Origin of the sequence: Streptomyces mangrovi, from assembly GCF_900114215.1 — a bacterium.
GTDB lineage: Bacteria > Actinomycetota > Actinomycetes > Streptomycetales > Streptomycetaceae > Streptomyces > Streptomyces barkulensis.
In genome coordinates this window covers 1-56801 of the sequence record NZ_FOSG01000020.1, presented here as the reverse complement: position 1 = coordinate 56801, position 56801 = coordinate 1, and the positions used below count along the sequence as shown (strand labels likewise).

Genomic DNA, 56801 nt, shown 5'->3' with positions numbered 1-56801 from the left:
GGCCTCGTCCAGGTGCAGGACGCCCCCCTTGTCACCGGAGCCGGAACCGGAGCCGCCCTTGAGCCGCCCGTCGGGGCCGAAGTCGCGGCCCTGGGCGACGCGGCGGCCGTCCACGGCGCTCAGCCGGGCGGTGAGGGAGGCCGGGTCGGCGGCGTCGCCGGAGCGGCCGGTGGCGAAGGTGCCGGTCAGGTCCCAGTACTCGGCGGAGCGGAAGGCGATGCGCTCGCGCTCGCGCTCGACGACCAGACGGGTGGCGACGGACTGCACACGGCCCGCCGACAGGCGCGGCATGACCTTCTTCCACAGCACCGGGGAGACCTCGTAGCCGTAGAGCCGGTCGAGGATGCGGCGGGTCTCCTGGGCGTCGACCAGGCGCTGGTTCAGCTCGCGGGTGTTGGAGACGGCGGCCCGGATGGCGTCCTTGGTGATCTCGTTGAAGACCATCCGGCGCACCGGGACCTTGGGCCTGAGCACTTCCTGGAGGTGCCAGGCGATGGCCTCGCCCTCGCGGTCCTCATCGGTGGCCAGGAACAGCTCGTCGGACTCCGCCAGGAGCTGCTTGAGTTTCCTGACCTGATCCCTCTTGTCGCTGTTGACGACGTAGAGCGGCTCGAAGTCGTGGTCGACGTTGACGCCGAGCCGGGCCCAGGACTCGCCCTTGTACTTGGCGGGGACCTCGGCGGCTCCGTTCGGCAGGTCGCGGATGTGCCCGACGCTGGCCTCGACCACGTAGCCAGGACCGAGGTAGCCCTTGATCGTCTTGGCCTTGGCCGGCGACTCGACGATCACGAGTCGGCGCCCGCCGTCTGCGGTCTTGCTGGTCGGGGACAACTTCTTCTCGCTCTTCTCCGGTCGGTGGTCCCGCTTCGTCGGGTCGGTCTGCTCTCGGCGTGTTTCACGCTTTCGTGCGGCTGCGCTCTCGCTGCGGAGTGTGACGGTACCTCCCGCCCCCGTGTCAAACGGGAAAAGTCCGCAACGCCACTCGAACGGTAACCCGATGAGATAACCATCTCCCCGGGTTCGCCGGATCCGCTGGATCCGCCGTCCGGATCCCGGCGCCGTGCCCGCCGGAGCGCGGTGGTGGGCAGGTGCCCGGGCCTCCGGGCCGTCCGGCGGAGCCTTCACCGCTCGGTTACTCGAACGGTAACCCGGCGGCCGCCATTCCTGCGCCCCCGCACCGGCTGGCAAGATGTGGCCGTCTGTACGTCCCAGCCACACATCGGGGGAACCTCCCATGTCCGACCCCAGCTCGCAGAACCCGTACGGCCAGCCCCAGCAGCCGCAGAACAACCCCTACGCCCAGCAGCCGGGCCAGCCCGGTCAGCCCGCGTACGGCTACCCCCAGCAGCCCGGCCAGCCGGGTCAGCCCGGGTACGGCTACCCCCAGCAGCCCGGCCAGCCGGAGTACGGCTACCCCCAGCAGACCCCGCCGCCCGCGGCGGGCGGCTACACCGGCGACCCGAACGCCCCGTACGGCTACGACCCCTACGGCCGTCCGTACTCCGACAAGTCCAAGGTCGTGGCGGGTGTCCTCTCCCTCTTCCTGGGCGGCTTCGGCATCGGGCGTTTCTACACCGGTCACACCGGCCTGGCCCTCGGCCAGCTGTTCACCTGCGGCGGCTGCGGCATCTGGTCGCTGATCGACGGGATCATGCTGCTCACCCAGGACAGCCCCACGGACGCGCAGGGCCGCGTGCTGCGGAGCTGAGCGCGATGACCATGGTGTCCGGGAAGACGGAAGCGGAAACGGAAGAGGCCGGAGAGGCCGGAGGAGCGGAAGGGGCCGCAAGGGCGGACGGGAACCGGGGCGCAGGAGTGTTCTCCCGCGCCGTGCGCACCCTGCGCACACACCCCGCCGCGCCGCCGCTGGGCGCGCTCGCGGCCGGACTGGCCGGTGCGGCCTACCTGTGGGGGACCAACCCGCACCAGGCCGGGCAGTGGCTGCCACGCTGCCCGTTCAACGTGGTGACCGGGCTGCTGTGCCCGGCGTGCGGCGGCACCCGCATGACGTACGACCTGATGCACGGGGACGTCGTCGCGGCCTTCCACGACAACGCCCTGCTGCTGACCCTCGGCGTCCCGGCGGCCGCGTACTTCGGCGGGCGCTGGCTGGTGGAGGGGCTGCGCGGACGCCGCTACCGGCCGACGCTGGGGAAGGCCGGCACGGCGGTGGTGCTGGGGACGGCCGTGGCGTGGGCGGTGGTGCGCAACCTGGTCGGCTGAGCCCGGCCGGCCGCCTCCGCCCGCTGCCCACCGTCTGCGGGGAGTCCGGGTGCCGGACGTTTTCGCAGGTAAGTGACGTGCCGTCGGATCACTGTTCGATCACGACCTCGGATTCGCCGCAACCTTCGCCGGGTCTCGGCGGTCTGGGATTCCGCCATGGCACGTCTGGTACATGACATCAGCGGCCGTGGCGTGTCCCCATCTGAAGCACGAAGGAGCCACCCATGGCGTTCCCCGGCACCGCGCCCAACGGCCAGCCGTACTCCGACAAGTCCAAGATCACCGCTGGTCTGCTGCAGATCTTCCTGGGTGGCCTGGGCATCGGCCGTTTCTACACCGGCCACACCGGCATGGCGGTCGCACAGCTGCTGACCTGCGGCGGTCTGGGCTTCTGGTCGCTGATCGACGGAATCCTCTTCCTCACCAGCAACGACCGCACCGACAAGCAGGGCCGCGTCCTGCGCGGCTGACGGCCCAGCGGTGACCGGCGCCATGAGGGCGCGCACCCCGGCGGCCCGTGCCTCCTGACGGCAGGAGACGCGGGCCGCTCCCGCTCCCCGGATTCCGGGGCCGGACGGTTCACAGACGTGTGAACGCCCAGAGCCCGGCGGCCAGGAAGGCCGCACCGAACACCGAGGCGAGCACGGCCGCGGTGACCTGCCCGGCCCCCTCGGCCACCGGCTCGCGCAGTCGTACGCGCACCGAGGTCCACAGCAGCAGTCCGGCGCCGAACAGGGTGAAGGCCGCTCCGGCGAAGACGGCGGGTCCGCTTTCCATGCGGAGCACGGTGGCACCCGCGGGGATCGCGGCGGAGAACGCCGGGTGAACGCCGTTCGGACAGCCGGGCGAGCTCCGGCCAAACATCCGGTCCGCCCGCCCCGGCGGTTCCGTACCGCCGGTCCCCCCGTACCGCCCCCGCCCCCTACTCCTCCCCCGCGGGCAGCAGGAAGCCCTGCTCGACCAGGAGGCGGATGGACTCCGGGGTGCGGTCGCGCAGCCCCACCGGGTCCTCGCCCAGGAGCTGGGCGATGGCGTCGACGATGCGGCCGGCCGGAAGCGATCCGTCGCACACGCCGGCGAAGCCCGCGCCGACCGTGTCCACCCTCGTCGCGCGCCGCATGCCGCGGTTCTGACGGAGCACCACGTACTCCGGGTCGTCCGCGCCGGGCCTGCCGATCTGCTCCTGGGCGACCTCATCGGCCAGCACGAAGTGGGTGGCGAGCAGGGCCGCGTCGTCCGCGGTGCGCAGGAAGTCCCGGCGCTCGAAGTGGGCACGCACCTCCTCGCCGAGCGGCTGCTCCACCGGGTGCGGCCACTCCTCGACGGTGACCGACGGGTGCCGCGCGCCCGACTTGCGCAGGGTGATCCAGCCGAAGCCGACACCGGTGGTGCCGCCGGCCTCGAACTCCTCCAGCCAGGCGTCGTAGTGCGCTGCGTACGCGGCCGGGTCGCCCAGGTGCTCACCGGCGTCGCGCAGCCACAGCTCGGCGTACTGGGCGATGTCCTGCACCTCGCGCTGCACGATCCAGGCGTCGCAGCCCTCCGGCACCCAGGAGGCCAGCCGCTCGCTCCAGTCCCGGCCCTCGATGTGCCGCCAGTTGGCCAGCAGCTGGCAGTAGCCGCCGTCGGCGAGGTGGGCGGCGGAACGCCCGACGAGGGTGCGGCACAGGTCGTCGCCGCCCATGCCGCCGTCGCGGTAGGTCAGACGGGTGCCGTCCGCCGCACGGGGGGAGATGACGAAGGGCGGGTTGGAGACGATCAGGTCGTAGGGCGCCTCGCCCTCGACCGGCTCGAAGAGGGAGCCCTCGCGCAGCTCGGCCTCGGGCGCTCCGGACAGGGCGAGGGTGAGCCGGGCCAGGCGCAGGGCGCGGGGGTTGAGGTCGGTGGCGGTGACGGAGCCGGCGTGCCGGGCGGCGTGCAGGGCCTGGACGCCGGAGCCGGTGCCCAGGTCCAGGGCGCGGGCCACGGGGGCGCGCACGGTGATGCCCGCCAGGGTCGTCGAGGCGCCGCCGACGCCGAGGACGAGCCGCGACCAGCCGGCCGTGCCCGCAGCCGTGCCCGTACCGGCGCCCTCGGCCGTACGGATGCCGCCGGCTCCGCCGACCGCACAGCCGAGGTCGGAGACGATCCACCAGTTCAGCCCCTCCGGTCCGGCGTACGGGCGAACGTCCACGGTGGCGGAGACGGCGTCGCCGTCTCCGCCCGCGTCCGTGCCGGCTCCGGTGTGGCGGCGCAGCCAGCCGTCGGTGAGCGCGTCGTCGGCCGGGAGCGCCGAGCGGGCCCGTTCGTACGGCACCGGCCGCTGGAGCAGGAACAGCCGCACCAGCGTCTCCAGCCGCCCGCCGCCGCGCGTGGCGCGCAGCGCGGGAACGGTCTCGTTGCGGGCCAGGGCCGCGTAGGCGGGGGCGCCGAGCAGTTCCAGCAGCCCGTCGGGGGTGAAGCCGGCGGCGAGGAAGGCATCGCGCAGCCGGGGGAGGGCGGGTCCGGGGGTGGGGAGGCGGTCACTCACCTCCCCATTGTCACGCGGAGCGCCCCGGCGTACGTAAGCCCCCGCGCGCTCTCTGCCTCCGGGCTGTCTCCGGGCTGTCTCCGGGCTGCTTCCGGGCTGTCCCCGGCTCCCCCGGCTTCCTGCCTTCCGCCGCTGCCCTCTGCCACTGTCCTCTGCCGCTGCCCTCCGTTGACCGCCTTCCGCTACGCCGCCGAGGCGGACGGCGCCGGCGACGGCCTCCGGCAGCCCTTCTGACCCGCTATCGCCTCCTGGAGATCGCCCTGCCGGAACTCCCCCAGTGCCTTCTCCACCTCGCCGAACTGTTTGGGGAGCTTGTCCATCTCCCCGGCGATGTCCTGCAGCCCGTCGGCGAACTCCGACCGGTCCTTCTCGTTCAGGGCCTCGGCCCGCTCGCGGAGGTCCGCGTACGTGGCCGACAGCGCGTCGAGCCGGCCGATCGCGTTCTTCTGGATCCGGGAGCCGTCCTCCAGCGGCGGGACGCCCGCCTTGCGCACGGCGGCGGACAGGGCCTTGTAGGCGGTGGAGAGGTCGCCGAAGGCCTCCACGTCGGTCTTCTTGACCTCCTCGGGGGCTTTGTCCCCCTCGGTGATCCGCGCGAGTGCCTGGTTGGCGCCGTCGATGGTCTTGTTCTGCTTCTGCAGCGAGTCGCAGTACTCCTGGGCCCATCGCTCGGCCTTCTCGTTGCCCTCGTCGCCGCACCCGCTCAGGGCGAGCACGAGCACCGCGGTGCCGGACAGCGCGGCAGCAAGCTTCTTGTTCACTCCGGATCGATCCCTTCGTGGGTGTTCGGCCCGGAACATACACGCAGGAGGTTCACCGGCCGTGGGCCGGCGGGGCTAATAAGTCATGTATGAGGCTTAGATGCCCATTTGCGTTGAGCACATCTCACACGACCCGCCCCGGCGCATGGCGGTGGGCGGAGCGCCAGGGCTCCGCCCACCGCCATGCGCCGGGGCTCCTCCCGTACGAAGCCCCGCCGGACCCGCTACGGTGCCGCCACCGGGGCACCGGGCTCGGAGGGACCTGAGGGACCTGACGGCCCCGGCGTGTCCGGGGAGCCGGAGGAACCCGGCGCCCGGGAAGTGCGTCCGGCCGTGCCGCCGGCGTCCTTCCCGCCGCCTTCACCGCCTTCACCGTCCTCGCCGCCGACCGCGATACCGCGCCGCTTGGAGACGTAGACCGCCCCGATGATGACACCGAGTGCGAGGACCGCGATGGCGGCCCGCACGCCGGCGCTGGCGTCGTCGCCGTAGCTGAGCTGCACCACGGCGGGCGCGATCAGCAGCGCCACCAGGTTCATCACCTTCAGCAGCGGGTTGATCGCGGGGCCCGCGGTGTCCTTGAACGGGTCGCCGACCGTGTCGCCGATGACCGTCGCGGCGTGCGCCTCGCTGCCCTTGCCGCCGTGATGGCCGTCCTCGACCAGCTTCTTGGCGTTGTCCCAGGCTCCGCCGGAGTTGGCGAGGAAGACCGCCATCAGCGTGCCCGCGCCGATGGCGCCCGCGAGGAACGAGCCCAGCGCGCCGACGCCGAGTGTGAAGCCGACCGCTATGGGCGCCATGACGGCCAGCAGACCGGGGGTGGCCAGTTCGCGCAGCGCGTCCTTGGTGCAGATGTCCACCACCCGGCCGTACTCGGGCTTCTCGCTGTAGTCCATGATCCCGGGCCGCTCGCGGAACTGGCGCCGCACCTCGAAGACCACCGAGCCCGCCGACCGGGAGACGGCGTTGATGGCCAGCCCGGAGAAGAGGAAGACGACGGAGGCCCCGAGGATCAGGCCGACCAGGTTGTTCGGCTGCGAGATGTCCAGGCTCAGACCCAGCTCCCCGGCCCGGGCGCCCACGTCCGACACGGCGCCGGCGATCGCGTCGCGGTAGGAGCCGAAGAGGGCGGCGGCGGCCAGGACCGCGGTGGCGATGGCGATGCCCTTGGTGATGGCCTTGGTGGTGTTGCCCACCGCGTCGAGGTCGGTGAGCACCTGGGCGCCCGCACCCTCGACGTCGCCGGACATCTCGGCGATGCCCTGGGCGTTGTCGGAGACCGGTCCGAAGGTGTCCATCGCGACGATGACGCCGACGGTGGTGAGCAGACCGGTGCCCGCCAGGGCGACGGCGAACAGCGCCAGCATGATGGAGGCGCCGCCCAGCAGGAAGGCGCCGTAGACGCTGAGCGCGATCAGCAGCGCCGTGTAGACGGCGGACTCCAGACCGATGGAGATGCCGGAGAGGACCACGGTGGCGGGACCGGTCAGCGAGGTCTTGCCGATATCGCGCACGGGCCTGCGGCTCGGTTCGGTGAAGTAGCCGGTGAGCTGCTGGATCAGCGCGGCGAGCACGATGCCGATGGCGACCGAGACCAGCGCGAAGACGCGCGGGTCGCCGTCGTGGCCGGCGATGGCGGTGTCGGTGACGCCCTCCAGCTCGCCGAAGCTGCCCGGAAGGTAGACGAACGCCGCGACGGCCACCAGGGCCAGGGAGATCACCGCGGAGATGAAGAAGCCGCGGTTGATGGCGGTCATGCCGCTGCGGTCGGCGCGGCGCGGCGCGACCGCGAAGACGCCGACCATGGCGGTGAGGACGCCGATCGCCGGGACGAGCAGGGGGAAGGCCAGCCCCGAGTCGCCGAAGGCGACCGTGCCCAGGATGAGCGCGGCCACCAGGGTGACGGCGTAGGACTCGAAGAGGTCGGCGGCCATGCCCGCGCAGTCGCCGACGTTGTCGCCGACGTTGTCCGCGATGGTGGCGGCGTTGCGCGGGTCGTCCTCGGGGATGCCCTTCTCGACCTTGCCGACGAGGTCCGCGCCCACGTCGGCGGCCTTGGTGAAGATGCCGCCGCCCACTCGCATGAACATCGCGATCAGGGCGGCTCCCAGGCCGAAGCCCTCCAGCACCTTGGGCGCGTCGGCGGCGTAGACGAGCACCACGACGGCGGCCCCGAGCAGGCCGAGGCCGACGGTGAACATGCCGACGACCCCGCCCGTACGGAAGGCGATCTTCATCGCCCGGTGGGACACCTCGGTCAGGTCCTTCGCGGGTTCTCCCTCACCGGGAGTCGCCTCCCGGGCGGCGGCCGCGACCCGTACGTTGCTGCGTACGGCCAGCCACATGCCGATATAGCCGGTGGCCGCCGAGAAAGCGGCGCCGACCAGGAAGAACGCCGAGCGTCCGATTCGCTGGCCCATACCGTCGGCCGGGAGCAACATCAACAGGAAGAAGACCACGACGGCGAATATGCCGAGGGTACGCAACTGCCGCGCGAGGTAGGCGTTCGCACCTTCCTGTACGGCGGATGCGATCTCCTTCATGCTGTCGGTGCCCTCGCCCGCGGCGAGCACTTGACGCACCAGCACCACGGCGACCACCAGGGCTGCCGCGGCGACGAGCGCGATCACCAGCACCAGGCCGCGATTGCCGCTGGTGAGCACGGCGTCGGCCAGTTGTAGCCGGTCCTGGAAAGGCTGGAAAGCCTGGAAAGGGGTGTGGTGCCCCGCCATTCGTCCTCCTTGACGTTTGGCACATGGGCGCGCGCAAGCACGCTCAGGCGTCCTGCTGCAAAGATGTGGACGGATTGTAGAGAGCCGCTTCGGCTCACAACAGAGTGCGGTATTTCCTGCCGGTCCGCACCCGCAAAGATCGAATAGCGGGCACCGGAGATAATTCCCCTGAACGGCCGAGATATTCCTCTCCGGCGACACGCAGGAAAAGATCTCGGAATACCCGGGGAGATCCCGGACGGGGCGCGGGACGGATATGCGCAGGCAGGCCGCGGCAGGGTGGGAACGGAGGCGGGCCTGGAACGGAGGCGGGCCGGGGCGGGACAGGCGGACGGGACCGGACGGGACCGGACATGGGACAGGCGCCCCGGGAAGGGGCGCCTGGAACGGCCCGGGAGGGCCGGGAAGCCGGGGCCGAGGGCCGGAAAGCCGACCGGCCACGCGGGCGAACCCGCGCGGGACGGTCAGTCGAGCGGCTCGGGGTTGGTCGGCCAGCTCATGCGGATCAGGCCGCCGCGCTCGTCGGCGGTCACCTCGACATCGTCCACCAGCCCGCTGATCACCGCGAGCCCCATGTCGACCTCGTCGTCGCCCTCGACGCCGTCCGCGCCCTCGGGAGAGGTGCGGGCCGCGCCCCGCGCCCCCTGGGGAACGTCGTCGCCCACCTCGATGCGGAAGACCTTCTCGTCCTCGGTCAGCGACACCCGGACGGGTGTGTCGAGACCCTGGCCGGTGTGAAGACCGACCGCTCTGCTGCACGCCTCACCCACCGCGAGCCGTACCTCGTCCAGTACGGCGTCGTCGACACCGGCCCGGCGCGCGACGGCGGCCGCCACCAGGCGCGCCGTCCTCACATGCTCGGGCAGCGCGCTGAAGCGCAGTTCGACGGTGGCCATGCCATCCCCCTCGGTAATGCCTGCGGTCACCCGGTGACCTGCTGACTGACGGCCGTTCAGGGGCGCCGGACCGGTCAGGTGCCGGTCCGGCGCCCCTGCGCGCCTTGTGCGAGCTTGTTCGGCTCGGCTCTCAGTCGGTGGCCGCCACGGCCTCGTCGACCGAGGTGTGGATGGGGAACACCTTGGTCAGGCCGGTGATACGGAAGATCTTGAGAATGCGCTCCTGGTTGCAGACCAGACGCAGAGATCCCTCGTGGGCGCGCACGCGCTTGAGTCCGCCGACGAGCACACCCAGGCCGGTGGAGTCGAGGAAGTCAACGCCCTCCATGTCCACGACCAGGTGGTAGCTGCCGTCGTTCACCAGCTCGACCAGCTGCTCGCGCAGCTTGGGCGCGGTGTATACATCGATCTCGCCACCCACCGAGACGATCGTGCGATCGCCGACGGTACGGGTCGACAGGGACAGGTCCACAGATCCTCCAGCACCTTGCTATCGAGCGGTCCGCCCCCTTGGCGCCTCCCCACCGGAAGGTGGGGGCGGGCCATCCCCACCGGACGTGGGGAGGTCGTCTCCCCGCCGAAGGTAGAGGACGGATCGGCAGCCGCAGAAGCATTCAATCACTTACCCGGGGGCCTGCACGACGCCTTGCGGCCATTGTCCGTCGCGCCGGTGACACACTCGATTCCGATGGCCACCAACCACCGTGCGGCGTCCGCAGGCGCACATCCCCCGTCCCCGTCTCCCCGAGCGGTCCTCGAAAGCCTCGCCGCGGGGGCCGACCGGGCCGTGCGCATCACCCATGTGGAGCACCTGCCCCCACGGAACGGTCGTCATGCGGACTGGCCTGGTCGGATTCGGCCGGAAGTGGTCGCTGCGATCCGCGCCGCCGGCATCGACCGTCCGTGGGAGCACCAGGCCCGTGCCGCCGAGCACGCGCTGCGGGGGAAATCGGTGGTGGTCGCCACCGGTACGGCGTCGGGCAAGTCGCTGGCCTATCTGGCCCCGGTGCTCAGCGTGCTGCTGGAGGGCGCGCAGGCCCCGAACGGGCGCGGCGCCACCACCCTCTATCTCGCCCCGACCAAGGCGCTGGCCTCCGACCAGCGGCGGGCCGTGAGCGAACTGGCCGCGCCGCTGGGCAGCGCCGTCCGTCCGGCGGTCTACGACGGGGACACCCCGGTCGAGGAGCGCGAGTGGGTGCGGCGGTACGCCAACCACGTGCTCACCAACCCCGACATGCTGCACCGCGGGATACTCCCCGCCCACTCCCGCTGGTCCTCCTTCCTGCGCGCCCTGCGGTATGTGGTCGTCGACGAGTGCCACACCTACCGCGGCGTGTTCGGCTCCCATGTCGCCCAGGTAATGCGCCGGCTGCGGCGCGTGTGCGCCCGCCACGGCTCCGAGCCGGTCTTCCTGCTGGCCTCCGCGACCGCCGCCGAGCCGGGCGAGGCGGCCACCCGTCTCACCGGCCTGCCCGTCACCGAGATCACTCAGGACGCCTCCCCCCGCGGCGAGGTGGTCTTCGCCCTCTGGGAGCCCCCGCTGACGCAGATGCACGGCGAGCGCGGCGCCCCGGTACGGCGGACCGCCACCGCCGAGGCCGCCGACCTCCTGACCGACCTCGCCGTCCAGGGCGTGCGGACCGTCGCCTTCGTACGCTCCCGGCGCGGCGCCGAGCTGATCTCGGTGATCGCCCGGGAGCGGCTGTCGGAGGTGGACCGCGCCCTGGCTGGTCGGGTCGCCGCCTACCGGGGCGGCTACCTGCCGGAGGAACGCCGCGCCCTGGAGCGGTCCCTGCACTCCGGTGAACTCCTCGGGCTGGCCGCCACCACCGCGCTCGAACTCGGCATCGACGTGTCCGGCCTCGACGCCGTGATCCTGGCCGGCTATCCCGGCACCCGCGCCTCCTTGTGGCAGCAGGCCGGACGCGCCGGGCGGGCGGGCCAGGGCGCCCTGGCCGTCCTCGTCGCCCGGGACGACCCGCTGGACACCTACCTCGTCCACCACCCCGACGCGATCTTCCGCCGCCCCGTGGAGTCCACCGTCCTGGATCCGGACAACCCCTACGTCCTCACCCCCCATCTGTGTGCCGCGGCGGCGGAGGCACCGCTCACCGAGGCGGACTTCGAACTGTTCGGACCGTCCGTGCCCGAGCTGATGCCGCTCCTGGAGCGGCGCGGACTGCTGCGCCGCCGGGGGACGGGCTGGTACTGGACCCGCCGCGAGCGGGCCGCCGACCTCACCGACATCCGAGGCCAGGGCGGCCGGCCCGTCCAGGTGGTGGAGGACGGCACCGGGCGGTTGCTGGGCACGGTCGACGCCGCGGCGGCCCACACCACCGTCCACGACGGCGCGGTCCACCTCCACCAGGGCCGCACCTATGTGGTCCGCCGTCTCGACCTGGAGGACTCGGTCGCCCTGGTGGAGGAGGCGAGCCCGCCCTGGACGACGATGGCCAGGGACACCACCTCGGTCTCCGTGCTGGAGACCGACACCGAGATCCCGTGGGGCGAGGCACGGCTGTGCTTCGGTTCGGTCGAGGTCACCAACCAGGTCGTCTCCTATCTGCGCCGCAGGCTCGTCACCGGCGAGGTGCTCGGCGAGTCCAAGCTGGACCTGCCGCCGCGCACCCTGCGCACCCGCGCGGTGTGGTGGACGGTCACCGAGGACCAGCTCGGTGCCGCCCGGATCGGCCCCGAGGTGCTGCCCGGAGCCCTGCACGCCGCCGAGCACGCCTCCATCGGCATGCTGCCGCTCTTCGCCACCTGCGACCGCTGGGACATCGGCGGTGTCTCGGTACCGCTGCACCCAGACACCCTGCTGCCGACGGTCTTCGTCTACGACGGGCACCCCGGCGGCGCGGGCTTCGCCGAACGCGCCTTCCACACCGCCCGCGACTGGCTGACCGCGACCCGCCGGGCCATCGCCGCGTGCGAGTGCGACAGCGGCTGCCCGTCGTGCATCCAGTCGCCCAAGTGCGGCAACGGCAACGACCCCCTGCACAAGCGCGGCGCGGTACGGCTCCTCACGGAGCTGCTGCGGCAGGCCCCGCCCGAGCCCTCACCCCGGCGGAGTACGGACCCGCCCGCACCCGCACCGTGAGGTCCGCGATCTCCTCCCGCACCTGGCAGCGAACCACCCTCGCCCGCTGTGCGGCGGCCACCCGCCGCGCGGCGGCGCACGCCTCCTGAGCGCCCCGAAGAGCGTGATCGGCCGCCGCGAGCGCCGCCGCGTCCGCCGCCGCGCCCGCGTGATGGCGCGTGACGACGGCCTGCCCCAGTGCCAGTACGCCCACCGCCACCGTGCACAGCACCAGTCCGCACAGCGCGGCCCATACCGTGGCCGAACCCCGCTCCCCGGAGCGGACACCTCCGCAGGGTGGCCGGCGATCACCCCGGTTCCGCATACGCCACCGCCTCGGCCTCCAGTTCCACGCCCAGCGGACCGGGGCCGGCCGCCCTCGCCGTGACCAGTACCCGCACCAGATCGCCCTCCCGGGACGTCTCCAGACCCGCTCCCCGCGGGGCGACCTCCCGCACGGCCCGGTGGATCCTCTCGGGCGGCTCGCCCCTCGCCGCCGCCCGCGCTCCCGCGCCCGCCGCGTCCACACAGCGGACCTGTGCGACCACCGCCGCCCCGCCCCACAGCAGCAGACCGAGCAGCGCGATCAGGGAGGGAACCACCACGGCGGTCTCCGCGGTGACATAGCCCCGGTCCCGACTTTCAGAAGCCCGCATCGAGCGCCCGCTCGATCAGCTGCCGCATCGCCGTGGAGACCGGGCCACTGGTGACGATCTTGTAGAGCACCGCCGCGAAACCCGCGGCGGCGATCGTTCCCACCGCGTACTCCGCGGTGCTCATCCCGGCCTGTGCCTCCCGGCCCCGGACTCCGCGCGTCCTCAGGCCGATCCACGCCGCCATCCGCCCCTGCCCGCTCCGTCCCCGCAACACCCGTGCCCGCACCGCTCGTGCCCGCACCGCTCGTGCCTGCACCGCTCGTGTCCGCACCGCTCGTCCTTCCGTCGTTCGTCCCCACATGACCCGCTCTCCGTCTCGCTGTCCGTTCTGTCGGCCGCACCCACCGCGGGCGCGGCCCGTACCGCGCGGTTCACAGCAGCGACCGCGCCAGACCGATGACCACCGGAACCACCCCCGCCAGCAGGAAGGCGGGCAGGAAGCACAGCCCCAGCGGTCCGGTGACCAGGACCGCGGCCCGCCGTGCCCGCTCGGTGGCCGCCCGGGCCAGCCGTGCCCGGCACTCGGCGGCCAGACGGCCCACCGGCTCCACCGCGGGCACGCCGGTCGTCGCCGCCCGTTCCATGCACCGGGCCAGTTCCGCCGCTCCCGGCAGCCCGCCCAGCCGCGCCCAGACGGCCGCCGGGTCGCCGCCGAGCCGCAGTTCGGCCGAGGCCCGCACCAATCCCTCACCGAGCGGACCGCCCACCGAGCCCCCCACCGCGCCGGCCGCCTCGCCCGGCCCCGATCCGGCCGCCAGACAGGCGGCCAGAAGTTCCGCGGTGATGGGCAGTTGTCCGGTCACCGCCGACTCGGCACCCGCAAAGCCCTCCCTGTCTTTTTCATTCACATATGCTCTCTTCGCGGTGTCTCCCCGCGCCCCCTTGCCGCGCAGCAGACACCGCGCCCCGTACGCCGCCGCCACCCCGAGCAGACAGCCGACCGGACCTCCGACCAGGGCGACCGCCAGGGCGACGGCCCCGGCCATCGCGGCCGCCTCCCGGACCGGCGATCGCCGCACGCCGATCACGCGCAGCACTCTCCGCGTCCCGGCCCCGGCCCCGCCCCCGCCCCCGGCCCCCAGCAGTTCCACCGGCCGGCGTCGGCGGCGCCGCACCCGGCCGGCCGCCGGCGCCCCGCCGGCCAGACACAATGCCGCGGCCGACAGGGACAGCGCGGGCAGCGGCGACGGAAGCGACGAGGAGAACTCCGCACACGTTGTCCACACGCTGTGGACAAAGCCGCCGCTCATCTCCGCCCGCCCTCCTCCGCCCTCCGGACGATCGTGGAAACCCACGCCAGCCCGGCCCACTCCAGCAGCCCGGCGCCGGCCAGACAGACCCACCCGGCAGGGCTGTGGAGCAGCACGTGCAGCGGTCTCGCCCCCATCGCACCGCCCAACAGCAGCCCGAAGAGCGGCAGCAGAGCCAGGACGAGCGCCGTGGAACGCGGCCCCGCCAACTGGGCGCGCAGTTCCTCCCGCCGGTCGCGCTCCGCCCGCAGCGAACCGGCCACCCGGTCCAGCCCGTCCGCGAGGCCGGCGCCTCCGTCCACCGCCACCTGCCAGCAGGCGGCCATCCCGCCGAGCCCTTCCGCCCCCTTCTGCCGGGCCGCCTGCCGAAGCGCCCCCGGTACATCCCCTCCGAAGCGGGCGGCCGCCAGCACCACCGCTCCGGTGTCCCCGAAGCCGGGCATGCCGGTCGCCAGCAGAGCCCGCTCGGGCGTACGGCCCGCCCGCAGCTCGCCTGCGACCGCCGAGCACAGGGCGATGACGGCGGCCTCCCTCGCCGCCCCCGCACGGCGCCGCTCCCGTGCGCGCAACCGGCGGCCGAGCAGCGGCACCGCCACCGCACCGGCCAGCAGCGGCAGCACCGACTCCCCCAGCAGCGCCAGCAGGGCGCCTCCCACCGGACACCACCCCGCAGGACCCACCCGGGCCCCGAACCCGCGCACCGTCCGGGCGACCGTCTCCACGGCACCGGCTGCCGGGCCGCCCCACCGGGACACCGGCTCGGCACCGTCGGAGCACAGCAGCCGGGCCCTCCGCAGCCCCTCACCGGGGCGGCCCGGCAGCCGGCTCATCGCTCTGGCGCACACCATCGCCGCGCACAGCGACCCCGCGTACACCACCTCGGGCTGCGCGCCGGCCTGCGCTCCGGCCGCCGTCACAGCGCACCACCGCCCCGTGCGCACAGCCGCTCCAGCCGCGGCCAGCCCTGCTCCCGCACGAAGCCGTCCGGCCCCCGGACGGCGGCGGGCACCGTCACCACCAGGCCGTACCGGTCCTGCTCCAGCACATGGATCTCGGCGATCCGCCTTTGGCCCCGGCGGTCCCGGACCAGATGGACCACTACCGACAGCGCCGCCGCGAGCTGACTGTGCAGCGCCGTCCGGTCGAGCCCCGCCGTGGTGCCCAGCGCCTCCAGCCGGGCCGGTACGTCGGCCGCCGCGTTGGCGTGAACCGTCCCACAGCCCCCCTCATGGCCTGTGTTGAGCGCGGCCAGCAGATCCGTCACCTCCGCGCCGCGCACCTCACCGACCACGAGCCGGTCCGGCCGCATGCGCAGCGCCTGCCGCACCAGATCCCGCAAGGTGACACGGCCTACGCCCTCCTGGTTGGCCGGACGCGTCTCCAGCCGCACCACATGCGGATGGTCGGGACGCAGCTCGGCGGAGTCCTCGGCCAGGACGATCCGCTCCCTCGGCCCCACCAGCCCCAGCAGGCTCGACAGCAAGGTCGTCTTCCCCGACCCCGTCCCGCCGCTGATCAGGAACGACAGTCTGGCGTCCAGGATCGCCCCCAGCAGTGCCTCCCCGCCCGGGGGCACCGTGCCGGCCGCCACCAGCTCCGGCAGGGCGAAGGCCCGCGGGCGGACCACCCGCAGGGACAGGCATGTGCAGCCGACCGCCACCGGGGGCAGCACCGCGTGCAGCCGGGTGCCGTCCGGGAGCCGGGCGTCCACCCAGGGGTGGGCGTCGTCCAGCCGCCGTCCCGCCGAGGTGGCCAGCCGCTGGGCGAGCCTGCGCACCGCCGCCGCGTCGGGGAAACGGACGGCGGTCCGCTCCACCGCGCCACCACGGTCCACCCAGACCTCGTCCGGAGCGGTCACCAGGACGTCCGTGACCTCCGGCTCCGCCAGCAGCGGCTCCAGCGGACCGGCACCGACCATCTCCGACCGCAGTGCCTCCACCACACCCAGCACCGCGCTGTCCCCGAGCAGCCGCCCCTGAGCCCGCAGCGCCGCCGCGACCCGGGCGGGCGTGGGTTCCGCGCCGGCTTCCGCCAGCCGCAGACGCACCGCGTCCACCAGCGTCCGCGGAGCGGGCGCCCCGCCGTAAGCATCCGCCCGCGCCTGGGCGTCCGTTCCCCCGCGTGTCCCTCCCAGGGTGTGCGTACGCGCGCTCACGCGGCCACACTCCCCCGGCCGCCGGCGGGCCGTGCTCCGCCGCCCTCCGGCAGTGCGCGGGCCCAGAACTCCGAGCAGAACCGGGCCAGTGGACCGCGCGTGTCCGCTCCGGGTGGCCGACCCGCCTCCACCGCGGTCGGCAGTCCTGCCTCGGAGGGCATTTCGCCGGCGAGCCTCAGCCCCAGCAGCCGGGCGATCTCCTCACCGTCCAGCCCCGCCCCGAAGGGGCCCCGCACCACCGCCCGCAGGTCCCGCAGTACCAGGCCTGCCCGGGAGGCGACCCGCTGCGTCGCCGCGACGGCCCGCAACTCGGCGGGCACGACCAGCAGGCCGAGGTCGAGTTGCGCCAGCACCTCGGCGACCGTCTCGTCCAGCCGCCGCGGCAGGTCGACCACGACCACTCCGCCGCGCCGTCTGGCCGCCCCCAGGACCGCGCGCACCGCCTCCGGAGGGACGGCCGCGCTCTCACCCCTGTCCCAGCTGAGCAGCCGCAGACCGTGCAGCCTGGGCAGGGACTCCTCCAGAGCCGCACCGCCGACCCGGCCGCGCGAGTCGGCGAACGCGGGCCAGCGCAGGCCCTCCGCCCGTTCCCCTCCGAGCAGGATGTCGAGCCCGCCGCCGAGCGGATCGCCGTCGATGAGCATCGTGCGATGTCCGGCACGCGCGGCCGTGAGGGCCAGCGCGCAGGCCAGGGTGGAGGCCCCGGCCCCGCCCCGGCCTCCCATCACCCCCACGGTCAGTGCCTGCCGCCCGACGCCCTCGGCCGCGTCGGCGATCCGGCCGGTGAGCCACGACTCGCCGTCGGGCAGGAGCACCACGTGTTCCGCCCCGATCCCCACACCGCGCCGCCAGACGCCGGGGTCGTCCAGATCCCGGCCGATGAGCAGCACTCCCGGCCGGCGCACGGGCGCACGCGCCGACCGGGACAGCGCGTCGGCCCGGTCGTCTCCGACCAGCACCAGCGGGGCGTTCTCCCATCGCCCCTGGACCGGCGGCGCCCCGTGGGCCACCTCCGCCTCGGCCCCGGCCGCCGCGCACAGGCGCAGCAGATCGTCCAGCAACTTCTCGTCCTCGGTGACGATCAGGATGCTTCCGGTCACGTCCCGTTCCCCTTCCGGATTCTCGCTCTCCAGTTCGCGGCGGACCCGCGAACTCCGTGCTCAATCACCGTGCCGGGGAACGGAAAAACTCGATGATCTTGGTCTAAATACGTGGACAACTCGGCAGTTGTGAATAACTCGCTCACCCAAACGAGCGACTCCGTATGAGCAGGCTGACGAATACGGAGAGTGACAGATCACAGAAGGGGAAGACCCGCACCACCGCAGACCGCGGGAGGGGAGGAAGAGGGCCCGGCGAGGCGAAAACGCGTCCGGACATGCGACGACCCCCGCCGGGGGGGAGAGCGGGGGTCGTCTCCACGGCCGACTCGGGGGGGGAGGAGCCGGACCGGGGTAGCACGGTCGCGAACGATCCGTGACTTCCATGGTGTACCCGAGAGCCTTCTCAGGCAAACCCACGCGCCCTACCTTACGCCGAATGGTGGGCGCATATGCTCAACCTCGTGGAAAACCACTCGCTGCCGCGCACCGCTGCCTTCTTCGACCTGGACAAGACGGTCATTGCGAAGTCGAGCACGCTCACCTTCGGCAAGTCCTTCTACCACGGCGGGCTGATCAACCGGCGCGCCGCGCTGCGCACCGCGTACACGCAGTTCGTGTTCCTCGCCGGAGGCGCCGACCACGATCAGATGGAACGGATGCGCGCCTATCTGTCCGCGATGTGCCGCGGCTGGAACGTCCAGCAGGTCAGGGAGATCGTCGCCGAGACCATCCACGAGCTCATCGACCCGATCATCTACGACGAGGCCGCATCCCTCATCGAGGAGCACCACCTCGCCGGACGCGACGTCGTGATCGTGAGCACCTCCGGCGCGGAGGTGGTCGAGCCGATCGGCGAACTGATAGGCGCGGACCGCGTCGTGGCGACGCGCATGGTCGTCGAGGAAGGCTGCTTCACCGGCGAGATCGAGTACTACGCGTACGGCCCGACCAAGGCGGAGGCCGTACGGGAACTGGCGGAGTCCGAGGGATACGACCTCTCGCGCTGCTACGCCTACAGCGACTCGGCCACCGACATCCCCATGCTGGAGGCGGTCGGCCACCCGCACGCCGTCAACCCCGACCGGGCACTGCGCCGGGAGGCGGTGGCCCGGGACTGGCCGATCCTCGCCTTCCAGCGCCCGGTCCGCCTCAAGCAGCGGGTGCCCTCCCTCGCCATGTCCCGGCGCCCCGCGCTGGCCGCCGCGGTGGCGGTGGGAGCGGCGGCGGCGACCGCCGGCCTGGTCTGGTACGCGAACCGGCGGCGCGCCCGCCTCCACACGGCATGAGCGCCGCCCCTCTCCGGCCGGGTCCCATGGGCGCCCCCGCACCCCCGCAGGCACCCGCAGGCACCCGCAGACACGCAGACACCCATGGGCGTAACGGGCCTTCATGGACGCCTATGGGTACCCATGGGCGCCCATGGGGCTTTTGAAAGGTAAAGCAAAGCCCTGTCGGGATAGGTTCCACTTCGTCCCCGGGTGGGGTACAAAGGAGTCAACGGCCCGCGAGACCTGGCCGATACCGCCCGAAAGGGAGGTTCGGCACAGACGAAGGCCCCACGGACCGAGCATGGAAGCCGGGAACCCACGCGCAGCAGACCCGCGATAGGGCCGGCCGCACCAGGGTCGGGCGAAGTCCCCCTGATGACGGCGATACCGTGCACGCCTGGTACCCCGGCGGACGTGCCAGCGGCGACACCGACCTCGCGCCGGTGCCGCCGCATCACTGTGTGCGGAGGTCTTCGGTAACGCCTCCCGGGCCCCCGGTCGTCAGGCCGCCCCGCGCTGAAGGGCCTCACAGACCGCGGTGCTCTCCCGCGCGCCCAGCCCCACCGCCCGGCCGCAGTGGCCGATCCATCCCGCCACTCCCTCCGGGGTGCCGGAGACGTATCCCTCCAGCGCCTCGACGTAGGCTTCGGCGCCCTGCTCCGCGTGACCGACCTCCGCGGGGCAGACGGACTTCGGATCCAGACCGCCGCCGATCAGCACGATCCGCTCCGCTGCCCGGGCGACCAGGCCGTTGTACGTACCGAAGGGCCGCAGGGCCATCAGCTCGCCGTGCACCACCGCCGCCACCACCAGCGCGGGCGCGGAGGTGCCCGCCACGACGAGCTGCGCCAGGGCGTCCAGCCGGGCCGAGACCTCGGCGGCGCCCGGCAGCGCCGGCCCGGACACCAGCGTCTCCTCCACCGGTTCGCCCGCCAGCCGCGGCCGGCCCACACGGTCGCCCCCCGCCTCGCCGCCCGCCGCCACCAGATGGAGCCTGGCCAGCACCCGCAGGGGCGACTGCCGCCACACGTCCAGCAGTTGACCCGCCTCCGCGGTGGCCCGCAGGGCCGCGCCGACCGTACGCGCCTCGGTGTCCGCGCCGAAGTCGCTGCGGCGCCGCACCTCCTCCAGCGGCCAGTCGGCGCCGCCGAGCGCCGCCGAGGCGCGGGCGCCCCGCAGCACCGCCTCGGCGGTGACCTCGCTGCTGCGCCTCCGCATCACCCGGTGCCCGTACACCCGGTCCACGGCCTTGCGCACCGATTCGACGGAGTCGGCGACGCCGGGCAGCGCGCCCAGCGCGGCGAGGGGATCAGCAGTCGTAGACATGCCTAGACCCTACGCACCCCCGGCGGCGTGAACGCCCCACGATCGAGTGGTCTTCTTCACGCGGCCCCCCTCCGTACCGCGGGCGCCCCACTACGCTTCCGACCATGAAAATCGCTTTCGTAGGAAAGGGCGGCAGCGGCAAGACGACGCTGTCCTCGCTGTTCGTCCGTCACCTCGCCGCCCAGCACCTTCCCGTCGTCGCCGTGGACGCCGACATCAACCAGCACCTGGGCGTCGCGCTGGGCCTGGACGAGGAGGAGGCGGCCGCCCTGCCCGCGATGGGCGCCCACCTGCCGCTGATCAAGGATTACCTGCGCGGCACCAACCCCCGGATCGCCTCGGCCGGGACGATGATCAAGACGACTCCGCCCGGTGAGGGATCCCGGCTGCTGCGGATCACCGAGGACAATCCCGTGTACGGCGCCTGCGCCCGCCGCGTCCGGCCCGGCGGCGTCCCCGAGGGCGGCGAGGTACGGCTGCTGGCCACCGGCCCCTTCACCGAGGCGGATCTGGGCGTGGCCTGCTACCACTCCAAGGTCGGCGCCGTCGAGCTGTGCCTGAACCATCTGGTCGACGGGCGCGGGGAGTTCGTGGTCGTCGACATGACGGCGGGCTCGGACTCCTTCGCCTCCGGGATGTTCACACGCTTCGACATGACGTTCCTGGTGGCCGAGCCGACCCGCAAGGGCATGGCGGTCTACCGGCAGTACAAGGAGTACGCCCGGGACTACGACGTCCAGCTGCGTGTGGTGGGCAACAAGGTACAGGGCCAGGACGACCTGGACTTCCTGCACGCGGAGGCCGGGGACGACCTGCTGGTGACAGTCGGGCACTCCGACTGGGTGCGCGCGATGGAGAAGGGCCGTGTCCGGCCCTTCTCCGAGCTGGAGGACGCGAACCACAAGGCGCTGCGCATGATGCAGGAGACGGCGGACGCGTCGTACGGGCTGCGCGACTGGGAGCGCTACACCCGGCAGATGGTGCACTTCCACCTGAAGAACGCCGAGAGCTGGGGCAACGCGAAGACGGGAGCCGACTTGGCGGCCCAGGTCGACCCCGCCTTCGTACTCCGTGAGGCGCCGGCCCCCGCCTCCCGGGCGGTCTGAGCCGGCTCCCGTCCCCGCCCCTCCGGTCCCGGCTCCGGCCGCACAGCTTCCACAGGAATGCCGGGCCGGGGGTCCACGTGCCGGAGGGCCGGGGGTCTACGTGTCGGAGGGCCGGGAGGGGACCGCCGTCGAGGGGGCGGTCAGGAACCTCTTCCATCCGCCCTCGGGCGCCTGCCCCACCCCGAGCGTGCGGAGCCTCTCCAGGATCCGCGGGTCCTGGGCGTCGAGCCAGTCGACGAGCTGCCTGAAGGAGACGCAGTGCACGTCGGCCATGGGGCACACCTTCTTGATGACGTCCTCGACGGCCTTCATGTAGACGCCGCCGTTCCAGCCCTCGAAGTGGTTGCCGATGATCAGCGGTGCGCGGTTGCCGTCGTACGCGCGGTCGAAGCCCTCCAGCAGGCCGTCGCGCATCTGGCGCCCCCAGGCCTCGCGCTGCGCCGGATCACCGTTGACCGTCCCCGACTGGTTGGCCAGGAAGTTGTAGTCCATCGCGAGCGTCTCGAAGGAACGCCCGGGCATCGGCACCTGCTGGAGCGGCAGGTCCCACAGACCGCCCTCCTTGTCGGGCCAGACCTGGGTGCCGTTGCCGGAGGAGTCGTAGCGGAAGCCCATCTCCTTCGCGGCGGGGAGAAGGTTCTCGCGGCCCTCCAGGCAGGGGGTGCGGCCGCCGACCAGTTCCCGGTCGTAGTCGAAGGGGAGGGGCTCCAGGTCCTTCCAGCCGGTCGTGGTCTTCCAGTTCTTCACGAACCACTTGGCCTGTTCGATCTCGCTCTTCCACTGCTCGGGCGTCCAGCTGCCGACGCCGTTCGCCCCGCAGAAGTGGCCGTTGAAGTGGGTGCCTATCTCGTTCCCCTCGAGCCAGGCGCCGCGGAGCTGCTCCAGTGTGGCCCGTATGTTCTCGTCCTTGAGGTAGCCGATGTCCGAGGCACCCCGGCCGCGGCCGGGGGGCTCGTAGCGGTGGGCCTCGTCCTCGGGCAGCACGTACACGCCGCTGAGGAAGTACGTCATGTGCGCGTCGTACTTCCTTCCCACCTCGCGGAAGTGCGAGAAGAGCTTCTTGCTGTCCTCCCCCGCGCCGTCCCAGGAGAAGACGACGAACTGCGGAGGCTTGTCGCCGGGCTTCAGACGCCCGAACTCGGGCTGGTTCGGCTGGGCGCCTATGTAGGCGGTGGAGCCGTCGCCTATGAGCTCGACCCTGCCCGCGGGCTTCGCCTTCCGCCCGTCCTTGTTCGCGCGGCCCTCGTCCTTCGACACGCTCGGGGACGAGCTCGAGCAACCGACCGCCAGCACGGTCAGTACGGCCGCTCCCGCAGCGCCTCTGGTCAGCCTCCTCGCGACTCCCATGCTCTCCACCTCATCGCCTCCGTCGTCGCTTTCGCGCTCTTCCGGCCGATTCGTTCGGCCTGCGACCAACCTCACACGCACTGTGAGAGGCGCAAGCGAGGAGACCGGTTCCTATGACTTATTCACCCTCGGGTGTGAACAGTGAGCCCGATTGCCTCGACCCCCTCTCCGGCCCTCCGGCTTTCCGGCCATCCGGCCACCCGCAGGCCCATCCGTGTAAGGCCCGGCAGCTGCCCGAGGGCTCGCCGGGGTCGCATGGAATGTACTTCCACGCCGGTGAGACACAGGCGTACGCACCGGACTGTCCGGGCAACGGGGGACGGAGACGAGGTGTCGGCCTTCACTCCCGTGCGCCCCCGCGCGGCCGTCGCCCGAGCGACCCCGCACACAGCGGGAGAACGGCGGCCCGCGGCGGGACGAAGATCACGGAAACAAGCCGTTCGACCGCTCGTCGGCCGCTCACCGACGAGTGTCGACCCCTGAGCGCAAGAGGTCTACACCACTTGACGGACAACCCTTGTCAGGGGACGACAAGGGCTGGTCTGCTATGACGCGGGACACACCGGACACCCTGGGAAAGGGAGATGTCGTGAGCAACGAAAGCCTGGCCAACCTGCTCAAGGAGGAACGGAGGTTCGCACCGCCCGCCGAGCTGGCAGCGAACGCCAACGTCACCGCGGAGGCGTACGAACGGGCGAAAGCGGACCGGCTGGGCTTCTGGGCCGAGCAGGCCCGCCGACTGAGCTGGGAGACCGAGCCGACCGAGACCCTGGACTGGTCCAACCCTCCCTTCGCCAAGTGGTTCAAGGACGGCCGGCTCAACGTGGCCCACAACTGCGTCGACCGCCATGTCGAGGCAGGCCTGGGCGACCGGGTCGCCATCCACTTCGAGGGCGAGCCGGGCGACACTCGCGCGATCACCTACGCCGACCTCCAGCGCGAGGTCTCCAGGGCCGCCAACGCCCTGATCGAACTGGGTGTGCGGACCGGCGACCGGGTCGCGATCTACATGCCCATGATCCCCGAGACGGTCGTGGCGATGCTGGCCTGCGCCCGCATCGGCGCCCCCCATTCCCTGGTCTTCGGCGGCTTCTCCTCCGACGCCCTGGCCGCCCGCATCCAGGACGCCGACGCCCGTGTCGTCATCACCGCCGACGGCGGCTACCGGCGCGGCAAGCCCAGCGCCCTGAAACCCGCCGTCGACGAGGCCCTGACCCAGCCGGGCACCGAGAACGTGCGCAACGTCCTGGTCGTCCGCCGCACCGGCGAGGAGACGGCCTGGACCGAGGGCCGGGACGTGTGGTGGCACGAGCTGGTGGACCGCCAGTCCGAGGAGCACACCCCGCAGGCGTTCGAGGCCGAGCACCCGCTGTTCATCCTCTACACCTCCGGCACCACGGGTAAGCCCAAGGGCATCCTCCACACCTCCGGCGGCTACCTCACCCAGACGGCCTACACCCACCATGCCGTCTTCGACCTCAAGCCGGAGACGGACGTCTACTGGTGCACCGCCGACGTCGGCTGGGTCACCGGCCACTCGTACATCGTCTACGGCCCGCTGGCCAACGGCGCCACCCAGGTGATCTACGAGGGCACCCCCGACACCCCGCACAAGGGCCGCTGGTGGGAGATCGTCGAGAAGTACAAGGTCACGATCCTCTACACCGCCCCGACCGCCATCCGCACCTGCATGAAGTGGGGCGACGACATCCCGGCGAAGTTCGATCTGTCCTCGCTGCGGGTGCTGGGCTCGGTCGGCGAGCCGATCAACCCCGAGGCCTGGATCTGGTACCGCCACAACATCGGCGGCGACCGCACCCCGGTGGTGGACACCTGGTGGCAGACCGAGACCGGCGCCATGATGATCAGCCCGCTGCCGGGCGTCACCGAGGCCAAGCCCGGATCGGCCCAGGTGCCGCTGCCCGGCATCGCCGCCACGGTCGTGGACGACGAGGCCAACGAGGTGCCCGACGGCTCCGGCGGCTACCTCGTCCTGACCGAGCCGTGGCCGTCGATGCTCCGGACGATCTGGGGCGACGACCAGCGGTACCTGGACACCTACTGGTCCCGCTTCCAGGACCGCTACTTCGCGGGCGACGGCGCCAAGAAGGACGGGGACGGCGACATCTGGCTGCTGGGCCGGGTGGACGACGTGATGCTGGTCTCCGGCCACAACATCTCCACCACCGAGGTCGAGTCCGCCCTCGTCTCGCACCCGAAGGTCGCCGAGGCGGCGGTCGTCGGCGCCACCGATCCGCAGACCACCCAGGCCATCTGCGCCTTCGTCATCCTGCGCGGCAACGCCGCCGAGGACGAGGGACTGGTGGAGGAGCTGCGCGGTCATGTGGCCAAGCACCTCGGCCCGATCGCCAAGCCCAAGCGCATCCTGCCGGTCGACGAGCTGCCCAAGACCCGCTCGGGCAAGATCATGCGCCGGCTGCTGCGCGATGTCGCCGAGAACCGGGACCTGGGCGACGTCACCACCCTCACCGACTCCACGGTGATGACCCTCATCCAGTCCAAGCTGCCGGGCGCCGCCTCCAGCGAGGACTGATCCGGCACCGGACCCTTCCACAGGGGCGCCCGGCCACCGCGCACACGGTGGCCGGGCGCCCCTGTCCGCTGCTGCGGCAGCCCGCGCACAGGCGGCTCGCCGACACCGTGTGCGACGGCGGGCACCGCGGTCCGGCATGATGCAGACCCTGGCGCAGAGCCATCGACCGACACGACGAGAGGAAGCATGAGATGAGCCCAGCCGACGACGGCCGCAGCATCGGTCAGCTGGTCGCCTCGGCGACGACCGAACTGTCCGCACTGGTCCACGAGGAGATCGCGCTGGCCAAGGCCGAGCTGCGGCAGGACGTCAAGCGCGGCGCGATCGGCAGCGGCGCGGCAGTCGCCGCGGGCATCCTCGCGCTCTTCTCGCTGCCGGTCTTCAGCTTCGCCGCGGCCTACGGCATCCACAACCTGGGGCTCGGGCTCGCCTGGTCGTTCACCATCGTGGGGGGCGTGTACCTGCTGGTCGCGCTCATGCTCCTGCTGCTGGCCAAGGCCAAGCTGTCCAAGGTCAGGCCGCCCGAGCGCTCGATCGCCTCGGCCAAGCAGTCGGCGGCCGTGCTGTCGGGCGTCAAGCCCCACCCCCGAGCCGTTCCGGGCGCGCGGACGGAGCCCAAGTCCGCCGAGACGGAGACCACGGCCGTCGAGCACGTGACACGCTCTTCCGCATGACGGACAGCACGGACGGCACGGTCGGCGCGGACGGCGCGGGCACGGCAGACACGGCGGCGAGCACGGCAGAGATGAGCGACACGGCAGGTACGGCAACGGCAGGTACGGCAACGGCAGGTACGGCAACGGCGGGCACGGCAGGCGTGAACCACTCCGGCCTCCCCTCCTCCTCCGTCCGGATGGACGGCCCCTGGACACACCGGGACGTCGCCGCCAACGGTGCGCGTTTCCACATCGCCGAGATGGGCGAGGGACCGCTGGTGCTGCTGCTGCACGGCTTTCCGCAGTTCTGGTGGGCCTGGCGGCACCAGCTGCCCGCCCTCGCCGAGGCGGGCTACCGCGCGGTCGCGATGGACCTGAGGGGCGTGGGCGGCAGCGACCGCACCCCCCGCGGCTACGACCCGGCCAACCTCGCGCTCGACGTCACCGGTGTGATCCGCTCCCTGGGCGAGCCCGACGCCGCTCTCGTCGGCCATGACCTGGGCGGTTACCTGGCGTGGACGGCGGCGGTGATGCGCCCGAAGCTGGTCCGGCGCCTGGCAGTGGCCTCGATGCCGCACCCGCGCCGCTGGCGCGCGGCCATGCTGGGCGACCTGCGGCAGACGGCGGCCGGGGCGTACGTATGGGGCTTCCAGAGCCCCTGGGTCCCCGAGCGGCGGCTGGTGGCGGACGACGGGGCGCTGGTCGGCCGCCTGCTGCGGGAGTGGTCCGGGCCCCGGCCGCCGGAGGACGACGCGGTCGAGGTCTACCGGCGGGCGATGTGCGTCCCCTCCACCGCGCACTGCTCGATCGAGCCGTACCGGTGGATGGTCCGCTCGCTGGCACGTCTGGACGGGTTCCAGTTCAACCGCCGTATGAAGCGGCCGGTCCGTGTCCCCACCCTCCATCTGCACGGTTCACTCGACCCGGTGATGCGCACCCGCAGCGCGGCGGGCTCGGGCGAGTACGTGGAGGCCCCGTACCGCTGGCGGCTGTTCGACGGGCTGGGCCACTTCCCCCACGAGGAGGATCCGAAGGCGTTCACGAGCGAACTCGTCGACTGGCTGAAGGACCCCGAACCGGACCGATGATAAGTGCACGTGACGCACGCATAGGCCAATTGACGGACCATTGGGCGGTTACCGACCTTGAGGCACGGGCAGAGTCCGGAGTATGGGTTGGACGCACGACTACCGTGACGTGTCACGCGACATCCGGGAACAGAGCAGCGCGCAGGGCTCGCCCCCGCGCTCCGCGCGGGACCACCGCGATCTCGGCGATCTCCGCGATCCCGAGCTCGGCATCCCTCACATTCTGCGCCGCCGTGCCCGCTGGGTGGGCGCGCGGCTGCGCCATACGCGCGGCTGACGCCGCCCGCCGCGCATCCGCCGCACCGCCCGGTTCTCCTCCGGTCCCCTGCCGCCCTCCGGCCACCTGTTCAGCGGCGGGCGGCAGAACAGGGGCCGGGCAGCCGGAGCCCCGGGCGGCGGGGCCCGAAGGGCAGGACGGAGGGCAGGACCGGAGACGGCCCGGGACCGGGCGGAAGCCGGTCCTCACATCGCGCATCCCTGGCTGTCCACCGGCCCCCGGGACGCCCGCCCCTGCAGGATGTCCTGGCGGATCTCGTCGTTGGTGAGCGCGTAGCCGGTGCTCTCGTTCTCCAGGGACTTGGCGAAGATGACGCCGTAGACCCTGCCGTCGGGCGTCAGCAGCGGGCCGCCGGAGTTGCCCTGCCGGACCATGGCGTGCAGGGAGTAGACGTCGCGGCGCACCGTGCCCCGGTGGTAGATGTCCGGGCCGGTCGCCTGGATACGGCCGCGTACCCGCGCGGAGCGGACGTCGAACCCGCCGTTCTCCGGGAAGCCCGCGACGATCGCGTCGTCGCCGGTCTCCGCGTCGTCCTCCACGAACCGCAGCGCCGGCGCCTGCAGTGACGGCACGTCGAGTACGGCGATGTCGCGCTCCCAGTCGTAGAGGACGACCGTGGCGTCGTGGAGCCTGCCCTCGCCGCCGACCTGCACGGTCGGCTCGTCGACGCCGCCGACCACGTGCGCGTTGGTCATCACCCGGCCGCGGTCGAAGACGAAGCCGGTGCCCTCCAGCACCTTGCCGCAGCTCTGCGCGGTGCCCAGGACCTTGACGATGGACCGCTTGGCGCGGGCCACGGCCGGGCTGCCGGCCAGGGCCGGGTCCGGCGGCTCCACCGAGGTGATCGGCTCGTTGGCGAACGGCGAGAAGACCTGCGGGAAGCCGTTGCGCGCGAGCACCGAGGTGAAGTCGGTGAACCAGGTGTCGGCGCTGTCCGGCAGTGCCCGGGAGACCCCGTGCAGCACCGCGGAGCCGCGTACCTCCCGGGCGACGACGGGCACGGCCGTGGAGGCCAGCAGCGAGCCGATCAGCCAGGCGACCAGCAGCATGGCCACGACGTTCACCAGTGCGCCGCCGGACGCGTCCAGGGCCCGGGCCGGCGACCAGGTGATGTGCCGGCGCAGCCGGTTGCCCAGATGGGTGGTGAACGCCTGGCCGACCGAAGCACACACGATCACCACCGCCACCACCGCGATCGCACCCGCCGTTCCCGGTGACACGCCGTCGGTGAACTCGTTCCAGACGAGCGGCAGCAGATGGACCGCCGCGAGCCCGCCCCCGAGGAAACCGGCGACCGACAGCACACCGACCACGAAACCCTGGCGGTAGCCCACGACCGCGAACCAGACCGCGGAGAGCAGCAGCAGTACGTCCAGCACGTTCACGTCGCCCACCGTCTCACGCGTGCCAGTCGAGAGGGACGCTGCGGTCGGTGTCCCACGGCCGCTCCCATCCGGCGAAGTGCAGGATCCGGTCGATGATCCCGGCCGTGAAGCCCCACACCAGCGCGTCGCTGACGAGGAAGCACGGACCGCGGTAGCCGCTGGGGTGTCTGGCCGTGGCACGGTTCGCCGGGTCGGCGAGGTCGGCCACGGGCGTGGTGAAGACCCGGGCCGTCTCGGCCGGGTCCACCGGCGCCACCGGGCTCGGCTCCCTCCACCACCCCAGTACGGGCGTGACGACGAATCCGCTCACCGGGATGTAGACGCGCGGCAGCCGCCCGAAGACCTGCACCCCGGACGGGTCGAGCCCGGTCTCCTCCTCCGCCTCCCGCAGCGCGGCGCGCAGCGGCCCGTCGCCCTCGGGGTCGCCGTCCTCCGGGTCGAGGGCGCCGCCGGGGAAGGACGGCTGCCCGGCGTGCGACCGGAGGCTGGAGGACCGCTCCATCAGCAGCAGCTCCGGCCCGGCCCCCGCTCCGCTCCCGCCACCCGCTCCACCGCCGGCGCCCCCGCCGCCCTCGCCGAAGAGCACCAGGACCGCGGACTGCCGTCCGCCCCCGTCGCTGGGCGGCAGGAAGCGGCTGAGCTGCCGCGCCCGCACCGTCGAGGCCGCGTCGGCCACCGGGCGCAGCCAGTCCGGCAGCCCCTGGTCGGTGACGGCCACCGGGCCGGCGGCCGGAGCGGCGACGGGACTCCGGCGCTTCTCCTGTGCTTCTCTCATCCGCGCTCCGCTCAGGCGCCCGGCGGCGGCGCCGGCTGCCCGGGATAGTCCGCGGGCGGCTTGAGCCGCTGGCCGGGCAGGCCACCCATCTCGTACTTCAGCAGCTTCTTCGCCTTCTCCGGATCCGTCTCGCCCTCGCCGTACGAGGGGCACAGGTGCGTGATCGGGCAGGCGCCGCAGGCGGGCTTGCGGGAGTGGCAGATGCGGCGGCCGTGGAAGACGACCCGGTGCGAGAACATCGTCCACTCGCTCCTGGGGATGATCCCGGCGATCTCGGCCTCGACCTTCTCCGGGTCGGTCTGCTCCGTCAGCCGCCAGCGGCGCACCAGCCGCCCGAAGTGGGTGTCCACCGTCAGACCCGGCCTGCCGAAGGCGTTCCCCAGCACCACGTGTGCCGTCTTACGGCCGACGCCGGGCAGGGAGACCATGTCCTCCAGGCTGTCCGGTACCTCGCCGCCGAAACGGTCGCGCAGCGCCGCGGAGAGTCCCAGCAGCGACTTGGCCTTGTTGCGGAAGAAGCCGGTGGGCCGGATCAGCTCCTCCAGCCGTTCGGGGTCGGCCGCGGCCATCTCCTCCGGCGTGGGGTAGGCGGCGAAGAGGGCGGGGGTGGTCTGGTTGACCCGCAGATCGGTGGTCTGGGCGGAGAGAACGGTGGCGACCAGCAGCTGGAATGGGTTGTCGAAGTCCAGCTCGGGGTGGGCGTAGTAGTACACCTCGGCCAGCTCGCGGTTGATGCGCCGGGCGCGGCGGACCATGGCCAGCCGCGTCTCCGGCCTGCTCCCCGTCTTCTTCTTTCCTCCCCCGGCCGTTTTCGGCGGCTTCGCCTGCGTTACCCGTTCGGCGGACACTTGTTCGCCCACGGCGGAATCCTGGGATGGGTCGCGGGACACCGTCACCCGTACGCCCCCTTTCCGTCCGGTCTCACCGGCGTGTTGGACACCCGGCCAGCGTACGGGGGAGCGCCGACATCCGCCCCGCTCACCGCCGATTCGGGGCCCGATCGGACCCCTGGCGCACGCGCCGGACGCCGGGTGCGTCAAACTTGTGACTGATCGCACTGTTTCACCGTCCGGCATCATGGGGGCGACAGACCCGTGGGCACGTGGACAAGGAGAGAACTCGTGGACGACGTTCTGCGGCGCGCCCCGCTCTTCGCGGCGCTTGACGACGAGCAGGCTGCCGAGCTGCGTGCCTCCATGACGGAGACGACGCTCGCGCGGGGTGAGGCCCTGTTCCACGAGGGCGACCCCGGGGACCGGCTCTACGTCGTGATCGAGGGCAAGGTCAAGCTCCACCGCACCTCCCCGGACGGCCGGGAGAACATGCTGGCCGTGCTCGGCCCCGGCGAGCTGATCGGCGAGCTGTCCCTGTTCGACCCGGGTCCCCGTACGGCCACGGCCACGGCGCTGACCGAGGTCAAGCTCTTCGGCCTGGGCCACGGCGACCTCCAGCCCTGGCTGAACGCCCGCCCCGAGGTCGCCACTGCGCTGCTGCGCGCCGTCGCCCGGCGCCTGCGGCGCACCAACGACTCGATGTCCGACCTGGTCTTCTCCGATGTGCCCGGCCGCGTCGCCAAGGCGCTGCTGGACCTGTCGCGCCGCTTCGGCGTGCAGTCCGAGGAGGGCATCCACGTGGTGCACGACCTCACCCAGGAGGAGCTGGCCCAGCTCGTCGGCGCGTCCCGCGAGACCGTCAACAAGGCGCTGGCCGACTTCGCCAGCCGCGGCTGGCTGCGGCTGGAGGCCCGCGCGGTCATCCTGCTGGACGTGGAGCGGCTGGCGAAGCGCTCGCGCTGAGCGCCGACCCCTCCCCCTCCTCTTCGAGGAACAGCCCGGAAGAGGAACAGCCCGGAAGGCACGGCCCGTCACACCAGGCCGTGCTCCTCCAGGTACTCCAGCTGCGCCCGCACCGACAGCTCGGCGGCGGGCCACAGCGAGCGGTCCACGTCCGCGTAGACGTGCGCCACGACCTCCCCCGGCGTCCGGTGGCCCGCCTCCACGGCCGTCTCCACCTGCGCCAGCCGGCTCGCCCGGTGCGCCAGGTAGTACTCGACGGCCCCCTGCGCGTCGTCCAGCACCGGTCCGTGCCCCGGCAGCACCGTGCGCACGCCGTCGTCCACGGTCAGCGAGCGCAACCGCCGCAGGGAGTCCAGGTATTCGCCCAACCGCCCGTCGGGGTGGGCCACCATCGTCGTGCCGCGCCCCAGGACGGTGTCGCCGGTCAGCACCGCGCCGTCGGCGGGCAGGTGGAAGCTGAGGGAGTCCGAGGTGTGCCCGGGCGTGGGCACCACCCGCAGCTCCAGGCCGCCCGTGGTCACCACGTCCCCGGCCGCCAGGCCCTCCTCCCCCAGCCGCAGCGCCGGGTCGAGGGCGCGTACGGCCGTCCCCGTCAGCCCGGCGAAGCGGGCGGCTCCCTCGGCGTGGTCCCGGTGGCCGTGGGTGAGCAGCGTCAGCCCCACCCGCCGGCCCGACCGCTCGACGGTGTCGATCACCTGGCGCAGGTGCCCCTCGTCCAGCGGACCGGGGTCGACGACGACCGCCAGCGGCGAGTCCGGCTCGGCGACGATCCAGGTGTTGGTGCCGTCCAGCGTCATCGGTGAGGGGTTCGGCGCCAGCACGCACATCGCGCGGGCGGTGCCCGTGCCGTCGATGGCGCCGCCGCGCGGCTGCCCGGGCAGTGCGGAGGCGTCGGTCACGGCGCGCCCCCCGCCGTCCGCCGGGCCGTGGGCACGTGCTTGGTGAACTCCTCGTGCCCCGGCCAGCTCAGCACCACCCGCTGCCCGCCGGATCCGTCGTCCTCCAGGCTCGCCCGGGCCAGTACGGGCGTCAGGTCCCGCTCCCCGGAGGCCTCCAGCGCCGCGGCGGCGTCGGCGTACGGCATGAGCTGCCGCAGGGTGGCGATCGTCGGGGGCATCATCGTCAGCTCGCCCCGGTCGTAGGCGGCGGCCGCGTCCGCCGGGCGGATCCACACCGTGCGGTCGGCCTCGCCGGAGACGTCGCGGGTGCGCTGCCCCTTGGGCAGGGCGGCGACGAAGAACCAGGTGTCGTAGCGCCGCGCCTCGAACTCCGGGGTGATCCAGCGCGCCCAGGCGCCCAGCAGATCACTGCGCAGGACCAGCTCGCGGCGGGCGAGGAACTCGGCGAAGGACAGCTCGCGGGCCACCAGGGCGGCGCGGTCCGCCTCCCAGTCCTCGCCGGTGGTATCGGCGACGACCGTGTCCGGGTCCGGGCCGGCCAGCAGGACGCCCGACTCCTCGAAGGTCTCGCGCACGGCGGCGCACACGACGGCCTGCGCGACCGCCTCCTCCACCCCGAGCCGCCGCGCCCACTCCTCGCGCGCCGGGCCGGCCCAGGCGACCGCGCCCTCGTCGCGGGGATCCACGCCGCCGCCGGGATAGGCGTACGCGCCCGCGGCGAAGGCCATGGAGGCGCGCCGGCGCAGCATGTGGACGGCCGGGCCGCCCCCGGAGTCCCGCAGCAGCATCACGGTCGCCGCCCGGCGCGGGGGCACGGGCGTGAGCCGCCCCTCGGCCAGGGCGCGGATGCGCTCGGGCCACTCGGGCGGGTACCACTGCCCGTCGCTCGGGGGCTCGGACGGCCGGGCGGGAGACGCGGATGACGGCGGCGTTGACGGCATGGCCGGATCGTACGGCCGCGGGCCGCGATGTTCGAGTGCGGACCTCGGACACCGCGGACACCGCGGGCACCGCGGACACCACGGCCGTACGCCCGGCGGCTCAGTGCGCCAGCTCGACCTGGATCTCGATCTCGACCGGCGCGTCGACCGGCAGCACCGCGACGCCCACCGCGCTGCGCGCGTGCACGCCCTTGTCGCCCAGCACCTCGCCCAGCAGCTCACTGGCCCCGTTGACCACACCGGGCTGGCCGGTGAAGTCCGGAGCGGAGGCGACGAAGCCGACCACCTTGACGACCCGGGCGATCCGGTCCAGGTCGCCGGCGACCGACTTCACGGCCGCCAGAGCGTTCAGCGCGCAGATCCGGGCCAGCTCCCCGGCCTCCTCCGGCGTCACCTCGGCGCCGACCTTGCCGGTCACCGGCAGCGCGCCGTCGACCATCGGCAGCTGGCCGGCGGTGTACACGTAGGAGCCGGAGAGCACCGCCGGGACGTACGACGCCAGCGGCGCCACCACCTCCGGCAGGGTCAGCCCCAGCTCCGCGAGCCTGGACTCGACCGAGCCGCCCGCGTCGCTCACTGCTTCTCCCGCTTCAGGTACGCCACGAGCTGCTCCGGGTTGTTCGGGCCGGGCACCACCTGGACCAGCTCCCAGCCGTCCTCGCCCCAGGTGTCCAGGATCTGCTTGGTCGCGTGCACGAGCAGCGGCACGGTCGCGTATTCCCACTTCGTCATGGGGCCGACCTTAGCCCCTCCCGCGCGCCCTTCCGCGCGCCCTCCCCCCGGTGTCCGCGCCGCTCCGGTCCGCCTCCGCCGGAGACCGGGCGCACCTCCATGGCCCATCCGCACGCGTACTCCCCCCGTCCGGTGGTTAGGCTCCGAAGGGTGAGCAGGCTGCATGTGGTGACCGGCAAGGGCGGGACCGGAAAGACGACGGTCGCCGCCGCACTCGCGCTCGCCCTCGCCGAGGAGGGCAAACGCACACTCCTGGTGGAGGTCGAGGGGCGGCAGGGCATCGCCCAGCTCTTCGAGACCGAGGCGCTGCCGTACGAGGAGCGGAAGATCGCCGTGGGGCCGGGCGGCGGCGAGGTGTACGCGCTGGCCGTCGACGCGGAGAAGGCACTGCTGGACTACCTGCAGATGTTCTACAAGCTCGGCGGGGCGGGACGCGCCCTGAAACGGCTCGGCGCGATCGACTTCGCCACCACCATCGCGCCCGGCGTGCGCGACGTCCTGCTCACCGGCAAGGTCTGCGAGGCGGTGCGCCGCCGCACCCGCGCCGGCGGCTTCGTCTACGACGCGGTGGTCATGGACGCGCCGCCCACCGGGCGGATAACCCGCTTCCTCGGCGTCAACGACCAGGTGGCCGGGCTGGCCCGGGTCGGCCCGATCCACAACCAGGCCCAGGCCGTGATGCGGGTGCTCAAGTCCTCCGAGACCGCCGTGCACCTGGTGACCCTGCTGGAGGAGATGCCCGTCCAGGAGACCGTGGACGGAGTCGCCGAGCTGCGCGCCACCGGGCTGCCGGTCGGCGGCGTGTTCGTCAACATGACACGGCCGGCGGTACTGGACCGGGCGGCGGTGCGGGCCGCCGAGGAGTCCCGCACCGAGATCGCCAAGGCGCTGTCCCGGGCGGGCCTGGGCGGCGCGCGGCGCGGCGGCAGGGCCGAGCAGCTGATCGGCCCGCTGCTGCGCCAGACCCACGAGCACGCCGAGCGGCTGGCGCTGGAGGGCGAGTTGCGGTCGGAGATAGCCGGGCTGGAGCTGCCCGCGTACGAACTGGAGCTGCTGGCCGAGGGCGCCGACCTGCCCGGCGTCTACCTGCTCGCCGGCGAGCTGCGTGAACAGCTGCGTGAACAGGGGGTGGCCAGGTGACGGCACGGACGGCCGAGGCGGGCAGCGCACAGGCGCAGTCCCGGACACAGGCGCACGGACAGGCACCCGGGCTGGGCACGCTTCCGGTGCTGGACGTCGACGCGCTGATCGACGACCCCGGCACCCGGATCGTGGTCTGCTGCGGGGCGGGCGGCGTGGGCAAGACGACGACGGCCGCGGCCCTGGGCGTACGGGCGGCCGAGCGCGGCCGGAAGGTCGTCGTCCTGACCATCGACCCGGCCCGCCGGCTGGCCCAGTCGATGGGCCTGACCGAACTGGACAACACCCCGCGCCGGGTCGAGGGCGTCGACGGCGCGCCGGGCGGCGAGCTGCACGCGATGATGCTCGACATGAAGCGGACCTTCGACGAGATCGTCGAGGCCCACACCGACCCCGAGCGGGCCCGCGCGATCCTGGAGAACCCCTTCTACCAGTCGCTGTCGGCCGGTTTCGCGGGGACGCAGGAGTACATGGCCATGGAGAAGCTCGGCCAGCTCCGCGCGGGCGACGAGTGGGACCTGATCATCGTGGACACCCCGCCGAGCCGTTCCGCGCTGGACTTCCTGGACGCGCCCAAGCGCCTGGGGTCGTTCCTGGACGGGCGGTTCATCAGGCTGCTGACGGCCCCGGCGAAGGCCGGCGGCCGGGCGGGGATGAGGTTCATGAACCTGGGCGTGTCCGGGCTGTCGGTGTTCACCGGGCTGCTCAACAAGCTGCTGGGGACGGGGCTGCTGCGCGACATGCAGACGTTCGTGGCGGCGATGGACACGATGTTCGGCGGCTTCCGCACCCGCGCCGACGCCACGTACCGGCTGCTCCAGGCGCCGGGGACGGCGTTCCTGGTGGTGGCGGCCCCGGAGCGTGACGCGCTGCGCGAGGCGGCGTACTTCGTCGAGCGGCTGGCGGCGGACCGGATGCCGCTGGCGGGACTCGTGCTGAACCGGATGCACGGCAGCGAGGCGGCCCACCTCAGCGCGGAGCGGGCGCTGGCGGCCGCGGAGAATCTCGAGGAGGAAGGCATCGTCGATCTCCCCGAGGACTCCCCCTCCTCTCCCGCGACGGCCGAACGGCTGGCCGCGGGCATGCTGAGGCTGCACGCGGAGCGGATGCACGTCCTGGCGCGCGAGCGGCGTACGCGCGACCGTTTCGCCGCGCTGCACCCGGAGGTGCCGGTGGCCGAGGTCGCCGCGCTGCCGGGCGATGTGCACGACCTGGAGGGACTGCGGGCGATCGGCGGGCGTCTGGCGGAACAGCCCGGCGTCGAGCCCGCCTAGCACCGGCGGCGGCCGTACCGCCGGCCCTGCCGGTCTCCCGGCCGCCGCCGTGGGCGTCTCCGCCGAAGGCGGTGTCCCGCCGGCCCGTGTCCTCCGCCTCCGCCGGACCCTGCCGAGAGCCCGTGGCCCGGGACCGGGACCGGAGAACGGTTTCAGCCCGCGGCGGCGTAGTCGCCGCTGTAGCGCCGCGCGTCGTGCTCGCGCATCTCGACTTCCACGGGCAGCAGGCCCGCGCCGCGCTCGTACTCGGTGCGCGCGGTCTCCAGCAGCCGCCGCCAGGAGGTGACCGTCGGGCGGCGGCGCAGCAGCGCTCTTCGCTCCCGCTCGGTCATGCCGCCCCAGACACCGAACTCCACACGGTTGTCCAGGGCGTCGGCCAGGCACTCGGTGCGCACCGGGCATCCGGTGCAGACCGCCTTGGCGCGGTTCTGTGCCGCCCCCTGTACGAACAGTTCATCCGGATCCGCAGTGCGGCAGGCCGCCTGCGCGCTCCAGTCGGTAACCCAGCCCATGCCGGCGCCGTCCTCTCCCGAATCGAGGCTCCCCCACGGCGGCAGACGGCATATTCACCGCTGCCAGGGCAGGACGTTACGGAAGGTGGCCAGGGCGCAACACCCCCGACGGGCCCAATCTTGAATGGCCCGAACGGACTATGGGTGCGTGGCAGATCACCCAACGGAGTGACCGAAGAATGATTTCGACCCATTACCCGAAAACGGGCATTGGGTGCATATCTCAAGAGGTTGGAGCTGGATGTTTCCTGACACCGGATTGCAATTCGGTCACATCTCAACACCTGATGGAGTGAACCCTGAGTTGACAAGGAACCGAACGACCGTGTCAGACGTGATACAGCGTAGGCGAACACACGCACACCTGTCCGGCGATTGAGAACGTAGGCTGCCCTCATGCCAAACAAGCGCTCGGGTGGCGGGCTGTCCGGGACCCAACAGGCCGCCAAGTTCCTCGGTGTCAGCGTGCTCTCGGGAGCGGTGCTGGCGGGTATCGCGCTGCCCGTGGCCGGCGGCCTCGGGCTGGCCGCCAAGGGAACCGTCGAGAGCTTCGACGAGATCCCCATGGACTTCAAGCGCCCCCCGCTCAGCCAGAAGAACCGGATCCTCGACTCCGAGGGCAACCTGATCGCGACCGACTACTACCGCGACCGCACCGTGGTGCCGCTGAAGAAGATCAGCCCCACCATGCGGAAGGCGATCGTCGCGATCGAGGACTCCCGCTTCTACGAGCACGGCGCGATCGACCTCAAGAGCGTGATGCGCGCCCTGAACAAGAACGCGCAGCAGGGCGGGGTCGCCGAGGGCGGCTCCACCCTCACCCAGCAGTACGTCAAGAACGTCTTCGTGGAGCAGGCCGGCGACGACCAGGAGAAGGTCGCCGAGGCCACCCAGCAGACCATCGGCCGCAAGATCCAGGAACTGAAGTACGCGATCAGGATCGAGGAGGAGCTCAGCAAGGAGCAGATCCTCGAGAACTACCTCAACATCACGTTCTTCGGCCAGCAGGCGTACGGCATCGAGGCCGCGGCCCGGCGCTACTTCTCCAAGAACGCCGCCGACCTGGAGCTCCACGAGGCCGCGCTCCTCGCCGGGCTCGTCCAGTCCCCCACCTACTACGACCCCGTCAACTACCCCGACCGGGCGGTCGAGCGCCGCAACATCGTGCTCAACCGCATGGCCGAGACGGGGGCGGCCGGCAAGGCGGACGTCGCGGCGGCCAAGAAGAAGAAGCTGGGCCTCAAGGTCAGCAAGCCGAAGAGCGGCTGCATCACCGCCACCGACAGGGCGGGCTTCTTCTGCGACTACGTCCGCAAGGTCATCCTGACCGACCCGGCCTTCGGCAAGACCGAGGAGGAGCGCAAGGACCTCTGGAAGCGCGGCGGTCTGACGGTCCGCACCACGCTCTCGCCCAAGGCGCAGAAGGCCGCCGCGGAAGCCGCCACCAGCAAGGTCTACAAGAACGACCCCGTGGCCGCCTCCGTCGTCCAGGTCGAGCCCGGTACCGGGAAGATCCTCTCGATGGCTCAGAGCCGCCCCTACGGCCTGGACCAGAAGAAGAACCAGACCCTGCTCAACCTCGCGGTCGACAACTCCATGGGCGGCAGCACCCACGGCTTCCAGGTCGGTTCCACCTTCAAGCCGATCATCGCAGCCGCCGCGATGGCCAACGGCGTCAGCCCCGCGAGCACCTACAAGAGCGACTGGAAGACCTCTTTCAGCCTGGGGGAGTTCAAGGTCTGCGGCAACAAGCCCTACGGCAGCGGCAGCTGGGACGTCCAGAACGAGCTGGAGTCCGAGAAGGGCACCTGGGACATGACCGGCGCCCTCAGCAAGTCGATCAACACCTACTTCGTCGATCTGGGCCAGAAGGTCGGCCTGTGCGACGTCGTGGAGACGGCCGGGAAGATGGGTGTCCACCTCGGCAGCGGCAAGCCCGTCGAACAGAAGCCGGCGATGCTCCTGGGCGGGCAGAACATCAGCCCGCTTACCATGGCCGCCGCGTACGCCACGTTCGCCGACCGCGGCACCTACTGCTCGCCGGTCGCGATCGAGAAGGTCACCGACGCCGACGGCAAGAAGCTCCCGGTCCCCCGGACCAAGTGCGAGCGGGCGATGTCCGAGCACATCGCGGACTCCATCAACAAGATGCTCAAGGGCGTGGTGGAGGACGGCACCGGGACGAGGGCCGGTCTGACCGACCGCGACAACGCGGGCAAGACCGGTACGACGGACGGCCGCAAGGACGCCTGGTTCGTCGGCTACACCCCGAACCTCTCCACCGCCGTCTGGGTCGGCGACGACATCGGCGACCCGCAGGAGATGTACGACATCACCATCGGCGGCCAGTACTACCCCAAGGTCTGCGGTGGCTGTCTGCCCGGCCCCATCTGGAAGACCGCGATGACCGGCGCCCTCCAGGGCGAGCCCGTCGAGTCCTTCAACGACGTCCGGGTGCCGCGGGCCGACACCGGTGACAAGAAGGACAAGGGCCGCGACCGCGACGACGACAAGCCCGGCGACCGCCGTCCCGGCAACCCGTTCCCCGACATCTCCCTCCCGCCCGGCATCATCGGCGGAGGCGGCAACGGGGGCCCTGGCGGGGGCGGAGGCACCAGCACCATGGGCGGCACCACCGACGGCACCACGGTCGGCACCACCGTGGGCGGTGTGACCGGCGGTGACACCGGTGGCGACACGGGCGGTGACAGCATCGGTGCCACCTCCACCGCCGGGGGCTGGGACGCAGGCGGCGGCAACGGCACGAACGGCAGCGGGGGTTGGCAGACCTCCGGCCAGGACGGCGGCTGGGACCCGCGGTAGCCGGCGCGGCGGCGCCGCGGCGCTCACGAAGACACGCACACGAACACACCGGAGGGGCCCCGCACCGGGGCCCCTCCGTCGTTCCTCCGCCTGCCCGCTTGCCCGCGAGCCCGCGGTCAGCCCGCCAGGCGCTTCTTGACGGCGGCGGCCACCCGGCCGCCCTCCGCGCGCCCCGCCACCTTCGGGTTCACGATCTTCATCACGGCGCCCATGGCCCTCGGCCCCTCGGCCCCGGCCGCCTTGGCCTCCGCCACGGCCTCGGCCACCAGCGCGTCCAGTTCCTCGTCGGTGAGCTGCTTGGGCAGGTACTCGGCGAGCACCTCGCCCTCCGCGCGCTCCCGCTCGGCCTGCTCGGCGCGCCCGCCCTTGGCGAACGCGTCCGCCGCCTCGCGCCGCTTCTTGGCCTCACGGGTGATGATCTTCTCGACCTCGGCGTCGGACAGTTCGCGGGCGCTCTCGCCCGCCACCTCCTCCTTCTGGATCGCGGTCAGCGTGAGGCGGAGGGTGGAGGAGCGCAGCTCGTCGCGCGCCCTGATCGCCGCGGTGAGGTCGTCCTGGAGCCGGGTCTTGAGCGTGGTCATGTCGGAAGTGTGCCAGGAGGCGGAGCCCGACGCCCACCGCATTGTGCCGCGCCGCCCCACACCCTTCCCCCGCCCTCTCCCCCGCCCCGCCTCCGAAACCCTTCCGCCGCCCCTCCGTCAGGCCCCGGGCCCGGACCGTTCCCGCCGCCCGTGCGCCCACGCCTCGCCCGCATGTCTGCGACGATGGGACCATGCCTGCGCGATACCCGCTCTCCCTCAGAATCCCCCTCGGCATCACGGCGGTAGGCGCGGCCTGCCTCGCCTACTCGGCGGGCATCGAAGCCCGTTCGTTCCGCCTCAGGCGTGTCACGGTGCCCGTACTGCCGCGCGGGATGCGGCCGCTGCGCGTGCTCCAGGTCTCCGACATCCACATGGTCGGCGGTCAGCGCAGGAAGCAGCGCTGGCTCCAGTCGCTGGCCGGGCTGCGGCCCGACTTCGTGGTCAACACCGGCGACAACCTCTCCGACCCGGGGGCCGTCCCCGAGGTCCTGGACGCGCTCGGCCCGCTGATGGAGTTCCCCGGCGCGTACGTCTTCGGCTCCAACGACTACTACGGTCCCCGGCTGCGCAATCCCGCCCGCTACCTGATGGAGAAGGCCAGCGGCCGACACGGACTCAACGGCAACCCTCCGGTCGTCGGCGCCGTCCACAACCCGTGGGAGGGGATGCGCGACGCCTTCGACTCGGCGGGCTGGGTCGGCCTGTCCAACACCCGCGGCCGGATCAAGCTCGACGGCGGCGAGGAGATCGCCCTCACCGGGCTGGACGACCCGCACATCAAGCGCGACCGCTACGACGAGGTGGCCGGCGGTCCCGAGCACGACGCGGACCTCCCCCTCGCCGTCGTCCACGCCCCGTACCTGCGCGTCCTGGACGCCTTCGCCGCCGACCGCTATCCGCTGATCCTGGCCGGCCACACCCACGGCGGCCAACTCCGGGTCCCCTTCTACGGCGCCCTGGTCACCAACTGCGACCTGGACACCGACCGGGCCCGCGGCCTGTCCCACCACGAGGCGGACGGCCACCGTTCCTACCTCCACGTCTCGGCGGGCTGCGGCGCCAACCGCTACACCCCGTTCCGCTTCGCCTGCCCCCCGGAGGCCACTCTCCTCACCCTCATCGAGCGCCCCTGACCGCGCCCGCCACACCTCCGCCATACCCCGGAAACCGGATTTCTCCTGAGCGCGGGCGTGGGCTAAAGTAGTCCTCGTTGCACACGGGGTGTGGCGCAGCTTGGCAGCGCGCTTCGTTCGGGACGAAGAGGTCGTGGGTTCAAATCCCGCCACCCCGACAGCCGAAACACCAGGTCAGGGGCCCGATTCGCACAGCGGATCGGGCCCCTGACCGGTTTTCGGGGACCGCCCGCAGCGTTTCCCGGACCAGGTCCCTCGGATGGATGACCGTCTTTGAGGGGTGCCCCAGGACAGAACCTCCGCTCTCCGGAGCGGACGGCCCGGCCACCCCTGTCATGGCTGCCTTCGGCACCACCCTCCACAAGGAGCCGTTCGCGGCCTGCTCGTGGCCGACTTGGCCACAACCGCGTGCCGTCCGGGCCTCAGGCACCCGGACGGCGCTTTCCGGAGCTGCCTCAAATCGACGCGATGTGAGACAGCTGATTCAACTCCTCCTCGCACCGGAGGAGACGCCGTGCAACGGCACATCGAGAAGTTCGGGGGTTCCGGAAGCCAACCGGGAGCCAACCGGCTACCTGATGTCGACCATTCGGACCGGCTGCCCGGTGGTGCGGGCGATGGTCTCGAAGTCCCGGTCGTAGTGCAGCAGCGTGAGTCCGGCTTCTTCCGCGGCCGCGGCCACGAGAAGGTCGACGGCTCCGGCACTGCGGTGCTCACCCTTGGCGGTGAGCTCGCGCTGGACGACGCGGGCGCGCCGGTAGACGCCGTCGGGCATGGGGCACCAGGTGAACTGGTTCAGTCGTCCCTGGATGGCTTCACGGTCCTTCTCGGAACGTGCGGAGTAGAGCACTTCCAGTTCGGTGAGGTCGCACAGGGCGACCAGTCCGGCGCCCATCCGCTGCTCCCAGTCCTCGGTTGCCCGGCGCAGCAGGATGCGGACCAGGGCCGACGTGTCGATGAGGTAGTCGGCCACGCTCACCGGGCGGAGCCACCTCGGTAGTTGCGCTTGTCGAGGAGGAGTTCGGCGTCGAGAGCGCCTTCGTCCGCGAGGTCCTGCAGTTCGTGCAGGGCTCGCAGGCGGCGGTTGCGGGCCACGATCTCCCGCAGGGCGGTGTTGATGGTGTCCCGCTTCGTGGAAGTGCCCAGCTCCTTTGCCGCTGCCTCCAGGGCGTCGTCGTCGAGGTCGATGACGGTTCTGCTCACGAGCACCACCTCATATACATCAAGCAATGTATCAATATACATGAATCAATGTATCACCAAGGTGGGCCAGACCGGCCCTGACGCCTGCGGACCGGCGAGCACACCACGGACAGCAGGAGGCACGGTCCGCCGCCGAGGAGGTCCGGTTCCTTCCGGTGCGAGCGGGTCTCTCCGGTGCCGTCTACCCCGCACCGGCTGCCTCGGCCGCAGCCGCCGGCTGAAGCAGCCGGGTCAGTTCCTCGCGCCCGCGCCTGATGACATCGAGCGCCGATGCCGGGTCCGTACCCGGCGGCAACGGAGTATCGGTGAGCACATCCGTGAGGGTGTACCGGCCGAGCAGCCACCGCTGCAGTGCGCGCCAGTCGGTGCTCCGGTCGAGGGGGAGGTCGTTCGCCCATGGCGATACCTCGTACCGGGTGCCGTCGGTGCCGTTCGCGTGGAGCAGCCCGGAGCGGCGCACCAGGCACGGGAAGCAGACGCCACAGTTGGCGATGGGAGGGCCGCCGCTGCGGCGGGTGGGCGGCTTGCCGCAGCTCAGGGTGGATTCCAGGTCCGACGAGGTGAGGCCCGCGTCACGCCCTGCCCTGCACACCTCGCCTTTCGTCAGCTGCGCCAAGGGGTTGACCACCCGTACCGCGCTCCCGGCGTCGCCCACGGCGGCGAGCAGGGTGTTCAGGCGGTCCAGCGTCCGCGGGTGCACGGAACGAGTGGAGCAGGCGGCCGAACGCGCAGCCGTCAGGGGCGGGTTGAGGGCGAGCTGGCCGTTCTCGGGGATGTGGACGGTGGCCACTCCGTGCGCGGTGGCGGCACGAATCGCTCCCGCCGCGTACAGCAGGCCGCGGGTGCGGGAGGAGGTCTCCAGCCGCAGCCCGGTGCCGTCGCCCGCCGGGGTCTGGCTCATCGGCAGCAGCATCACCGGCCGTGCTCCGCCCAGCCGCTCGACGGCCTTGTACACCCGCTGCTGGAGACGCAACAGGCCGATCTCACGGAACATGACGAGCAGCAGCGGCCGGGAGTCGTCGGCGCGCGAGCGGGTGGCGGCCCAGCTGAGGGAATCCAGTCCACCGGAGAAAAGCGCGACTTCCGAGGCCCGGGGGTCGTCGGGGAAGATCATCGCTTCCTCGACCCGGTGGCCGGTGAGAGGCCGGAAGTCCACACTCCAAAGGTCCCCGGTAAGAGTCCGGAGGAGTGCGGTGAAGTGGGTACGGACGGCTGCACTCTGCCACCGCTCGTGTTCTGCGACGGGCACGGTGAGGCTGATGCGGCGGGTCCACCGGTCCCGGACGCCGGTCCGGCGTACGTATTTGTCGGCGATGAACGAGGCCCTGGCGACGCGGAACAGGTCCTCGGCCCAGTCGGGGACCGGACCGGGCAGGTGGTGCCGGCCGGTGATGCGGCGCTCCTTCTCCTGGAAGGCTTCCTCGCCGATCTCCTTCCAGCGGGCATCGTGCGGCCGATCCCCGCGGTGGCCACGCCACCAGAGGAAATGGTCGGAACCGGTCATGCCGCGGCTCCCTCTTCCCCGGTGGTCTCGTCAGTGATCAGGCCGAGTACCCTGCCGACCGCCCGCGGTACCAGTGACTGGGCGATCTTGGGCAGCACGGCTGACGGATCCTGCGCACCGCCCACCACCGACTGTGCGATCTCCACGGTCCCTGCGAGATCCGTCGCTTCAGCGGCCACCTCGCAGGGATTCGGCACCAGGTCCACCGTCTTCTCCGCGACCCAGTCGGCGATCCTGCCTTCCGGATCGGTCACGATGAGCACCGGCACTGCCAGCTTGACGTGCTCGGCGACAACGGACCGGAGGAATTCCCCCACCATGTCGGCGAAGAACATCTGGTAGAGATCGCACAGGATGTCCCAGGCGAAGCCGCCGCGTGCGACACCCGCCTCCAGTGCGTCGTCCAGCTCTGGGTGCCTGTCGCGGACATCGCGGACCGCAGCGGCCACCCCCCTGCGCACCGCGGCGTCGGCGAGTGTGCCGCCGTCTCCGCCGACCTCGGAGACGAGACGTGCGACAAGCGCGTCCGCCGACTCGGCACCCTCGGCGGCCAGCGGGCTCAGGGCCCCGGCGAGCCGCTCACCAGCTGCACAGGCCGTGTCGTACAACCCGAAAGCCGATCGATCGGCACGGAGCGTCTCGTGCAGGGCACGCAGATGGTCCGCGGCGATCTCCTCCAGCCGCCGGTCCGCGTTGCGTGAGTCCGCCCGCCAGCGCGCCAGCCGTCTCGCAGCAGAGTTCCACCGCTCGCCGTTCGGCCCTCGCCATCGCGTGGACGTCCCCACACCACACCCCCAGCCCGATGGTGTCCCTTCCCGCTCTCCCAGCCATGGCATCAGACCGGGCCATCCCCAGAAAGGGCGCGACTCGGCCAGGGCGGCGCGGACCGGACTGGGAGCCGACCTCGTTCCCCGGTTCCCAGGCCACGGCGTGCCAGGAGCGATGCCGGGGGAGAAGAGCGGGAGCCGGGACAGGCGGCCGCCGCAGCGGTTCAGTCGGCCGCGCGGCGGTACTCCACGGGCCTCTCGCCGGTCTTCACGACGACCCCGGCATCGGCGAGGTCCCGGAGCACCTGGCGTGCCCGCTTCTCCCCGGACGCCACGTCGGCTGGGCGGTATCCCGCTCCGAACAGGGCTGTCAGAGCGCGCTCGGCGTTCCAGGTACCGCCCAGGGCCTGTATGGCCTCGGTGAGGGACTCGGCGTGTGTCGGCCTGCTGCTCACATGTCCTCCCGCGCTGCCCGGCGACTCGCCCCACGGTAAGGGCCGGCCGGTGGTGGTCTCGGGATTTTCGGACAGTCGGACAGGGCGTCGACCACACCGGGCAGACCCTCGTGGTTGAAGCGGGCGGCCAGGGCGCGGAACCCGTCCGGAGGCCGGCTCCGGTGACAGGGCTTGCTCATCGGCGGCCCTGTCACCGGGGCTCGGCAGGATCCTTGGTGGAGGCGGTGGTATCGACGGCCTCCGCGCGGCCCGCGGCCGCCCGCAGCGTCACGGCAGCCGCGATTCCCGCCGCCAGGCCGAAGGTCAGGGCGGCCGGGACGCCGTCGCCGAGGCGGGCGGACAGGTGCAGCAGCCCCCAGCGCAGGCCCGCCCCGCCGTCCAGCGCCATCCGCAGCAACTGGCTCGCCAGCAGCCCGAGGACGGTCGCGCAGACCGCGCAGACCGCCATCGCCGGGACGGTGGCCCGGGTCAGCAGCCCGGGCAGCAGGCGCAGTGCCCACCACACCACGGCGAGCAGCAGCACATCGGCGGCGCGGTACAGGAGCCAGTCGCCCGGCGAGGCCCCCGACGGGCCAGCCCAGGCGCCCAGCAGCAGCCACTGGCGCAGGAGTTCGCCCGGCTCGGCGAACATCCCGCCACCGGTGAAGGCCGTCTGGATGGTGGCGGCGACCGGCTGGTACGACAGGAGCACCAGAGAGATCGCGACCACCGCGGTCCCGGCGCTCGCGGCCAGGCGGGCAGCACGCGCGGGAACGGCCTGACGCGGCAGCGGACCGGCGCCCTTGGCGGTGATCCGCGCCACCAGCGCCACCACCGCCGCCACGACCAGCGCGGCCGGCACCAGGATCTGCCGCCCGGAGGCGATCACCCCCGCCAGCTGAGGCAGGAAACGGTAACTGCCGTGCCCCTGCGCGGCGATCTGCCACGGTGCGGAGACGGCCATCGCCGACACCCCGGCCACCAGGCCCCAGGTCCACACCGCGAGCAGCGCGGCCGGCATCCGGCCGTGCACCGGCGGCAGCCTGCGCACCAGGAGCAGCGCCCCGGGCACGAAGAAGGCGAAGAGTGCGCCGAACCGGATCCGCATCGCGGTCGTGTACAGGGAGAGGTAGCGGTCATCGCCGCCCTCGTCCGGGCCGCCGGACGCCCCGGCACCGGACCGGATCGAGGCCGGGGGATCGTACGACCAGGGAGTGAGCCAGCGTTCGAGCTCGGCGGCGGCCCGGCCGCCGAGCACGTCGGTGGCGCCCGGCAGGTGCAGCGCGTGCGCGCTCGCCCCCGCCCACCACAGAAGCGCCGTGAGCAGCAGCCCTCCGAGCAGTGCCGGTAACGTCGCTCGCCGGTATGCCATGTGCTCCCCCGTCCTGGTCGCGCGCGCCCCGTGAATCCCCGGCCAGGTGGAGGCTACGGGGTGCCGGTCACATGGGGATCACGGTCGTACGCCGGACCGCACGGGTGACGGGTACGCCGACGCGGTCCGGGAAGCCGGGGCGCGTCAGTCGGCGGTGTCCCGCTTCGTGGAGGTGCCCAGCTCCTTCCCCACGGCCTCCTGGACGAGGAGAGGATCTGGGCCTTCGGGCGGTCCTGGGCATGGCCGTGGTCCTGGTGGGCGTCGGGGTGACACGGCGGAACGGGGCGTTCTCCGGCGGACTCCGAGTGTGGCCGGTGCACCACGAGCTGACCGGAAGGACGGTCCATACCGAGCCCTTCCATGTCTCCCGGTCCGGAGCCGCACGTCGTACGGAGCGACCGGGGCGGGCGCGACCGGGGGCGGGCCGGGAGGCGGCCGCTCCCGGCCGGACCCGTTGCGCGGCCGGCCGGGGCGCGGGCTCGTCACAGCCGGCGTTTGGCCCGTTCCAGGGCTCCGGCATAACCGGCCAGCTGCTTTCGGTGCTTGTCGGCCATGGGCCGCTCGACCGTGCGCTGGGCGGTGGAGACCGCCTCCCACAGCTCGCTCTCCCGCTGGCAGCGGGCGTCGTCCCGCGCCACGGCGAGTTCGTACTCGGCCGCCGACCGCAGTGCCCGGCCGTCCCCCTCCCCGGCCCGGGCCTTCGCCGCCTCCGTCCGCTTCCCGACCAGTTCCGTGGCGGCGGGTCCGTCGGGGACGGAGTGCCCGGCTCCGGCCATGCACGAGGCCCACCGCTTCCTGGCCCGCTCGACCTCACCGGTCCGCTCGACGTTCTCGACGACCCGGTTCGCGAGGAACTGGTACGTGTACATCAGCCGGTCCCAGTCCTGGCCGTACAGCTTCTCGCCGGCCCGGAACTGACATCCGTCGGTGTTCACCGTGAAGGACTCGCCCGTGGGGAGGCGGACCGTCCTGCGATGCTCATCGGTGCCGGTCAGCGCCTTCTCGAACGCCTCCTCGTCCTCGCCGACGTCCCGGGCGGGCTCCGCCCCGGTGGAGGGGTCGCCCCGGAGCACCGGGCCCGTGATGCCGTACCCCTCCCTGGCCGCGAAGTCCTCGGTGAGCAGCCCGTACGGGTTCCAGGCGGGCGTCTCGTCGCCGGCGGCGGACGGTGACGGGAGGTCCAGCGGCTCGACCTCGACGCCCCTGTCGGCCAGGCAGTCGTCCACCAGCCGGCGTTCCGTGCGGTCCAGCCGGCTCTGCTCGCCGTTCGTCAAGGCCGGTACGCGGTCCCCGAAGGGCACCACGACGTCCGTCTGCGAACGCGAACCGGCCGCGGACGTACCGGAGTCGCCGTCGCCGCAGGCCGCGGCGCCCGTCAGGACGAGCAGAAGCACGGCTCCGCCGGTCCGGGTCCTCATACATGTCTCCTCGGGATACTCGGTACGGCGGCGCCCGGCCCGGCCGCCCCCTCTCGCGTCCGGGCCGGGCGCCGTCAGGCCGGCGGATGCGGCCGGTCAGCACCAGCGGTTCGAGCCCGCGCCGTTCCTGAGAACGCTGTTCGAGGTGTCGTGCAGCTGGTAGCCGATCTTGAAGACCACGGAGGAGCCCGTGTAGTTGGTCCCGGCCCAGACGCGCACGCTGCAGCTCGTTCCGTTGTTGTACATGGAACGGGAGTTGGCGAACTTGTAGTACTGGCGCAGGTTGGAGTTGTCGTAGGCCACCTTCCCGGGGAGGCCCGAGAAGTTCGTGGTGGCCCACGAGCACAGGTACGTCTTGGGGCAGTCCGACTTCGCGGCCTGCGCGGTGCCGGCCGTGGCCAGCATTCCGCCTCCCGCGAGGGCGACGGTGGAAGCGACCGCGGCAATTCGGGTACTGAACCGCATACGTGATTCCTCTCCTGTGATCCGGTAATTGCACCGGGCCGTTCGGCCGGCGGCACGGAATGAAGTTATGGGTCCCGCTCCCGGCCATGGAAGCGTCTTTCGGGATCCCGAGCGGGAACGGGACGTCCCGGGACACGTCACACTCCCGACCTCGGTACCCGTTGGAGCGGCGGCCGGGCCTGGGAAAGAATGAGGGTCCCCGTCTCGCCTCACCTCCAGACAAGGGGAATTCCCATTCCATGACAGACATTCACGAAAAGGACGAGCCACACCACGAGCCACACAGCTCCCTGGCGGAGCGGTTGCGCTTCCTGCGTACGCACAGCGGTCTGACCATCAGCGCTCTGGCCGGGCGGACCTCCTACAGCCGGTCCTCCTGGGAGCGGTACCTCAACGGCAAGTCCTTGCCGCCGAGGACGGCGATCACCGAGTTCGCGGCAGTCGTCGGAGTCGCTCCGCACCCCCTCCTGCGGCTGAGGACGGAGGAGGGGCACCGGGGACCGGCGGCGCACAGGAGCCCCGGGGAGACCCCGCCGCGCGGCAGTCCCGCGCCCGGAAGAGAGCCGGCCGGGGACAGGCCCGTCCCGGGAGACGCCGGAACCGACCCCTCCCGGAATTCGGAGGAATCGCAGCCCACGGCGCCGGACGAAAAGTCCGCACCGGGCCATGGAAATCAGACGAGAACGACTCTGGTTTCCGCGGTTCTCGTTTTCGTGGCACTGGTCACCGGGATAATGATCGGAGGATGGTTCTTCGGCGGGAATGAACCAGCCGGCCAGGACCGGCGGAGCGCGGGTGCCGAACCCGGGTGCACGGAGTACGAATGCCGGGACAAGGATTCACAGCGGCTGGGCTGTCATATAGGGGCGTGGACCGCGGCGGCGACCTGGTCCGGCCGTACCTACATCGAACTGCGCTACAGCCCGCGGTGCCGGGCCGCCTGGGCCCGGATCACGGACGCGGAGGTCGGTGACACCGCCAGGGTGGAGGGGCCCAAGGGCGTGCACAACCAGCGCTCGGTGACCTACGAGAACGACACCTACTCGCCCATGGTCGAGGCGGCCTACCCGGCCGCCGCGCGGGCCTGCGGGGTGGTGAGGGGCAAGGAGGTCTGCACCCCGCAGGGCGGTTCCTCGCCGCTGCCTCCCGCGCTCACCGACGAACGCGAGCCGGCCCGCAAGGCCGCACCGACGGAGAGCGGCACGGAGACGGGCACGGAAACAGGCACGGAAAAGGGGGCGGGGACGAGCGGATAGCCGACGCCGGACGGGCGGTCCGCCGGGAGAAGCCGTGGCCTGCGCGATACGCCGGACCGCCCCGCGTCCGGGGCCCGCCGGATGGCGGGTGTTCGGGAGAGCAACGGTCGCGCGCGGCGGTGGATGGCTTGAAATAGCCGTTCTGACAAGGATTCTGACGCTGCATATGTGATGTGCATGTGCTTTGGCAAGGCTGTTCCAGTCGGCGGATGATCAATACCCTGAGCCTGTCTGCCCGTCACGTCTTCGATGGAGCTCGCCTTGGCCAGCACACAGCAGTTCCCCGACATACTCTCGCCCGAGTTCGCCGCCGACCCCTACAGCGCCTACCGCGTGATGCGCGAGAGCGCCCCGCTGATCTGGCACGAAGCCACCCGCAGCTACATCGTCTCCCGCTACGAGGACGTGGAGCGGGCGTTCAAGGACGGAACGTCGTTCACCACCGACAACTACGAGTGGCAGATCGAGCCGGTGCACGGGAAGACGATCCTCCAGCTCAGCGGCCGCGAGCACGCGGTGCGCCGGGCTCTGGTGGCCCCCGCCTTCCGCGGCAGCGACCTGCGGGACAAGTTCCTGCCGGTCATCGAGCGCAACTCGCGCGACCTCATCGACGCCTTCCGCCACACCGGCAGGGTGGATCTGGTGGACGCCTACGCCACCCGCTTCCCCGTCAACGTCATCGCCGACATGCTGGGTCTGGACAAGGCCGACCACCCCAGGTTCCACCGCTGGTACACCTCGGTGATCGCCTTCCTGGGCAACCTCTCCGGCGACCCGGAGGTGACCGCGGACGGCGAGCGCACCCGGGTGGAGTTCGCCGAGTACATGATCCCCATCATCCGGGAGCGCCGCGAGAACCTGGGCGACGACCTGCTGTCCACGCTGTGCGCCGCCGAGGTTGACGGCGTGCGGATGAGCGACGAGGACATCAAGGCGTTCTGCAGTCTGCTGCTGGCCGCCGGTGGGGAGACCACCGACAAGGCGATCGCCGCCATCTTCGCCAATCTGCTGGCCCACCCCGAGCAGCTCGCCGCCGTACGGGAGGACCGCTCCCTGATCGACCGGGCGTTCGCCGAGACCCTGCGCTACACCCCGCCCGTCCACATGATCATGCGGCAGACCGCGCAGGACGTGGAGGTCGGCGGGGGCACGATTCCGGCCGGGGCGACCGTCACCTGCCTGATCGGCGCCGCCAACCGCGACCCGGGCCACTACAAGGAGCCCGACTCCTTCGACATCTTCCGCGACGACCTGACGTCCACCACCGCCTTCTCCGCCGCCGCCGACCACCTGGCCTTCGCGCTGGGCCGGCACTTCTGCGTCGGGGCGCTGCTGGCCAAGGCCGAGGTCGAGATCGGCGTCAACCAGCTGCTGGACGCCATGCCGGACATGCGGCTGGCCGACGGCGCCGAGATCGCCGAGCAGGGCGTGTTCACCCGCGGCCCCAAGGAGGTCCCGGTGGTGTTCACCCCCGCCGCCTGACCGGCCGGGAGGGGAAGCCGGAGCAGGTCCGGGAACGGCCGTGCCGCCGCCGGAACGATGAGTTCCGGCGGCAGCGCGGGCGGCTTGTACGGGGTCGGCTGCACGTGCGGTCGTACGACCGCACGGCCGGCTGCACGAGCCACCGGGCGCAGGCCCCGGCGCGGGGACCGACTACACCACGGGTGTGAAGGCGACCGGCAGGGAGGTCAGCCCCCGCATCCAGACGGACGGCCGCCAGGTCAGCTCCTCCGGCTCCACCGCCAGGACGATGTCCGGCAGCCGCTCCAGCAGCGTCTCCACCGCGGTGCGGGCGATGACGTCGGCCAGCTGGGGGGCGGGGTAGGGGCAGCGGTGCTCGCCGTTGCTGAAGCTCAGGTGGGCGGAGTTGACCTGCGCCCCGACGTGCCCCTCGGGCCAGATCTGCGGGTCGGTGTTGGCCGCGGCCAGCCCCAGGACCAGGCAGTCGCCGGCCCTGATCTGCCGGCCGCCGAGCTGGATGTCGCGGACCGCCCAGCGGCCGATGAAGTTCTGCGTGGGGGTGTCCAGCCACAGCACCTCGTTGAGCGCCTGGCCCACGCTCACCCGGCCGCCGGAGACGTTGACGGCGAAGCGGTCGTCGGTGAGCAGCAGCCGCAGGGTGTTGCCGATCCAGTTGCCGGTGGGCTGCTGGGCGGCGGCGATGATGGAGATCAGGTCCTGCACGATCTCCTCGTCGGTCAGCCCGGCCGGGTCGGCGATCATGCGGGAGGTGACGTCCGGGCCGGGATCCTCGCGCTTCTCCGCGACCAGCCGCTGGATGCGCTCCTGGACGCGGACGTAGGCGGCGACCGGGTCGTCGCCCTCCGAGGCGTCCAGGGACATCCGCAGATCCTCGACCAGCTCGTCGGTGTCGGCTCCCTCCAGCGGCATGCCGCACATCCGGACCGCCGCGCGCATCGGCAGGGCGTGGGCGTAGGCGGACATCAGCTCCGCCTGTCCGCTGCCCGCGAACTCGGCGAGGAGCTGTCCGGCGATCTCCTGGCAGTCCTGGGAGAACTCCAGCTGGTCGATCTCCTCCAGGGCCGCGCTGATGACGCCCGCCCGGCGCTGGTGCTCGGCCCCCTCCGTGAACAGCACCGACGGCTGGTAGCCGACGAACGGCATCAGCGGCCAGTCGGCGGGGATGGCGGGCCACTGGTTCCAGCGCCGCGAGTCCCGGGCGAACAGCTCGTCGTGGCTGGTGACGTAGGAGACCTCGGCGTATCCGAGCACCAGCCAGGCGGGGATGCCGCCGTCCAGCACCACGGGGGCGACCGTGCCGTGGTCGCGGCGCAGCGCCCGGTAGAGCTGGAAGGGGGTCTGCTGGTACTCCAGGCCGCTGAGCGGAACGGCGTCGGGGTGGGCCGCGGGACACCCGGACGGCGGCGCGGCGGTGCCCTGGGCGGACTGGTCGGGCTGGTCGGTCATGCGGTCATCTCCCGTGCCAGTGCCTGCTGGTAGAGGTGGTCGACGAGGGTGATCAGCACGTTCTTGCCGGAATCGCGCAGCCGGGCGTCGCAGTCGACCAGCGGCACGTCCTCCGGCAGGTCCAGAGCCTGGCGGATCTCGTCCAGGGAGAAGCGCGAGCCGTCCTCGTCGAACCGGTTGACGGCCACCACGAACGGGGTCCCGTGGTACTCCAGCCGGTCGATCGCGTACCAGGAGTCGGCCATCCGCCGGGTGTCCACCAGCACCACCGCGCCGAGCGTCCCGGAGAACAGCCGGTCCCACAGGAACCAGAAGCGCTCCTGCCCGGGCGCCCCGAACAGGTACAGCACGGTCTGCTCGTTGAGGCTGATCCGGCCGAAGTCGAACGCCACCGTGGTGGTGCTCTTGTTCCGCAGGCCGGCGACATCGTCCACCCCGGCGCCGGCCTGGGTCATGACCTCCTCGGTGTTGAGGGGGCGGATCTCGCTGACGGATCTGACCAGCGTCGTCTTTCCGACACCGAAGCCGCCCACTATGACGATCTTCAGTCCGGTCTCGGCGGCGTCCGCGAGCGGCATGCGCGCCGGGGCCTCAGAGGTTGCGGAGTCCAATGAGCACCTCCTTCAACAGGGCGGATTCGGGCGCGTCGCCGTGCGCTGCGGACGGACGCGGGTTCCGTGCGGTGATGCGTCCGGAGGCGAGCAGGTCGCCGAGGAGGATCTTCACCACGGTGATGGGCAGGCGCAGATCGGCCGCGATCTCGACCACCGCGGTGGGGTGGCCGCACAGCTCCAGGATGCGTACGTGCTCCGACTGCATGCCCTCCGTCGGCCGGCACTCGCTGACGATGAGCGTGACCAGGTCCAGCCCGGCCTCCTCGCCCCGGCTGCGCCCGCCCGTGACGGTGTAGAGCCGGTGGGGGTCGCCGATGTCGACGGGTTTGCGGATCATGACGGGACGCCGCCCTCGGCCGGCTTGCGGGGCTCGGCGCGCAGGTGCTCGCCGATCTGCTCGACCATCTCGTCCATCTGGTGGCCGACCACACCGGGGTCGGCGCTGTCGTCGGCGACGACGGCCAGATGGGCGCCCTCACCGGCCTCGACGATGAACAGCAGGCCGCCGTGGAACTCCGTCATCGAGTGCCGCACGCCTCCACTCCCGTCGCCGAACTCCACGGAGGCTCCCTGTGCCAGGGCCTGCATGCCGGAGGAGATGGCCGCGAGCTGGTCGGCCCGGTCCAGGGTCAGACTGCTGCTCCAGCACAGCTTGAGCCCGTCGCGGGAGAGCACCAGGGCGTGTCGGGTCCCGGGAGTGCGGTTGAGCAGGCTCTCGAGAAGCCAGGTCAGGCTGTTGTCGGTGGTCTCCATGATCTGCATCGGGCTTTCTCGGGCCGACTGTCCGGCCACCGGCCCGTGCCTCCAATCTCACGGTCTTCGCTGGGGGTGGGGCGCCCGCTGGTCGGGCGGGCGCCCCGGGTGGGTCGGGGAGGCGCGCCTACTCGGAGGGGTTCTCGGGGCGCCTGGAGCGGTGGAACGCCCCGAAGCTCGCTCCGGCGTCACGGGCGGGGCGCTTCCGCTGCGGAAGACCGGCGGAGGCGTCGGCCGCCCGCTCGCGGGCGCGGTCGGCCCGGGCCAGGGTGCGGCCCCGGGGGCGCACCGGCAGCCCGTGGGTGGTCTCCCCCGCCGCGGGCGCCGGGGTCCCGGCGGTGTCCGGCGGTACGGACGCGGCGGTGGGTCCGGCCGTACCGGCCGCAGTGGCCGTACCGATCGGAGTGGCCGTACCGGCGGGGGCGGCGGGGAGGGCGGGCCCGGCGGCGGGCGCCTGGGTCTGCCGCGGGGCCCTGGCGGCCGGCACCACGGCCGCGGGCGGGGCCTCGGCGCGCTGCTGGGCCAGCAGGTGCGGCGGCAGCAGGACCACCACACCGGTGCCGCCCCGGGACGAGGGCCGGTAGCTCACGGAGATGCCGTACTTGTGGGCCAGCAGTCCCACCACGGCCAGGCCGAGCCGGGTGCCCTGGAGGTGGGCGAGGTCGGTCGAGTCGCCGGAGACGGCCTTCTCCGCGCGGCGCATCGCGGCGTCGGACATGCGCAGTCCGCTGTCCTCGATGGTCACCACGAGACCCGCGGTGCGCTCCTCGACGTAGACGTTGACCTCGTCGATGGGCGGGGAGAAGTTCGCCGCGTTGTCGATGAGCTCCGCGAGCAGGTGCATCACGCCCTCGGCGGCGAACCCGGCGATCGCGGTGGAGCTGGCGCAGTGCATGCGGACCCGCTGGTAGGCCGCGATGCGTCCCACCGCGCCGCGCAGGATGCTCTCCATGACGATCGGCTTGTTCCAGGCCCGGCTGGCGCGGCCGCCCATCAGCAGGGCCAGACGGTCGGTGAGCAGCCCGACCTGCGAGGTGCTGTGGTCCAGCCTGAGCAGGTCGCCGAAGACCTCCTCCCCGTGGCGCTCCTGCATCTCGCGCAGGTCCGCCAGCATGCTCACGGCAGCCGCCTGCACCCGGCTGAGGGCCTTGGTGCCGGCCGTCCGGGCGGCGGCGGACCGCCGCTCACTGGTCGCGTACTCCCGGATCACGAACTCCGTCAGGACGGCCAGCCGCTCGTCGTCGGGGCGCGGCACCTTCGCCAGGGCCGTGCCCGCCGAGGCGCCGCCGCGCAGCCGCTCGAAGGCCCCGGGCAGGACGTTGGCGAGGAGGTCGTCCACACCGTCCGCCAGCGCCTGTGCCCGCCGGGCCGCCTCGTCCCGCTCGGCCTGCGCGGACAGCCGCTGACCGGTGGCGGAGGAGACCTCGTACGCGAAGGAGTGGAGGAGCCGCTGGAGCGGGGGGTCCTCCGGGACGGGCATCCCGGCCAGCGCGTCCTCCGGCCGCGCGCCGGCCCGCAGCCGCTCGGCGACCGCCGGCAGCACGGAGTCGGCCAGGTGCGCGGTGTACGCCTGCCGCTGCTCGGCCCGGTGGCGCAGCGCCGCGGTCTCGGTCGCCGCGCTCAAGGAGGCGGTGGTCATCCGCTGCACCCTCAGGAAGACGGCGAGGAAGGCCGCGACGGCCACGGCTCCGGCCACCGCGATCACGCCCAGCACCCAGGGGCGCGTGCTGTCGGGGGCCGCGGCGGCGCCCGCCGCGCCGCCCGCCACGAGCGCCGTCAGACCGATGGCGAGTAAGGCGAGGGGCAGGCGTCCTCCGGGCACTCGGTGCTGGCCGGGGGCGGCAGGATCTGACATCGCGCAATCCCTGTGGCTGTGTGGGGGCGAGTGATGCGGTTCGGAAGACAAACGACGGCCGAAAGCCCGCTGAAAGAAGGGAAGTTGCCTTCTCGTGCGATTGCCTTCGTCATAGTAACCATGCATCACACAGCGCGTGTGCCGAGTCTGTGGAGAGGTGCTTGGGCCGTTCCGCCGCGGGGGGCATGATGGGGTGCGACCACAACCTTCCCGGGGGGATCCTTCATGCGCGTACGCGGTACGGCCGCCGTCTTACCGGTTGTCACCACCGCCCTGCTCCTGACCACCGCGTGCGTCGGCGGGGGCGGACCGGGAGGGGGCGGACCGGGCGGCGGCGAGGGCCCGCCTCCGCCCTCCTCCACACCGTCCGGGCCCCCTCCTCCCACTCCTCCGGACCCCGGGGTCGTCGCCGCGCTGAAGGAGGCGGTGGGCCGGTACGTCGAGGCCTACTACGAGCCGGACGCCGGGGCCGTGTACGCGATGTACTCGGCCCGCTGCCGCCGGGAGGTGGCCGAGGAGGTGGTCGCCGGGGCCCTGGAGCGGGCGGCGGAGGCGAACACCGAGGGCAGGCGGTACACCATGGAGCGGTTCTCCGCCGACGAGTTCTGGGGCGAGGACACCGCGTACGTGACGTACGGCGTGGGCGATGAGCCGAGGTTCGACCACCACAAGCAGCAGTGGGCCCGCGAGAAGGGCGACTGGCGGTACGACGGCTGCTGAGCCGGGTCGCCGGGCCCGGGTCCGTCCCCGGCCGCCCCCGTGACGCGGCCGGGGACGGGGGTCACCGGGCGGGGTCCGCCCCGTCGCCGCGGGTGTCGTCACGGGCCTCGCCGCGGGTGTCGTTGCGTGCCAGGACGGCGCCGTCGGGGCCGTACGCGGTGACGGTGACACGGGTGCCGAGCCCGGTACGGCCCGCGTCGACGTGGTACACGCCCCAGCCCGGGTCACCGGGCAGCCGCGCCATCCCCGCCTCCCAGGTGCGGCCGCCGGCCGTCACCGTGATGCGGGCCGGTTCGGTCTCCGTGCGGAAGGCGCCCGTGTAGAGGACGGCCCCTTCCGGGGTGGAGCTGTGGCCGAAGCTGAGGCCGTCGGGGCGGATGCTGTCGCCCACCATGCCCTTGGCGTGCTCGACGTCCTCCCGGAAGGCCTCCGGGCCGCCCCAGGACACCACGTAGTTCTGCCTGCCCTCCGGCAGCAGGCCCATCAGCGCGCCCTGACCGATCTCCACCGGCTCGTACGGCCGCACCACCCGCAC

The 56801-nt window shown here is 72.4% G+C and carries 57 protein-coding genes, 1 tRNA gene and 1 pseudogene (1 of these 59 running past the window's edge); 20 read left to right on the top strand and 39 right to left on the bottom strand.

The genetic code is table 11. The annotated features are described in order from the left end of the window. Positions 1-831 carry the 5' end (the start) of a type I DNA topoisomerase gene (gene topA, locus BM237_RS23285; RefSeq protein WP_093851679.1) on the bottom strand. 2019 nt of this gene lie to the left of the window's left edge, so 831 of the gene's 2850 nt are visible here — the first part of the coding sequence; the start codon lies at positions 829-831; the stop codon falls past the left edge of the window. A 403-nt stretch (positions 832-1234) separates the two neighbouring features. Here topA and BM237_RS23280 point away from each other — a divergent pair, with 403 nt between their 5' ends. From BM237_RS23280 to BM237_RS23270, 3 genes are all read left to right on the top strand, one after another. Beyond that, positions 1235-1708, top strand: coding sequence for a TM2 domain-containing protein (locus tag BM237_RS23280; RefSeq protein ID WP_093851678.1), 474 nt, complete (start codon positions 1235-1237; stop codon positions 1706-1708). Between the two features lie 122 nt (positions 1709-1830). Beyond that, a complete protein-coding gene (locus BM237_RS23275) occupies positions 1831-2223 on the top strand; it encodes a DUF2752 domain-containing protein (RefSeq protein ID WP_425443734.1) in 393 nt (130 codons plus the stop codon). Between the two features lie 224 nt (positions 2224-2447). Beyond that, positions 2448-2693: a TM2 domain-containing protein gene (locus BM237_RS23270; protein WP_093851677.1), complete on the top strand. Its 246-nt coding sequence runs from the start codon at positions 2448-2450 to the stop codon at positions 2691-2693. 109 nt (positions 2694-2802) lie between these two features. Here the strand turns inward: BM237_RS23270 and BM237_RS23265 are convergent, their stop codons facing one another. The 6 genes from BM237_RS23265 to bldG form a co-directional block, all read right to left on the bottom strand. Then, the gene (locus BM237_RS23265) at positions 2803-3000 is read right to left on the bottom strand and encodes a hypothetical protein (RefSeq protein ID WP_093851728.1); all 198 of its coding nucleotides are present in this window, start codon (positions 2998-3000) and stop codon (positions 2803-2805) included. A gap of 145 nt (positions 3001-3145) precedes the next feature. Continuing rightward, on the bottom strand, positions 3146-4732 hold the full coding sequence (locus BM237_RS23260) for a DUF7059 domain-containing protein (RefSeq protein ID WP_093851676.1): 1587 nt from the start codon (positions 4730-4732) through the stop codon (positions 3146-3148). 182 nt (positions 4733-4914) lie between these two features. After that, positions 4915-5493: a small secreted protein gene (locus tag BM237_RS23255; RefSeq protein WP_245793960.1), complete on the bottom strand. Its 579-nt coding sequence runs from the start codon at positions 5491-5493 to the stop codon at positions 4915-4917. A 224-nt stretch (positions 5494-5717) separates the two neighbouring features. Continuing rightward, complete coding sequence (locus tag BM237_RS23250) at positions 5718-8225, bottom strand: sodium-translocating pyrophosphatase (RefSeq protein WP_093851674.1); 2508 nt, start codon at positions 8223-8225, stop codon at positions 5718-5720. A gap of 464 nt (positions 8226-8689) precedes the next feature. After that, the gene (locus BM237_RS23245; protein WP_093851673.1) at positions 8690-9121 is read right to left on the bottom strand and encodes an ATP-binding protein; all 432 of its coding nucleotides are present in this window, start codon (positions 9119-9121) and stop codon (positions 8690-8692) included. A gap of 130 nt (positions 9122-9251) precedes the next feature. Further along, positions 9252-9593, bottom strand: a complete 342-nt coding sequence (gene bldG / locus BM237_RS23240) for an anti-sigma factor antagonist BldG (RefSeq protein ID WP_093657489.1) — start codon at positions 9591-9593, stop codon at positions 9252-9254. A 162-nt stretch (positions 9594-9755) separates the two neighbouring features. Between bldG and BM237_RS23235 the strand changes: the two genes are divergently transcribed. Beyond that, positions 9756-12221, top strand: a complete 2466-nt coding sequence (locus BM237_RS23235) for a DEAD/DEAH box helicase (RefSeq protein WP_093851727.1) — start codon at positions 9756-9758, stop codon at positions 12219-12221. Here BM237_RS23235 and BM237_RS23230 read toward each other — a convergent pair. From BM237_RS23230 to ssd, 7 genes are all read right to left on the bottom strand, one after another. Then, the gene (locus BM237_RS23230; protein WP_093851672.1) at positions 12145-12525 is read right to left on the bottom strand and encodes an Rv3654c family TadE-like protein; all 381 of its coding nucleotides are present in this window, start codon (positions 12523-12525) and stop codon (positions 12145-12147) included. The two genes, BM237_RS23235 and BM237_RS23230, sit on opposite strands and share 77 nt — an antisense overlap. Further along, positions 12509-12856 (bottom strand): TadE family type IV pilus minor pilin, encoded by a 348-nt coding sequence (locus tag BM237_RS23225; protein ID WP_093851671.1) that lies wholly within the window; start codon positions 12854-12856, stop codon positions 12509-12511. The genes BM237_RS23230 and BM237_RS23225 overlap by 17 nt, the downstream gene beginning before the upstream one ends. Beyond that, the gene (locus tag BM237_RS23220; RefSeq protein WP_241713936.1) at positions 12843-12980 is read right to left on the bottom strand and encodes a DUF4244 domain-containing protein; all 138 of its coding nucleotides are present in this window, start codon (positions 12978-12980) and stop codon (positions 12843-12845) included. The genes BM237_RS23225 and BM237_RS23220 overlap by 14 nt, the downstream gene beginning before the upstream one ends. A 247-nt stretch (positions 12981-13227) precedes the next feature. Further along, positions 13228-14106 carry a type II secretion system F family protein gene (locus BM237_RS23215; protein WP_093851669.1) on the bottom strand — a complete coding sequence of 293 codons (879 nt, stop codon included), beginning with the start codon at positions 14104-14106 and terminating at the stop codon, positions 13228-13230. After that, positions 14103-14954 (bottom strand): type II secretion system F family protein, encoded by an 852-nt coding sequence (locus BM237_RS23210; RefSeq protein ID WP_093851726.1) that lies wholly within the window; start codon positions 14952-14954, stop codon positions 14103-14105. The genes BM237_RS23215 and BM237_RS23210 overlap by 4 nt, the downstream gene beginning before the upstream one ends. A gap of 65 nt (positions 14955-15019) precedes the next feature. Then, complete coding sequence (locus BM237_RS23205) at positions 15020-16165, bottom strand: TadA family conjugal transfer-associated ATPase (protein WP_093851725.1); 1146 nt, start codon at positions 16163-16165, stop codon at positions 15020-15022. Positions 16166-16257: 92 nt separating this feature from the next. After that, complete coding sequence (ssd, locus tag BM237_RS23200) at positions 16258-17361, bottom strand: septum site-determining protein Ssd (RefSeq protein WP_245793955.1); 1104 nt, start codon at positions 17359-17361, stop codon at positions 16258-16260. Between the two features lie 452 nt (positions 17362-17813). On the opposite strand from ssd, the gene BM237_RS23195 reads away from it, so the two are divergent. Next, entirely contained in the window at positions 17814-18650 is an 837-nt protein-coding gene (locus BM237_RS23195) for an HAD family hydrolase (RefSeq protein WP_093851667.1), read from the top strand. 483 nt (positions 18651-19133) lie between these two features. On the opposite strand, the gene BM237_RS23190 is transcribed toward BM237_RS23195, so the two are convergent. Then, positions 19134-19958: a Fic family protein gene (locus BM237_RS23190; protein WP_093851666.1), complete on the bottom strand. Its 825-nt coding sequence runs from the start codon at positions 19956-19958 to the stop codon at positions 19134-19136. Positions 19959-20062: 104 nt separating this feature from the next. Here BM237_RS23190 and BM237_RS23185 point away from each other — a divergent pair, with 104 nt between their 5' ends. Beyond that, a complete protein-coding gene (locus tag BM237_RS23185) occupies positions 20063-21064 on the top strand; it encodes an ATP-binding protein (protein ID WP_093851665.1) in 1002 nt (333 codons plus the stop codon). A 96-nt stretch (positions 21065-21160) separates the two neighbouring features. Here the strand turns inward: BM237_RS23185 and BM237_RS23180 are convergent, their stop codons facing one another. Beyond that, positions 21161-22411 carry a polysaccharide deacetylase family protein gene (locus tag BM237_RS23180; RefSeq protein WP_245793953.1) on the bottom strand — a complete coding sequence of 417 codons (1251 nt, stop codon included), beginning with the start codon at positions 22409-22411 and terminating at the stop codon, positions 21161-21163. A gap of 589 nt (positions 22412-23000) precedes the next feature. On the opposite strand from BM237_RS23180, the gene acs reads away from it, so the two are divergent. The 4 genes from acs to BM237_RS23160 all read left to right on the top strand — a co-directional run bounded on the left by acs (position 23001) and on the right by BM237_RS23160 (position 26986). Beyond that, entirely contained in the window at positions 23001-24965 is a 1965-nt protein-coding gene (acs, locus tag BM237_RS23175) for an acetate--CoA ligase (RefSeq protein ID WP_093851664.1), read from the top strand. A 191-nt stretch (positions 24966-25156) separates the two neighbouring features. Further along, a complete protein-coding gene (locus BM237_RS23170) occupies positions 25157-25639 on the top strand; it encodes a phage holin family protein (protein WP_093851663.1) in 483 nt (160 codons plus the stop codon). Positions 25640-25818: 179 nt separating this feature from the next. Further along, on the top strand, positions 25819-26709 hold the full coding sequence (locus BM237_RS23165; protein ID WP_245793979.1) for an alpha/beta fold hydrolase: 891 nt from the start codon (positions 25819-25821) through the stop codon (positions 26707-26709). Positions 26710-26791: 82 nt separating this feature from the next. After that, positions 26792-26986: a hypothetical protein gene (locus BM237_RS23160; RefSeq protein ID WP_093851662.1), complete on the top strand. Its 195-nt coding sequence runs from the start codon at positions 26792-26794 to the stop codon at positions 26984-26986. A gap of 185 nt (positions 26987-27171) precedes the next feature. Here the strand turns inward: BM237_RS23160 and BM237_RS23155 are convergent, their stop codons facing one another. The 3 genes from BM237_RS23155 to nth are packed head-to-tail and all read right to left on the bottom strand — an operon-like array spanning position 27172 to position 30006. Beyond that, positions 27172-28371, bottom strand: coding sequence for a MarP family serine protease (locus BM237_RS23155; protein WP_093851722.1), 1200 nt, complete (start codon positions 28369-28371; stop codon positions 27172-27174). A gap of 13 nt (positions 28372-28384) precedes the next feature. Continuing rightward, positions 28385-29146, bottom strand: coding sequence for an NUDIX hydrolase (locus tag BM237_RS23150; protein WP_093851661.1), 762 nt, complete (start codon positions 29144-29146; stop codon positions 28385-28387). Positions 29147-29157: 11 nt separating this feature from the next. Next, complete coding sequence (gene nth / locus BM237_RS23145) at positions 29158-30006, bottom strand: endonuclease III (RefSeq protein ID WP_093851660.1); 849 nt, start codon at positions 30004-30006, stop codon at positions 29158-29160. Between the two features lie 261 nt (positions 30007-30267). Between nth and BM237_RS23140 the strand changes: the two genes are divergently transcribed. Further along, positions 30268-30942: a Crp/Fnr family transcriptional regulator gene (locus BM237_RS23140; RefSeq protein ID WP_093657459.1), complete on the top strand. Its 675-nt coding sequence runs from the start codon at positions 30268-30270 to the stop codon at positions 30940-30942. A 68-nt stretch (positions 30943-31010) separates the two neighbouring features. Here BM237_RS23140 and BM237_RS23135 read toward each other — a convergent pair whose 3' ends face one another. The 4 genes from BM237_RS23135 to sp36 form a co-directional block, all read right to left on the bottom strand. Then, the gene (locus tag BM237_RS23135; protein WP_093851659.1) at positions 31011-31841 is read right to left on the bottom strand and encodes an MBL fold metallo-hydrolase; all 831 of its coding nucleotides are present in this window, start codon (positions 31839-31841) and stop codon (positions 31011-31013) included. Further along, positions 31838-32782, bottom strand: a complete 945-nt coding sequence (locus BM237_RS23130) for an NUDIX hydrolase (protein WP_093851658.1) — start codon at positions 32780-32782, stop codon at positions 31838-31840. The genes BM237_RS23135 and BM237_RS23130 overlap by 4 nt, the downstream gene beginning before the upstream one ends. Before the next feature lie 100 nt (positions 32783-32882). Beyond that, positions 32883-33359 (bottom strand): RidA family protein, encoded by a 477-nt coding sequence (locus BM237_RS23125; RefSeq protein WP_093851657.1) that lies wholly within the window; start codon positions 33357-33359, stop codon positions 32883-32885. After that, the gene (gene sp36, locus BM237_RS23120; RefSeq protein WP_003991873.1) at positions 33356-33514 is read right to left on the bottom strand and encodes a Sp36 family protein; all 159 of its coding nucleotides are present in this window, start codon (positions 33512-33514) and stop codon (positions 33356-33358) included. Before sp36 ends, BM237_RS23125 begins: the two co-directional genes overlap by 4 nt. 150 nt (positions 33515-33664) lie before the next feature. Here sp36 and bagA point away from each other — a divergent pair, with 150 nt between their 5' ends. Together bagA and bagB are read left to right on the top strand one after the other, a co-directional pair. After that, complete coding sequence (gene bagA, locus BM237_RS23115; protein ID WP_093851656.1) at positions 33665-34654, top strand: ATPase BagA; 990 nt, start codon at positions 33665-33667, stop codon at positions 34652-34654. Next, complete coding sequence (bagB, locus tag BM237_RS23110; protein WP_175541105.1) at positions 34651-35928, top strand: ATPase BagB; 1278 nt, start codon at positions 34651-34653, stop codon at positions 35926-35928. The genes bagA and bagB overlap by 4 nt, the downstream gene beginning before the upstream one ends. Positions 35929-36080: 152 nt before the next feature. Here bagB and BM237_RS23105 read toward each other — a convergent pair whose 3' ends face one another. After that, complete coding sequence (locus tag BM237_RS23105) at positions 36081-36440, bottom strand: WhiB family transcriptional regulator (protein ID WP_093851655.1); 360 nt, start codon at positions 36438-36440, stop codon at positions 36081-36083. 396 nt (positions 36441-36836) lie between these two features. Here BM237_RS23105 and BM237_RS23095 point away from each other — a divergent pair, with 396 nt between their 5' ends. Beyond that, entirely contained in the window at positions 36837-39263 is a 2427-nt protein-coding gene (locus tag BM237_RS23095) for a transglycosylase domain-containing protein (protein WP_093851654.1), read from the top strand. A 116-nt stretch (positions 39264-39379) separates the two neighbouring features. Here the strand turns inward: BM237_RS23095 and BM237_RS23090 are convergent, their stop codons facing one another. After that, positions 39380-39844: a GatB/YqeY domain-containing protein gene (locus BM237_RS23090; protein ID WP_093851720.1), complete on the bottom strand. Its 465-nt coding sequence runs from the start codon at positions 39842-39844 to the stop codon at positions 39380-39382. A 191-nt stretch (positions 39845-40035) separates the two neighbouring features. Here BM237_RS23090 and BM237_RS23085 point away from each other — a divergent pair, with 191 nt between their 5' ends. Both BM237_RS23085 and BM237_RS23080 read left to right on the top strand, forming a co-directional pair. Then, positions 40036-40977, top strand: a complete 942-nt coding sequence (locus BM237_RS23085; RefSeq protein WP_093851653.1) for a metallophosphoesterase — start codon at positions 40036-40038, stop codon at positions 40975-40977. 84 nt (positions 40978-41061) lie between these two features. Continuing rightward, positions 41062-41135, top strand: a tRNA-Pro gene (locus BM237_RS23080). A gap of 413 nt (positions 41136-41548) precedes the next feature. Here BM237_RS23080 and BM237_RS23075 read toward each other — a convergent pair. From BM237_RS23075 to BM237_RS23040, 8 genes are all read right to left on the bottom strand, one after another. Next, positions 41549-41956: a PIN domain nuclease gene (locus tag BM237_RS23075; protein WP_093851652.1), complete on the bottom strand. Its 408-nt coding sequence runs from the start codon at positions 41954-41956 to the stop codon at positions 41549-41551. Beyond that, positions 41953-42180 (bottom strand): type II toxin-antitoxin system VapB family antitoxin, encoded by a 228-nt coding sequence (locus BM237_RS23070; protein WP_093851651.1) that lies wholly within the window; start codon positions 42178-42180, stop codon positions 41953-41955. The genes BM237_RS23075 and BM237_RS23070 overlap by 4 nt, the downstream gene beginning before the upstream one ends. 181 nt (positions 42181-42361) lie before the next feature. Beyond that, on the bottom strand, positions 42362-43684 hold the full coding sequence (locus BM237_RS23065) for a 7-cyano-7-deazaguanine synthase (RefSeq protein ID WP_093851650.1): 1323 nt from the start codon (positions 43682-43684) through the stop codon (positions 42362-42364). After that, complete coding sequence (locus BM237_RS23060; RefSeq protein ID WP_139238159.1) at positions 43681-44469, bottom strand: hypothetical protein; 789 nt, start codon at positions 44467-44469, stop codon at positions 43681-43683. Before BM237_RS23060 ends, BM237_RS23065 begins: the two co-directional genes overlap by 4 nt. 206 nt (positions 44470-44675) lie before the next feature. Beyond that, positions 44676-44906 (bottom strand): hypothetical protein, encoded by a 231-nt coding sequence (locus tag BM237_RS23055; RefSeq protein WP_093851648.1) that lies wholly within the window; start codon positions 44904-44906, stop codon positions 44676-44678. A 190-nt stretch (positions 44907-45096) separates the two neighbouring features. Then, positions 45097-46257: a hypothetical protein gene (locus BM237_RS23050; protein WP_093851647.1), complete on the bottom strand. Its 1161-nt coding sequence runs from the start codon at positions 46255-46257 to the stop codon at positions 45097-45099. 482 nt (positions 46258-46739) lie between these two features. After that, positions 46740-47675: a hypothetical protein gene (locus BM237_RS23045; protein WP_093851646.1), complete on the bottom strand. Its 936-nt coding sequence runs from the start codon at positions 47673-47675 to the stop codon at positions 46740-46742. Between the two features lie 96 nt (positions 47676-47771). After that, positions 47772-48140, bottom strand: a complete 369-nt coding sequence (locus tag BM237_RS23040; protein WP_093851645.1) for a peptidase inhibitor family I36 protein — start codon at positions 48138-48140, stop codon at positions 47772-47774. 59 nt (positions 48141-48199) lie between these two features. Here BM237_RS23040 and BM237_RS30445 point away from each other — a divergent pair. The 3 genes and pseudogenes from BM237_RS30445 to BM237_RS23030 all read left to right on the top strand — a co-directional run. Further along, positions 48200-48595, top strand: a pseudogene (locus tag BM237_RS30445) (helix-turn-helix domain-containing protein); the annotation flags it as partial. 258 nt (positions 48596-48853) lie between these two features. Then, a complete protein-coding gene (locus BM237_RS30095; RefSeq protein ID WP_245793977.1) occupies positions 48854-49396 on the top strand; it encodes a DUF2690 domain-containing protein in 543 nt (180 codons plus the stop codon). 261 nt (positions 49397-49657) lie between these two features. Next, positions 49658-50878, top strand: a complete 1221-nt coding sequence (locus BM237_RS23030) for a cytochrome P450 (protein WP_093851719.1) — start codon at positions 49658-49660, stop codon at positions 50876-50878. Positions 50879-51049: 171 nt separating this feature from the next. Here BM237_RS23030 and BM237_RS23025 read toward each other — a convergent pair whose 3' ends face one another. The 5 genes from BM237_RS23025 to BM237_RS23005 form a co-directional block, all read right to left on the bottom strand. After that, positions 51050-52324 carry a cytochrome P450 gene (locus tag BM237_RS23025; RefSeq protein ID WP_093851643.1) on the bottom strand — a complete coding sequence of 425 codons (1275 nt, stop codon included), beginning with the start codon at positions 52322-52324 and terminating at the stop codon, positions 51050-51052. Next, complete coding sequence (locus BM237_RS23020; RefSeq protein ID WP_093851642.1) at positions 52321-52935, bottom strand: GTP-binding protein; 615 nt, start codon at positions 52933-52935, stop codon at positions 52321-52323. Before BM237_RS23020 ends, BM237_RS23025 begins: the two co-directional genes overlap by 4 nt. After that, positions 52916-53275 carry a DUF742 domain-containing protein gene (locus tag BM237_RS23015; protein WP_093851641.1) on the bottom strand — a complete coding sequence of 120 codons (360 nt, stop codon included), beginning with the start codon at positions 53273-53275 and terminating at the stop codon, positions 52916-52918. Before BM237_RS23015 ends, BM237_RS23020 begins: the two co-directional genes overlap by 20 nt. Beyond that, positions 53272-53691 carry a roadblock/LC7 domain-containing protein gene (locus tag BM237_RS23010; RefSeq protein WP_093851718.1) on the bottom strand — a complete coding sequence of 140 codons (420 nt, stop codon included), beginning with the start codon at positions 53689-53691 and terminating at the stop codon, positions 53272-53274. Before BM237_RS23010 ends, BM237_RS23015 begins: the two co-directional genes overlap by 4 nt. A gap of 127 nt (positions 53692-53818) precedes the next feature. Next, the gene (locus tag BM237_RS23005; protein WP_093851640.1) at positions 53819-55546 is read right to left on the bottom strand and encodes a sensor histidine kinase; all 1728 of its coding nucleotides are present in this window, start codon (positions 55544-55546) and stop codon (positions 53819-53821) included. 225 nt (positions 55547-55771) lie between these two features. Here BM237_RS23005 and BM237_RS29025 point away from each other — a divergent pair, with 225 nt between their 5' ends. Next, a complete protein-coding gene (locus BM237_RS29025) occupies positions 55772-56266 on the top strand; it encodes a hypothetical protein (RefSeq protein WP_139238158.1) in 495 nt (164 codons plus the stop codon). A 61-nt stretch (positions 56267-56327) separates the two neighbouring features. On the opposite strand, the gene BM237_RS29415 is transcribed toward BM237_RS29025, so the two are convergent. Beyond that, on the bottom strand, positions 56328-56801 hold a 474-nt coding region (locus BM237_RS29415; protein ID WP_425443733.1), incomplete at its 5' end, for a hypothetical protein.

Coding starts and splice junctions, on each gene's coding strand:
- BM237_RS23265 (WP_093851728.1), bottom strand. CDS start 3,000: ATGGAAAGCGGACCCGCCGTCTTCGCCGGAGCGGCCTTCACCCTGTTC.
- BM237_RS23165 (WP_245793979.1), top strand. CDS start 25,819: ATGGACGGCCCCTGGACACACCGGGACGTCGCCGCCAACGGTGCGCGT.
- BM237_RS23215 (WP_093851669.1), bottom strand. CDS start 14,106: ATGAGCGGCGGCTTTGTCCACAGCGTGTGGACAACGTGTGCGGAGTTC.
- BM237_RS23180 (WP_245793953.1), bottom strand. CDS start 22,411: ATGGGAGTCGCGAGGAGGCTGACCAGAGGCGCTGCGGGAGCGGCCGTA.
- BM237_RS23130 (WP_093851658.1), bottom strand. CDS start 32,782: ATGCCGTCAACGCCGCCGTCATCCGCGTCTCCCGCCCGGCCGTCCGAG.
- BM237_RS23225 (WP_093851671.1), bottom strand. CDS start 12,856: ATGCGGGCTTCTGAAAGTCGGGACCGGGGCTATGTCACCGCGGAGACC.
- BM237_RS23015 (WP_093851641.1), bottom strand. CDS start 53,275: ATGATCCGCAAACCCGTCGACATCGGCGACCCCCACCGGCTCTACACC.
- BM237_RS23250 (WP_093851674.1), bottom strand. CDS start 8,225: ATGGCGGGGCACCACACCCCTTTCCAGGCTTTCCAGCCTTTCCAGGAC.
- BM237_RS23210 (WP_093851726.1), bottom strand. CDS start 14,954: ATGGTGTGCGCCAGAGCGATGAGCCGGCTGCCGGGCCGCCCCGGTGAG.
- BM237_RS23170 (WP_093851663.1), top strand. CDS start 25,157: ATGAGCCCAGCCGACGACGGCCGCAGCATCGGTCAGCTGGTCGCCTCG.
- BM237_RS23005 (WP_093851640.1), bottom strand. CDS start 55,546: ATGTCAGATCCTGCCGCCCCCGGCCAGCACCGAGTGCCCGGAGGACGC.
- BM237_RS23185 (WP_093851665.1), top strand. CDS start 20,063: ATGAAAATCGCTTTCGTAGGAAAGGGCGGCAGCGGCAAGACGACGCTG.
- BM237_RS23195 (WP_093851667.1), top strand. CDS start 17,814: ATGCTCAACCTCGTGGAAAACCACTCGCTGCCGCGCACCGCTGCCTTC.
- BM237_RS23105 (WP_093851655.1), bottom strand. CDS start 36,440: ATGGGCTGGGTTACCGACTGGAGCGCGCAGGCGGCCTGCCGCACTGCG.
- BM237_RS23150 (WP_093851661.1), bottom strand. CDS start 29,146: ATGAGAGAAGCACAGGAGAAGCGCCGGAGTCCCGTCGCCGCTCCGGCC.
- BM237_RS23280 (WP_093851678.1), top strand. CDS start 1,235: ATGTCCGACCCCAGCTCGCAGAACCCGTACGGCCAGCCCCAGCAGCCG.
- BM237_RS23050 (WP_093851647.1), bottom strand. CDS start 46,257: ATGGCATACCGGCGAGCGACGTTACCGGCACTGCTCGGAGGGCTGCTG.
- BM237_RS23045 (WP_093851646.1), bottom strand. CDS start 47,675: ATGAGGACCCGGACCGGCGGAGCCGTGCTTCTGCTCGTCCTGACGGGC.
- sp36 (WP_003991873.1), bottom strand. CDS start 33,514: ATGACGAAGTGGGAATACGCGACCGTGCCGCTGCTCGTGCACGCGACC.
- BM237_RS23025 (WP_093851643.1), bottom strand. CDS start 52,324: ATGACCGACCAGCCCGACCAGTCCGCCCAGGGCACCGCCGCGCCGCCG.
- BM237_RS23190 (WP_093851666.1), bottom strand. CDS start 19,958: ATGTCTACGACTGCTGATCCCCTCGCCGCGCTGGGCGCGCTGCCCGGC.
- BM237_RS23085 (WP_093851653.1), top strand. CDS start 40,036: ATGCCTGCGCGATACCCGCTCTCCCTCAGAATCCCCCTCGGCATCACG.
- BM237_RS23245 (WP_093851673.1), bottom strand. CDS start 9,121: ATGGCCACCGTCGAACTGCGCTTCAGCGCGCTGCCCGAGCATGTGAGG.
- BM237_RS23065 (WP_093851650.1), bottom strand. CDS start 43,684: ATGACCGGTTCCGACCATTTCCTCTGGTGGCGTGGCCACCGCGGGGAT.
- BM237_RS23270 (WP_093851677.1), top strand. CDS start 2,448: ATGGCGTTCCCCGGCACCGCGCCCAACGGCCAGCCGTACTCCGACAAG.
- BM237_RS23010 (WP_093851718.1), bottom strand. CDS start 53,691: ATGGAGACCACCGACAACAGCCTGACCTGGCTTCTCGAGAGCCTGCTC.
- BM237_RS29025 (WP_139238158.1), top strand. CDS start 55,772: ATGCGCGTACGCGGTACGGCCGCCGTCTTACCGGTTGTCACCACCGCC.
- BM237_RS23220 (WP_241713936.1), bottom strand. CDS start 12,980: ATGAGCACCGCGGAGTACGCGGTGGGAACGATCGCCGCCGCGGGTTTC.
- BM237_RS23095 (WP_093851654.1), top strand. CDS start 36,837: ATGCCAAACAAGCGCTCGGGTGGCGGGCTGTCCGGGACCCAACAGGCC.
- BM237_RS23230 (WP_093851672.1), bottom strand. CDS start 12,525: ATGCGGAACCGGGGTGATCGCCGGCCACCCTGCGGAGGTGTCCGCTCC.
- BM237_RS23160 (WP_093851662.1), top strand. CDS start 26,792: ATGGGTTGGACGCACGACTACCGTGACGTGTCACGCGACATCCGGGAA.
- BM237_RS23040 (WP_093851645.1), bottom strand. CDS start 48,140: ATGCGGTTCAGTACCCGAATTGCCGCGGTCGCTTCCACCGTCGCCCTC.
- BM237_RS23090 (WP_093851720.1), bottom strand. CDS start 39,844: ATGACCACGCTCAAGACCCGGCTCCAGGACGACCTCACCGCGGCGATC.